The sequence below is a fragment of the Sedimenticola hydrogenitrophicus genome (assembly GCF_025175675.1).
GTDB lineage: Bacteria > Pseudomonadota > Gammaproteobacteria > Chromatiales > Chromatiaceae > Sedimenticola > Sedimenticola hydrogenitrophicus.
Window position 1 is genome coordinate 1 of sequence record NZ_JANIOA010000029.1, and the last position, 57671, is coordinate 57671.

A 57671-nucleotide genomic window follows, 5' to 3' on the forward strand; every position below is an offset into this window, starting at 1 on the left:
AGCATGTAGGATGGGTGGAGGCGCGGCACCCTTGTTTGACGGCTGTGCGCGGTGGTCGGGCGCGCCGTAACCCATCTTCGGATGCGGATGCAGGTGCGCGATGGGTTGCGCGCCGGGGACGGAGCCGGCGGAGAGTTCATGGGGGCGCTCCACCCATCCTACGTCCGGAAGCAGTCCGGCCCCCTTACGGGTAAAGGGTAGGCTTAGCCCCGAATCACCCGGCCGCTGGCGCCGTCGCGGATGGTGGAGGGGGCTCGGCTGCCGCCCAGTGGCGCATGGAGGAGGCAGTCGACGCGGCTACCCAGACGCAGACGCACCTGTAGCGCGGAGCGGGCCGGGTGTTGGCCGCTGCGGTTGGCACTGGTGGAGACGATCGGGGAGTCGCAGGCACGGCAGAGGGCGGCAGCCAGGGGAAGGGCGGTGACCCGTACGGCAAGGGAGCTATGCACCCCGGTGAGCCAGAACGGCAGCCAGTCGGCGGCCGGCAACAACCAGGTGTGGGGTCCCGGCCAGCTGGCCAGGATCGGCTGCATCAACGGATCGGCCAGGGGTTTCACAAAGGGTCGCAGCTGCTCGAAATCGGCGGCAATCAGGATCACCCCCTTCTCCGCAGGACGCTGTTTCAGCGCCAGCAGTGCCTCCATGGCGGATTCGTTCAGGGGGTCGCAACCAAGGCCGTAGACCGCCTCGGTGGGGTAGGCAATGAGGCCGCCGCGCCGAAAACAGCGGGCGGCCTCACGCAGTTTCCAGGGGATGACAGGGTGACGCATCCGTTCCCGGGCTCAGAGGGATGCCTGCAGTTTGGCGTCCTTCTCCATGACCTCGGCGGCGTTTCTTTCCCGGTCCGCGCGGATCCTGGCCGCCAGATCGGGGTCCGACAGGGCCAGGATCTGCGCGGCCAGATAGCCGGCGTTCTTGGCACCGGCCTTGCCCACCGCCACGGTGGCCACGGGGATGCCGCCCGGCATCTGCACGGTGGAGAGCAGGGCATCCATCCCCTGCAGGGGACCGCTGTCCAGCGGGATGCCGATAACCGGTTTCAGGGTCAGACCGGCCACGGTGCCGGCCAGATGCGCCGCCAGCCCGGCGGCGCAGATAAAGGCGGCGCAGCCACGGGCATCGGCATCCTTCACATAGCTGTGGGTCGCATCCGGGGTGCGGTGCGCGGAGGTGATCTTCGCCTCAAACGGGATGCCGAGGGAGTTGAGAACATCCATCGTAGACTGAAGTACCGGCAGGTCCGAGTCGGAACCCATCAGAACTGCGATAAAAGCTTTGCCCATGGTTCACTACCCAAAATCGAATAAAAAATGAGCAGGCCACAATACCGGATTTTGTTTTGCCCGGCTATCTCCATGCGTCATTCATTTCCCAGTAAAGAACAAAATTCCTTATGATTTATCAATGCGCGATCCGGGTCTTCTCTGGTGGTATAGGAAAAACCGAGTCCGGCCGGGCTTCCCGCGCCGGCCGATGAATCCAGGAACTGCAGATGATTATGATAAAACAGCGATGGGTCGGCCCGATCTTCCCGCTTCTGGCTCTGCTGCTCGCCAGCCTGTTGAGCCAGGCCGAAGCCCGGGCGACGGAGGCGGTCGAGCTCGGCATCACGGAATACGCCGATACCAGCCAGGCCCACCGGGTATCGCCCGGCGACCCCCCGGCCGCCGTGCGGGTGAACAACTCCACCGCCGATCACGCGGAGTTCAAGGAGCTGCGGGGACCCTTCAGCAGCGGTCCCGAGGTGACCCGGGCGTGCCTGGACTGTCACAACCAGGCGGGTCACCAGTTCATGCAGGGCATCCACTGGACCTGGGAATACAAACACCCGGTGACCGGGCAGCTCCTGGGCAAGAAGCACCTGGTCAACAACTTCTGCACCAATGCCCGGGGCAACGAGGGGATGTGCGCCCAGTGCCATGCCGGCTACGGCTGGAAGGACGACAGCTTCGATTTCAGCAATCAGGACAACATCGATTGCCTGGTATGTCACGACGCCACCGGCAGCTACTACCGTACCCCCAACTCCAAGGGCAACGCCGCCTGCTCCATCATGTTCGAGGACAAACCCGAGCTCGACCTGGCCAAGGTGGCGCAGAGCGTGGCCCTGCCCAGCCGCTCCAACTGCGGCACCTGCCACTTTTACGGTGGCGGCGGCGACGGGGTCAAGCATGGCGATATGGACTCGTCCCTGAAACAGCCCGACAAGGCGCTGGATGTGCACATGGATGCCCACGGCCTCGACTTCGGTTGCACCGAGTGTCATCAGGGCGAGGGGCATCAGTGGTCCGGCAGCCGCTACCACCTGGAGGCCCGGGACAACGCGGGCACCGGCAAGCCGGGACAACGCCGCCAGGTGGCCACCTGCGAGAGCTGCCACGGCGACACCCCGCATCCGGGCAACCACCTGAAGGCGCTGAAGTTGAACGGACACACCGACCGGGTCGCCTGCCAGACCTGCCACATTCCCACCTTCGCGCGTGGCGGTGTGGCCACCAAGACCGATTGGGCCTGGCGTACCGCCGGCCGGCTGAAGGACGGTGAAGGCTTCAAGCTGAAGGAGTACACCCAGGGCAACGGCGAACACCGGGCCACCTACAAATCGATCAAGGGGGATTTCAAGTACGGGGAAAACCTCAAGCCCAGCTATGCCTGGTTTGACGGGGTGATGAACTACACCACCATCGATACCAAATTCGATCCCCAGGCGGGCGCGGTGAAAATCAACGCCTTCAGCGGCGCCCATGACGATCCGGACTCGCGCATCTGGCCGTTCAAGCAGATGCACACCACCCAACCCTACGACAAGGGCAACAACACCCTGGTCTACATGCACCTGTGGGGCGACGACGCGGATGCCTATTGGGGCAACTACGATTTCGGCCGCGCCATCAAGGTGGGCATGGAGAAGAACGGCAAACCCTACTCCGGGGAGTATGGCTTCGTCGAAACCGTCTCCTATTGGCCCATCACCCACATGGTGGCGCCCAGGGAGGATGCGCTGGCCTGTGCCGAGTGCCACGCCAGGGAGGGTCGGCTGAGTGAACTGCGCGGCTTCTACATGCCGGGGCGCGACGGCTTCGGCTGGCTCGACATGCTCGGTTACCTGGCGGTGATCGGCGCACTGCTGCTGGTCCTGGGCCACGCCGTGGTGCGGATGGTGATGTGCAAAAAGCGGGTGACCGAACACTGCAGGGGCGAGGAGTAGACGACATGGCAAAACGAGAGCAACACGCGGTTACCATCTATACCCGCTACGAACGGTTCTGGCACTGGAGCCAGGCGGCGCTGATCTTCCTGTTGGCGATCACCGGCTTCGGCCTGCACGGCACCCACGACCTGCTGCCCTTCGACAAGGGGGTGATGCTGCACACCTTCGCCGCCCTGGGGCTGATCCTGTTGTGGATCTTCACCACCTTCTGGAACTTCACTACCGGCAACTGGCGGCAGTTTCTGCCCAATACCAAGGGGCTGTTCGCGGTGATCCGCTACTACGCCTGGGGCATTCTGTTCGGCGAGGATCATCCGCACAAAAAGACCCTGCGGCGCAAGCAGAACGCCCTCCAGGGCTTGGCCTATCTCACCTTCATGGTACTGATCGGCCCGGCGCTCTGGTTCACCGGCATCATCTACCTGTTCTACGATCTGTGGAACGAGATACCCGGTGCGGCCGACGGCCTGTTCTGGGTCGCCTTCCTGCACACCGCGGCGGCGTTTTTGATGGTCACCTTCGTCATCATCCACATCTACATGACCACCACCGGCAAGACCCCGCTGCATTACATCAAGACCATGATCAGCGGTGTGGAGCGCGTCGAACTGACCGAGGTGGAGCGCGCCTACCTGGCCGAGGAGCATCCGGAGCGGCTGAAGGAGTAGCGGATCCCCTCACTATGCCCACGGCCGCAGTAACGCCGGCGGCGGCACGGTACGGCATGTTCCCCTCTCTGTCAGGGCTACGGGGAGTATCCCAGGGGGGCGGGCTGCATCCGCCTTTCGGAACGGACTATGCTTAGGCATATTCCGTGACGACAAGGAGCTGCGATGAGTACAACAGATCAGCGACCACTGCTCTGGGTGGGCCATATTTTCCTGGCCACCACGCGGATTGCCCAGTCGGCTGAGTTCATGGGTCAGATCGGCATGCGCCTGGTGGATCAGGGGGATGACTACGCAGTATTCGAGCTGCGGGGCGGCACCCACCTGATTCTCACTCAGGTCAGGCAGTTTACCCCGGGTGAAGCCGATTTCGATCTGATGGTCGATGATCTGAAGGCAACCCACCGCCAGTTTGCCACCCTCGGGCTCGATCCATCGCCCATCGAACCGGGTCACATCCACTCCAGCTTCAACATCAAGGAGCCGGGCGGCAACATGATCCGGGTACTCTCCAGTCATGTGGGCGATAAACCGGTCTAGGAGGGCGACGCATCATGAACGGACAGCCGGCCTGGATGGAGAAGGTGGAGCAGCTCAGTCTGTTCCCGACTCCGGTCTGGACATTCCATCTGACAGCGGATGCGCGCGCCCGGGTGCACGGCGAGATGATGCCCCTGCTTGACCGCCTCCGCCCGGATGCCGAGGCGCGGCCGGCGGGCCAGGGCTGGCAGTCGCCACGGGATCTGCAGCGGCACCCCGAGTGTGCCACCCTGATCGGCCATATCGATGAGAGTATCGGCAACATCCTGCGCTATCTGAAGATCGGCTACCAGGCGTTCGAGATCACCGGCTGCTGGGCCAACGTCAACCCCCCGGGGGTGGCCCACCGCAGCCACAGCCACCCCAACAACTACCTCAGCGGCGTCTACTACCTGCAGGCCCCGGCGGGCGCCGATAGCATCAACTTCCACGATCCCCGGGTGCAGGCCGCCATCATTCGCCCGCCGGTCACGGAGCTGACCGCGGCCAATACCGACCAGGTGGTGGTGCGGGTCGAGCCCGGCACCCTGTTGCTGTTTCCCGCCTGGCTGCAACACTCGGTCGAGGCCAACGGCAGCGACGCTGAACGCATCAGCATCAGCTTCAACATGATGTTTTCCGCCTATGCCGAGCAGCTGGGCAAGCCCCTGTGGTGAACGGCGAAAGCGGATGGGTTCAGGGCATCGTTTAGGGGTAACTACTCACTTACAGACCGAGTGAGTAGTTACATTCAGGGGCCGGTATCGGCCGCCAGCAGGGCGCTGATGGTGGCGGCATCCAGGAGTAACTCGTCCCCCGCCTTCTCTTTGCCGTAGACCCCGTTGGCCAACCGCTGTTTCTTCGCCTGCAGGGCCAGGATCTTCTCCTCGATGGTGCCCTCGGTGATCAGCTTGTAGACGAACACCGGCTTCTCCTGGCCGATGCGGTGGGCGCGATCGGTGGCCTGCATTTCCACGGCCGGGTTCCACCAGGGATCATAGTGGATCACGGTGTCGGCCTCGGTGAGGTTGAGCCCGACGCCACCGGTCTTGAGGCTGATGAGAAACAGGTCTACCTCGCCGTGGCGGAAGCTGTCGATCACCTGGTCGCGCTTGCGGGTCTGCCCGGTCAGCTTGCAGTAGGGGATCCCCGCCCCCTGCAGCGCCTGCTCGATCAGGCTCAGCATGGAGGTGAACTGGGAGAACAGCAGGATGCGGCGCCCCTCTTCGAGCAGCTCCGGCAGCAGCTCCATCAACAAGTCCAGTTTCGCTGAACGGGCGTCCCTGCCGCTCCCGGTCCCCACCGGCAGCAGGCGCGGGTCGCAGCAGACCTGGCGCAACTTGAGCAGCGCGTCGAGGATGGTGATGTGGCTGCGCGCCAGGCCCTTTTTGGCGATGGCGTCGCGCACCTTCTTTTCCATCGACAGGCGGATGCTCTCGTAGAGGGCGGCCTGCCTGCCCGCGATGGGCACGGTGCGCAGCAGTTCGCTCTTCGGCGGCAGCTCGCCGGCGACGACATCCTTGGTACGGCGCAGCATGAAAGGGGCGGTGCGCTGCGCGAGCCGCTGCAGCCGCGCTTGGTCGCCCTGTTTTTCGATCGGGGTGCGATAGCGGCGGGTGAACTGCTCGCGGCTGCCCAGGAAACCCGGCAGCAGGAAGTCGAACTGGGCCCACAGTTCGCCCAGGTGGTTCTCCATCGGCGTACCCGTGAGACAGAGGCGGTGATTGGCCTTGATCGCCCGCACCAGTTGCGCCGCCTGGGCGCGGGGGTTCTTGATCTGCTGCGCCTCGTCGAGGATCAGGTAGTGGCAGGGTTGGGCGAGCAGCACCTCCCGGTCGCGCGGCAGCAACGGATAGGTGGTGAGGATGAGGTCGTACGCGTCCAGGGTGTGGAAATGCTCGTTCCGTCCGGGGCCGTGCAGCACCAGCACCTTGAGTCGCGGAGTGAAGCGCGCCGCCTCGCGTCGCCAGTTGCCCATCAGGCTGGTGGGGGCGATGATCAGGCTGGGGTGCTGCATCCGCCCGGCGCGCTTTTCCACCGCCAGGTGGGCCAGGGTCTGTACCGTCTTGCCCAGCCCCATGTCGTCGGCGAGAATGCCGGCCAGCTCATACTCGCGCAGGAACTGCAGCCAGTTCAGCCCCTGCTGCTGGTAACCGCGCAGTTCGCCCTTGAAGGTGCTGGGCGGCTTGACATGTTTGATCCCGGTAAAGCCGCGCAGTTTGTTCGCCAGGCGTTGCAGGGAGCGCGCGCCCCGGATCTCGATATCGCCCAGCTCCAGCAGGCGCGGCGCATCCAGGCGCGACAGCCGCAGTTCACTGCCGCTCCCCAGGCTGTCAAAGAGCTCGATGATGTTCTGCAGGATCGGCTCGACCTGCTCCCGCGCCACCTCGACATAGTGACCCGCCGCATAGGGAAGATAGAGGGTGGGTGGCAGGGTGCCGGGGCGATAGCCGTCGATCAGCCCGCTGATCAGCGGCAGCAAGGGATACTTCCGGTCGCCAATCTCGATATCGAAGCGCAGGCCGAACCAGTCGCTGTCCGACTCCTCCACCTCGGCGCTGATATCGGCGGCGCGGCTGAGGCTGAGGGTCGAATCCGCTGCCTGTTCCACCTGCCAGCCCTCGGCCTGCAGGCACGGCACCACCTCGCCGAGGAAGCGGAACCAGGCGCCCAGGGCGGCTTGGCGCGCGCCCGCGATGGGTAGCGGCGTGAAGCGACCCGGCCGCGCCGCGTCGCGCTGCAGGCCCTCGGCCATCAGCCGTTCGCCGGCCGCAGTCTCGGCGGTTGGGTCACGGTGGATGCGCAGCAGCCTGCCGTCCTGCTCCCGGGTGATCGTCGCCGCGCCGGGGGCGGGATCGATCAGCAGCTCGCCCCTCTCGCCCTTTCCACCATAGCGGAATTGCAGTTCCAGCGTGGAGTTGAGCGGCTCGCCACCGTCGAGGAACAGGGTGAGCCGCGGCAGCGGCGGTCCGCCGCCGAGATCGGTGATCTCGACCGGCTCGGGGGTGGGCAGTTGCGGGTGGTGTAGCGCCAGCAGGCGGCTGATCCGTCCGGCCTCGCCGCGCGGGACCGGCGGGGCCGAGGCGAGGGCGTGCAGGCGATCGGCGTCGATCCCGTCGGGCAGCACCAGTGCCCCGGCCTCGTGGCGCGCCGGGTCGATATAGAGCGGCGGGGTGACGGGCACCATCAGCGCCGCATCCGCCAAGCCGAGCACCAGGCGCAGCAGGCGGCCTTCGTTTTCCCATCTCAATACGGCGTCGCGGACCGCGCCGTGCCGTAGCGGCCGCTCACGCTGCTCCCCCCAGAAGGCACGTCCGCTGTCGATCATCATGTCCAGCGCGGGGTTGCCGGCAGCTCCGCGCAGCAGCGCGCTGCCCCACTGATAGGCGTTGCTGGCATTCAGCAGGGCGATGATCTCCTCGTCGGCCGGCTGCAGGTAGCGCGGCGTCTGGTAGTGATTGCCGAGGCTTGCCAGGGTGACCCGGCGGCCCTTGCCGAAGTGGCCGTCACGCTTGCGCCGGGCAATGGTGAAGTTGACCTCGATGGCGCCCTTACTGCCTGGTGCCAAGGCATAGAGGAGCTGATCAACCGCGGCTCCACCAGCCCGCGTCCCGGGCTGTTGCGGTGACTGGAACCTTTCGAGCCAGTCGGCAAAGGCCGAGGCGTCGTCGGGCTGGACCCGGCCGGCTCCCTCGCGTTGCCGGCAGGCCAGGCAGGCGGCAACCACATGCTTGCAGTTATACCCCACCGGGCAGTCGCAGAAGCCCTCGATCTCGATGCCCTCTGGCGAGCGGTTGAGCCAGATATCCTGGTCGTAGAGCCGCTGGCCGCTGCCCCGGGTGGTGGTCAGCAGGCGGATGCCGGCGTCGTCCGACCGGATCACCTCGATGATCTCGACCCGTCCCTGGTGAAAATAACCGTTGCCGCGCTCGTAGGCGCCGGGGCCGCACTCCCTGCGCAGAAGCATGGCGGTTATCTCCTGAAACTCGATATTCAATGGCGTACTCGTTGCGGGTTTGTTAGCAGTGGACTTAGGCAAAGGCGGCCATATTACTCCAGGGCGACGGTAGCGAGAACACCCTCCATTGATCCAGGGCGCCCCGAACATACATCCATGGCCCGGACTGGTAACTCGTGTATCGGAGCTCGCAGTACTTGTAGGGTGGGTTAGGCGCGCCCTGCGCCGGGGTTGGTCGTTTGCATTGCATCGTGCGCGCGCCGTAACCCACCGTTTGGCGGTCGGGAAATCGGTGGGTTACGCGGCGCCCGGGTGTTGTAGCGGCCGGGCAGCGTGGTGCCTGTGCGCCGCTAACCCACCCTACGAATACTGATCCATCCCGGCGATGCACCGCGGCAACCATGCTGTTAGGATATAGGTTCAGTCACAATCAGGAGCATTACCATGCAAGAAAGGATTCTTGGCGCTCTCCAGGCGCATTTCGGACACGCCCACTTCCGCCCCGGCCAGGAGGCGGTGATCGGCCATCTGCTGGCGGACCGCTCGGCCGCGGCGGTGTTTCCCACCGGCGGCGGCAAGTCGATCTGCTATCAACTGCCGGCGCTGCTGCTACCCGGTGTCACCCTGGTGGTGTCGCCGCTGATCGCCTTGATGAAGGACCAGATCGATGCCCTGAGCGAGCGCGGCATCGCCGCCCGGCGGCTCGACTCGACCCTGAACGCCGAAGAGTACCGTGAGGTGATGGAACAGTTGCGCGACGGCCGCCTGCGACTGCTCTATGTCGCCCCGGAACGATTCAACAACGAACGCTTCCGCGAGGCCATCGCCCGGGTGCGGGTGTCGCTGTTCGCGGTGGACGAGGCGCACTGCATCTCCGAGTGGGGCCACAACTTCCGCCCCGATTACCTCAAGCTGGCCGGCTTTGCCCGGCAGATCGGCGCCGAACGCGTCCTCGCCCTGACCGCCACCGCCACGCCGCCGGTGCTGGAGGATATCCGTCGGGTATTCGATATCGCCCCCGAGTGCGCGGTGCGGACCGGCTTCTACCGGCCCAACCTGGAGCTACGCAGCAGCGTGGTCAGCACCGCCCAGCGTGACGCCGCGCTGCTCGGCATGCTGCAGGAGCGCCCGCCCGGCCCCGCCATCGTCTACGTCACCCTGCAGAAGACGGCGGAGCTGTTGGCCGAAAAACTCGCCGCCGCCGGCTGGCCGGCCCGCGCCTACCACGCCGGCATGCAGGACGAGGCGCGCGCCGGGGTGCAGGAGTGGTTCATGGGCTCGGACCGGGCGGTGGTGGTGGCCACCATCGCCTTCGGCATGGGCGTGGACAAGGCGAATATCCGCTATGTCTACCACTACAACCCGCCCAAGAGCCTGGAGAACTACGCCCAGGAGATCGGCCGTGCCGGCCGCGATGGCGAACCCTCGATCTGCCACCTGCTGTTCTGCCCGGATGACCTCAACGTGCTGGAGAATTTCATCTATGGGGACACGCCGGGAGCCGGCGCCCTGCACAGCCTGCTCCACGACCTGTTCGGCCGGGAGGCCGAGTTCGACCTCTCCCTGTACGAACTGGCCGCCCGTCATGACATCCGCCCCCTGGTGTTGCGCACCCTGCTCACCTACCTGGAGCTGGACGGCCTGCTGGAGGGCGGCACGCCGTTCTACAGCCAGTACAAGTTCAAGCCGTTGCTCGGCTCAAAGGCGATCCTGGAGCGCTTCGAGGGTGAGCGGCGGGCATTTCTCGGCGCCCTGTTCAAGCAGGCGCAAAAAGGCCGCACCTGGCTCTCCCTGGATGCCGATGCTGCCTCCGCCGCCCTGCAGTGTCCGCGCGAGCGGGTGGTGCGTGCCCTCGACTGGCTGGGCGATCAGGGGATGCTGGAGTTGCAGGCCGCCGGGGTGCGCCACCGCTACACGCGCCGGCGCCTGCCGGATGACATTGATGCCCTTGCCGCGGCGCTGCACCAGCGCATGGCCCGCCGCGAGGCGGGTGAGCTGCAGCGCCTGCGCCAGGTCTGTGAAATGGCCGCGCTGGAAGGGTGCCGCACCGCCCTGCTGGCCGCCCACTTCGGCGAGATGCTAGCGGCCCCCTGCGGTCACTGCAGCGGCTGTCTGGAGCCTGCACAACCGTTACCGGAGAGAGAACCGCGGGCGATCCCGCCAGGCCTCGCCGACCAACTCGCCCCCCTATTGGCGGAAAAGGCCGCCGCCCTCGACTCGGCACGGGCGATCGCCCGCTTCCTGTGCGGGATCTCGTCGCCCGGGCTGAGCCGCGCCAAACTCGGCGGCCACCCGCTGTTTGGGCGGTTGGCGGAGGTGCCGTTCGGGCGGGTGGTCGCCTGGGTAGAGGAGAGTGGTCTGGGAAGTTGATAATGAACTCGAATAAAGTTACTGACGTAGGATGCCGGTGAGCTTGCGAACCGCATCATTTGCCGGGCGCCAGAGCCGGAATGATGCGATTCGTTTCACTCATCGCATCCTACGGGTCTATCCATAGAATGAGGATTTTAAGTAACGACTCACCCTGCGAGTAGTCACGATGGATGATCAGAGCATGTGTGTAAATCCGGAGTTGAACTCCGGATTTTTACGCCCCGGTGCTGTTATAGGTAGCGTGGCTTTTCCCAGTTCATCCCTGTGTCACGGCCGGCACCTACGGTTTACGCATGCGCCAGAAGACCGGAAAACGCGGCTTGCCGTGGCGGGTCCAGCCGTGGTGCTTGAAGGTGATGGTGCTGCCGATCGGCGGCGGATCGCGCCGTTCGGCATCGCTCAGTCCCGAGCCGACGGCAAACCGGGTGCCGTCGGGCAGCACCACTTGCAGCGACCCCACCAGCCCCGCGTACTTGCCCTGGCCGGGGTTGTAAGCCACCACTTCCGCCTCGCTGTCGTCGAAGCGCTTGTACTTGCGCAGGTGCTCGCTGCGGCCCGGCTGGTAGGGGGAGGCGGCGGCACGCAACATCACCCCCTCGCCACCCTGTGCCTCGATGGTGTCCAGCACCTGTTCCAGATGCGCCCGTCCGGTGCAGCGGGTCTGGGTCGCCAGGCCGATGGGGGAGGGCGGCCGTTGCGCCAGCCAGTGTTGCACCGCCTGCATCCGCGCCTCGAACGGCCCCGTCTGTGCCGGCGCATCGAAAATCAGATAACGGATCTCATCCCAGCCCGGTCCGGGTGCATAATCACGCACGCTCGCCAGCGTTTGCGCGAAGCGGCCCCGCCCCGCCCACAGCTCGCCGTCGACCGGAAATGGCGGCAGGGCGGCGCGGAAGGCCGCGGGCAGGTTGATGGCTTCGCCGCCCCGGCTCAGCATACGCGTGCCGTCCCAGTAGCCGCGTACCCCGTCGTACTTCTCGCTCACCCACCAGCCGGTCGGATCGTCGCCCGAATGCCACAACGTCGCCAGCATCAGCCGGGGTGCCTCGGCCAGCGCATGACCGCCGGCCGCGAGCAGCCAGCACAGGCACAACAGTTTTACCGGGGATAAACGCAGCGGGATTCTCATGGCGTAACAAGCTCCTTTTGTTGCGCGATGTAAAAAGTGATGAGTTTTAAGCGGTATCCGAACCCGGGATGGCACGGCAACCGGGGCCCTCACTCCCAACAGTCTGGGCGGGCAGGCTTCCGGAACTATCGTGGACTGTCACAGTTCCCTGGCCGAGGGACCGAGCATACCCCAGCTTGGTTGTGGGATAAAGAATAGGGTGGTTCAGGGGTGTTGCGTCTTCGGGAGGGATGGAAGTCCTCTCTCTATACCCAGTTTACCAATCGCAATCCAGGCACCCGCTCAAACTCTTTCATGTTGTTCGTAACCAGAATCAAACCCAGTGCTCTGGCATGCCCGGCAATCATCATGTCGTAGGGACCTATTGGCTTTCCGATCTTGTACAACTCCGCTCTCAATTGCCCAAAGTGAGTCGCGGCCTGGTCATCGAAGGGAACAACCTCTAGCCTGGCCGCCAGTCCTTCGATATCGGCATGGCTCCTTTCCGGCCGGGAAGATCGCTCTCCCCAGGTAACAGATGATATACACATTCCTGATTACCCACAATACTCAGCCATGGTCGAATACCGTTTATTTAAGCCGCGAATGAACGCGAATACACGCAAATAGTGATAAAGATAACCAACCGCTCAGGATTTAATAAGGACCGACACATGCCCGAAAATGGTCGGTACTCTCCAAACCAGCGGATAAGATGTTTACGAAATGACATTATTCGCGTTCATTTGCGTTTATTCGCGGCTAATATTTTCCTCAACACAGCTGAGTTTGATGGGTAATCAGGAAAACATTTGTCTTTCATGTTGGATGAAGGCTTGGCGCACCCGCTCTGGACGATTCTTTATTGTGTATATGACTAGGTTGGTGTCCAACATATATATTTGAGCACTACGACATCTCCCTATCTTGATCTGCCGGTTGCTCTCTAACAGCCATAAAGTCATCGGTCACGCCGGGACCATCGAACCACTCATCCCACGACCTTCCCGCAGGTGTGATAATACGAGTATTTCCTATCGCAACGATATCCACCTCTCGGATATTTGCAGGTAAAGCCACGGGCTTTGGAAGCCTGACCGCTTGGCTTTGAATACTTTTGAATACTTTTGTGTGTACCGTCGCCATACCTTACCCTCCGATGTATATCCACGGACATATTCAATACTAACCCATGCTAAGGATATGTCAGTCGTATATCCTAGCGCCCGCGTGGGGGGCGACTAGTACTCCGTAAATGTGATAATTACGGATTCAGTTTCGTAGGGTGAATAAGCCGGTAGGCGCATGCCATCCTCGGGTCCGTAAACGGTACATCCATGTACCACTCCTCACCATTGCCGCTGACGCAATGAATTCATCATTTCCTCGGCAATGTCTGATCTAGGCCAGCATTTCCATCAGGACCGGATGCCAGCTTTCCAGTTCGATGCTACCCATTTTTTCACCCAGGCGCTGCCGGTCCACCGAGCGGATCTGGTCGAGCAGGATGCGGGCCCGTCTGCCCTGGAATCGAATCTCGGGGCGACAGCCCAACGGCTGCCCCTTGCTGGTAAGTGGTGCGATAATTATCCGGGGCAACACCTGGTTCATATCGTCGGGCGAGACCACCAGCGCGGGCCTGATTTTTCTTATCTCGCTACCCCGTGTCGGGTCCGGGTGCACCCAGTAGACCTCGCCACGCTTTACCATTGCCAATCCTTGTTCTCATTCCCGGTTTCGGCCAGGTCGGCCCAAACGTCCTCGTCGGCTTGCGGACGATAGCCATCAAACCAGCCCGTGCGTGGGGCACGGACCGCCTCGATGACGATACGCTTGCCATCGAGACGCAGCTCGATCTCGTTATCGATCTCGCAAGCGGCGAGAAACGTGGCCGGGATCAGGACGCCACGGGAGTTGCCGACCTTTCGAAGGGTGCTTTTCATTGTCGGTGACTCTGTTGAAGTATGTGATAACAATGTTAGTACCCCCCCGCCTTGTTTGGCACAACCCCGTGTTTGGTCAGAAACGACGCATCAAGATGACACCATTTCCAGGTCCGTCTCTCCACCAGGTGAAAGGGCCTCATCATGTGGCCAGCCTGGATTTTGCTATCGATCGCAGCACCGTCGGGCACATACAGCGCAATCACGGTGATGAGGCTGTCGAGCGCGCCCGCCGTCAAAGGGCCGTCACGGCCGCTGACTATCAGCGCCTGCCCGGCCTCCTCAATGATTACTCCACAGAGCACCTGTCGGTCTCGCCCGACCTGACCGGCGCAGGTCTCCCGGCGATAGAGATCCGTAACAGGCCGGGTGATGAGGAGTGGGTGTCTGTCTGGGAGGAGCGTGAAGGCCGCCGTCGCCACAATAGCCTGAGCATCAGGGTGGGTCGAGAGTGACGCCCCGTCGCCTTATGTCCCTGACGCTCCCGCCCCCGAGGCGGGCGGCGACATGCTCGCCACTCTCGAAACCATTATATAAAGTAGATAGGCACCATGATCAAGATCGATATCGACGACACCCAGGTACTGGCTGCTTTCAACCGGCTGATCGTGGCGGTTCTGGATATCCTCCATGAGTACCTGGAGCAGTCGCTGGATGGCGGCTAAAGTCATTTTCATAATCTGAAAATCTTGTTCATTTCCCCGCTCCGATATTTCCCGGCAAATCCCACAAAATCCTAAATAGCGCGCTTTTCCCCTCTCATTTATCTAGCGTGTAATCATCATCCAAAGGAACTCCATCGAACCGGATACGATAGCCCACAAAATCACTCACAGGCTTGCTGGCTGCAACAACAGTTCATCCCTGCGGGTGCGGGGAACACGCGTCACTTTCCAGTTCCGCGATGGAATTCAAAAGGCGGCTGGCATTTTTCGGACTGCGAAGAAGGTAGGCAGTCTCTTCCAGTGACTGGTAGTCGTCAAGTGAGATCATGACAACCGACCCGGCCCCCTTGCGGGTAATGATGACCGGGGAATGATCTTCACAAACCCGCTCCATTGTGCTCGCCAGATTGGCGCGGGCGGTGCTGTAGGAAATGGCGTCCACTGAGGGTTCCTTCAATATAATGTACTACTTATTGTATATCTGATGACCCTTGGATCAAACTGCTGCACAGCTCAACCAACCCAGCCGAGCTCATTAACGAGCACGATGTCTACGTATGTCGTCCTGAATCCCGTTGTTGAGTATCTGTGCTGCCGGTGCGGCAGCAAACCCAAGCAGAACGGACAGTCAGTAAAAAAGGTGACAGATCTACATTTCATAAATAAATCTGTTACCTTTTTCACGGATCCTATGGGATAACATCCGGCGGCCTCGCCGCGTTGGAATCTTTGACGGGTTGAGAGCACTAGGTACTCGCCGATATCCTCCAGTGGCGGCCTGACATCGGTTCCTGCATCGATCAGCCGATAGAGCGCGGCCAGTACCCGGGTGTCGTCGATTTCAACCTGTACCATGGTGTGCTATATGTAGTGTGTCGTGAGTGCTGCATGTCGTCGGCTGGCTTGGGGCCAGGAGCGTTCCGGACGATGGGCGACGGGTATCACTCACGATGCATCATCACCCACATAGTCTTGAGTGCCAACCGCTTCCCCGCGTACCTCCCACATCGTCACCAGTTCCTCCCGCCCATACCGTTTGCGGACCTCAACCATCAAAAACAGGTGACAGATCTATATTGCATAAATAAATTTGTCACCTTTTTCGATCCCCACTAGCGCGGGGGAACCGTCGTCCCACCGTATAGGGCTAGGTCCGATCCGGGCAAACCCCGCTTTTACCCACTCAGTCGCTGACGTTGGCTTCTATGAAGAATTTCTTCTGGTAAGGAGTCGCGGCAAATAATCGCGGATTTTCGTCGGCACTTACAACCCCCGCCGGGTCTCCACCAACACATCATCGGAAACACCCCCACGGGCGTGGGGAAGACTCATTCAGTCGCAGGCCGGACCCGTAGAGCAGAGAAACACCCCCACGGGCGTGGGGAAGACAATACCGCCACGGTTCATGCCAGCGATACAGGGGAAACACCCCCACGGGCGTGGGGAAGACCGGGAACGCCATCTACGCCTGCCTCATGCTAAGGAAACACCCCCACGGGCGTGGGGAAGACGACAGCCAGCACGGCCAGAGTCATACCGATTGAGAAACACCCCCACGGGCGTGGGGAAGACCCTACACCTACTGGGATGATGTACGGATAACTGGAAACACCCCCACGGGCGTGGGGAAGACGAGATCAATCCGAACGATCCGGCCGCCTTTTTGGAAACACCCCCACGGGCGTGGGGAAGACGCAACCCGCGTGGGGTAGCCCATGTGTCGTAGAGAAACACCCCCACGGGCGTGGGGAAGACTCATTACTCAGCGCATCCTTGAGCTCGTGGACGGAAACACCCCCACGGGCGTGGGGAAGACGTGATCAGCACCGGAGCACCGCTCTGCGCCTCGGAAACACCCCCACGGGCGTGGGGAAGACCCGGTATCGCTGGCCAAGATAGTGCCGGTATTGGAAACACCCCCACGGGCGTGGGGAAGACATGATCGAGAGATACGGCGCGCCCTGGTCGACAGAAACACCCCCACGGGCGTGGGGAAGACCGCCCAGGCGGTTATAGATATCGCGGATCGCGGGAAACACCCCCACGGGCGTGGGGAAGACTCCCAGCGGCCGCAAGAGATAGACAAAACCCTGGAAACACCCCCACGGGCGTGGGGAAGACCCGAGTAACACCGCATGGCACTGAAAGACCGCAGAAACACCCCCACGGGCGTGGGGAAGACGCTGCGGTCCGCCCAATCCTTGAGACATAACCAGAAACACCCCCACGGGCGTGGGGAAGACTCTAACCCGCCGTTTTCATACGTACCTATGCCGGAAACACCCCCACGGGCGTGGGGAAGACAACAAGGGGAACAAAAAATGTCTTTAAGCACAAGAAACACCCCCACGGGCGTGGGGAAGACTATTTACGGCCCACACGGATCAACTGTCCCCAGGAAACACCCCCACGGGCGTGGGGAAGACTGATCTGAAGCAACGGCGCCAGCACATCGGCAGGAAACACCCCCACGGGCGTGGGGAAGACACCGTCGACCGCTTTGACGGAGACCTGGAACCAGAAACACCCCCACGGGCGTGGGGAAGACGGGATGAAGCTGATCCATGATGGGTCTTTGTCGGAAACACCCCCACGGGCGTGGGGAAGACTTCACCGACCCACCATCCCCACTCATAGAAACAGAAACACCCCCACGGGCGTGGGGAAGACCTCAACCGGCGCACCCGTACCGGCAATGAAATAGAAACACCCCCACGGGCGTGGGGAAGACCGTGTACCAGGATCACCCGCCCCTTGGGCTGGTGAAACACCCCCACGGGCGTGGGGAAGACGCGGCCCAGGGCCTTGGCTTCATCGGCGACGAGGAAACACCCCCACGGGCGTGGGGAAGACCATCTCAGCCGCTCTTGCGGATGGGTGCATCCAGAAACACCCCCACGGGCGTGGGGAAGACTCGGGGACTACTCGAGCCCGGTTGCTCCCCTTGGAAACACCCCCACGGGCGTGGGGAAGACTGTGCAATACTCTCCGGGTAAGTCTGTGTTTAAGAAACACCCCCACGGGCGTGGGGAAGACAGTTTGACATCCAGTGACCGTTTATCGGTTTCGGAAACACCCCCACGGGCGTGGGGAAGACAATCCATTGGGTATATCAACCCCAGTGAAGCTAGAAACACCCCCACGGGCGTGGGGAAGACTCTCTGAATGTGACTGCACTATGAACCACCCCAGAAACACCCCCACGGGCGTGGGGAAGACACTGGATATGAGAGGTTCAGTGGGGTTATTGGGGAAACACCCCCACGGGCGTGGGGAAGACCGCTAGCGCATCTCTAAGGGAGACCGTTGCTGAGAAACACCCCCACGGGCGTGGGGAAGACTCTCTGTATGTGACTGCAGTATGAACCAATCCAGAAACACCCCCACGGGCGTGGGGAAGACCGTCCTGCAGGGATGCAATGATCTGTTTCCGGGGAAACACCCCCACGGGCGTGGGGAAGACAGCGGGTTGCCGTTTTCATCGTGCAGGTAGACAGAAACACCCCCACGGGCGTGGGGAAGACGGGGGGTTGGGCGCACTGGTCGCACTCGCTCAAGAAACACCCCCACGGGCGTGGGGAAGACCTAAAGCCGGCACTCTGAAGAGTGATGCCGCCGAAACACCCCCACGGGCGTGGGGAAGACGTCGATCCCCAACCGCAACACAAGCACCCGTTGGAAACACCCCCACGGGCGTGGGGAAGACCCAGGATCGGCGGGAATACGAACACGCTTTACAGAAACACCCCCACGGGCGTGGGGAAGACAACCCGGCTACCCGGCTACCTATCCACTGGGTAGAAACACCCCCACGGGCGTGGGGAAGACCTGTTTGCGGGGTAATTTCAGCACTGGTCACTGGAAACACCCCCACGGGCGTGGGGAAGACACTGCACAGGCCCGACACAAGCCGCGCAGGATGGAAACACCCCCACGGGCGTGGGGAAGACACGTGGTGTAAGTGCCGACGAAAATCCGCGATTATTTGCCGCGACTGCCTACCAGAAGAAGTTCTGCAGAGAAGCCAACGTCAGTGACTGAGTGGGTAAAAGCGGGGTTTACCAGGAAGCTGAATCGCTTTAATCGGGTGACAGACCTTTGGAATATTGCTAAGACAAGCTGGCCGAGGAGACAGGCGTAACGCCAGCTAAGATTGACCGTCACCACTGACGCTACGCCCCAAACCGTGCTTTCGCACAGCCGTGTCAGTGTCGCACCAGACGCGGTTTTTATCCAGCCCTCATCGGCCTTTCGTGCCGATGAACACCAGTGCTCGTCTTTACCACTGTGCCCGCTGCCATTGCCAAGTCTTTATCTGTCGGCGGTGCGACCGGGGGAATGTCTATTGCGCAGGCGGCTGTGCCGAACATGCCCGCCAGGCCTCACTACGCCGAGCGGGATCTCGTTACCGTTGCACCCGCCATGGTCGTCTGACCAACGCGGCTCGCCAGCAGCGGTTCCGGGACCGCCAAAAACAAAAAGTAACGCATCAGGGTTCCCCACCGCCGGTCGCGCTTGTTTTACTGCTGCTCGCATTAAAACCACCGGAAAGTCCACGGGAATACGCGCACCGTAAAGACCTTGCCGTCATTCGTTGCCGGTTTTGTGGTCGTGAATGCGAACCCTGCTTGAGACAGGACTTTCTGCGACCCAACGAACGCGCTCGATGGTCAAGATCACCGTGCGTGAGCAACGCCCGAGCAGGAGACCGCCATTGACCATCGACAAAGCACTCGAAGCAAAGATTCTTCGCTATCACTTCGTGGAACAGTGGGGCGTGAACACCATTGCCCGACAGCTGGGTATTCACCATTCTGCCGTTGACCGCGTGCTTGCTCAGGCGGGCTTGCCCAAGGCCGAACGCACCCGCCAAGCCTCGATTGTCGACCCCTACCACCCGATGATCATCGAGACGCTCGCCCAGTATCCCCGGCTCACCGCCGCGCGCCTGTATTCCATGGCGCAGGCGCGTGGCTACACCGGGGGGGCGAGCCAGTTTCGGGCGCATGTCGCGCAACTGCGCCCGCGCAGGCCCAGCGAGGCATATCTGCGGCTGAAGACGCTGCCGGGTGAACAAGGACAAATTGACTGGGGACACTTCGGTCACGTACAGATTGGCCGGGCAAAGCGCCCCCTGATGGCCTTCGTGATGGTGTTGAGTTGGAGCCGGCAGATCTTCCTGCGCTTCTATCTCAACCAGCGCATGGACAACTTCCTGCGTGGTCATGTGGCGGCGTTCAACGCCTGTGCCGGCGTGCCCAGGGTACTGCTGTACGATAATTTACGCTCCGCCGTACTCGAACGACAGGGTGATGCGATCCGCTTTCATCCCACCCTGTTGGACCTGTCGGCGCACTATCGCTTCGAACCGCGTCCGGTGGCGCCGGCGCGGGGTAATGAAAAAGGCCGTGTCGAGCGGGCAATCCGCTATATCCGCGACAGCTTCTTTGCCGGGCGTCCCTGGTCGGATGTTGACGACTTGAATGCGCAAGCCGACGCCTGGTGCTCAGGCTTTAGTGCCAATCGCCCCTGTCCGGAAGATCCAAGTATCAGCGTGCGCGAAGCCTTCGAACAGGAGCGCAGGCAACTGATCGGATTGCCGGATAATCCCTATCCGAGCGACGAACGTCTCGAAGTGAGTGTCGGCAAGACCCCGTATGTTCGCTTTGATCTCAATGACTACAGTGTGCCGCACACACAGGTACGACGCGCCTTGACGGTACAGGCTTCACTGAATCAGGTGCGGGTGCTGGCAGGCACTGAGGTGATCGCCGAACATCCACGCGCTTATGGCAAGGGCGAGCAGATCGAAGACCCAGCCCATCTCGAAGCGCTGGTCAGCGCCAAACGCGCCGCGCGTCATCATCGCGGCCAGGATCGACTGGCACAGGCCGCCCCATCCAGTCGTGCGCTGTTACAACAGGCCGCACACCGCGGCACCCCGCTGTCACGTGCCACCGCCGAGCTGGTGCAACTGCTCGATGACTACGGCGCGAGCGAACTTGAGCAGGCCATCGCCGAGGCGCTCAACAACGATGTACCCCATCCCAGCGGTGTGCGGCAAGTCCTCGAACGCCGGCGTGAGCTACGCGATCGACCACCACCGATCACGCTGACGCTGCCCGACAACGATAAGGCGCGCAACATCGTTGTGCGTGCGCCTTCGTTGGCGCTCTATGACCAACTCAACCCCGATACCGATGATGACCCTGAACCGGAGCAAACTGATGACGACATCCTCTGATGCTGATCCGATCTTACGCGGCGACCTAAGGCAACGCGCTGCCGCGCTGAAACTGCATGGCCTGCTGGCCCACTGGGATGAGACACCCGAGGCCGAATGGCCCTGGGTGCGCAGCCTCATTGAATGGGAAGAGATCGAGCGCAAGCGTCGCGGACTTGAACGGCGCCTCAGTGCGGCGCACATCGGGCGCTTCAAGCCGCTGGCCGACTTCGATTGGGGTTGGCCGACACAGTGCGACCAGGCCGCTGTATCCGGGTTCATGACCCTGGGCTTTATCCAGCAGACCGCCAACCTCATCCTGGTTGGACCCAACGGCGTCGGCAAATCCATGATCGCACAGAACATCGCCCACCACGCCGTGATGCAAGGACATAGCGCGTTGTTCGTCAACGCCGCCCAGATGCTGGGCGACCTGGCGGCGCAGGATGGTGACAACGCACTGCGGCGTCGGCTGAAACACTATGCCCACCCGGACGTCCTGGTGATCGACGAGATCGGTTATCTCTCCTACGGCAATCGCCACGCCGATCTGTTGTTCAACATCATCAACCGCCGTTACGAACTCAAACCCACGATCGTGACCACGAATCGACCGTTTGCCGAATGGAGCGAGGTGTTCCCGAACGCCGCCTGCGTCGTGTCAATTGTCGACCGACTGGTGCATCACTCAGAAATCCTCGTCATCGAGGGTGGGTCGTATCGCATGAAAGAGGCCAAGGAGCGCGCCACCAGGAAGAAGAAATCGCCCAAACCCCGACGGGCCGTTCCCGCGAAGGCGACGGACAAATCTCCGGCAGGAGAAAAATGACCATGTCGATGAAAGTGACCCGCTTATACACTTACTGGTCGCCCGCCGAAGCTCAGACCATCATCGAGTTCCTGGATCGATTGCGAGATCAGCTCTGGGATACCTACGGTGACCAGATCATCAGTCTCCTGCAGGAAGCTTCCGTCTCTCAGGACGTTGACGAACTACAGGCCAAGCTTGAGTTCGACGACGACATCGAGTTCTAGCCAGGACGGCTAACGTGCGCGAACGATGGTGTCAGTGAGCCACCATGCCTAGAGGCGGAAACAGGTCGCGGCAAATAGTCGCGGTTTTACTCCGGCAACAACACGTGGTCACCCCCAAAATGAGTACCCTCTCGAGAAACACCCCCACGGGCGTGGGGAAGACCCATTTATTTTATGTTTAATCTTAATCATTGAAGAAACACCCCCACGGGCGTGGGGAAGACGTGAGCGCGCTTGTAGGTTTCCGATGCTGCCCGGAAACACCCCCACGGGCGTGGGGAAGACATTGATCCCGCACCCCGGACAATACACGTAGTAGAAACACCCCCACGGGCGTGGGGAAGACGGGCGCACTGTCACCACAGTAAAAAAGGGTTCAGAAACACCCCCACGGGCGTGGGGAAGACTTGGGGGTGACCACGTATGGTCGCAGTGTCACCGAAACACCCCCACGGGCGTGGGGAAGACTCGCCGGGGTGGTCATAATCGGCGGACTGATCAGAAACACCCCCACGGGCGTGGGGAAGACCGGGTGGCAGGCAGCACCAAGCACCGAAAGATGGAAACACCCCCACGGGCGTGGGGAAGACACGGCCGGCGGCTCGTCGTGGCGGAAGATCACGGAAACACCCCCACGGGCGTGGGGAAGACCGGTAGATGAAAATCAACTTCGAGAGGTACTCAGAAACACCCCCACGGGCGTGGGGAAGACGGGCTGGCGGCAATCGTGCCGGAGTCCTATAAGGAAACACCCCCACGGGCGTGGGGAAGACTGGGGTGGTATATAGTGCAGTCACACACACACAGAAACACCCCCACGGGCGTGGGGAAGACTTCCGACCGCTACCAGAATCGGTAATCACGCAAGAAACACCCCCACGGGCGTGGGGAAGACTTTACGGGTCGGGTCTGTCTGAACGCCGCCTTGGAAACACCCCCACGGGCGTGGGGAAGACGTGAGTACCAACCCCATCAAAGTACTCGACCTGGAAACACCCCCACGGGCGTGGGGAAGACAGGGGTGACCGGTAGGTTTTGGAGGCCGGGTCGGAAACACCCCCACGGGCGTGGGGAAGACACAACTACATCAAAGCAACCCGAAAGCAGATCAGAAACACCCCCACGGGCGTGGGGAAGACCCGTTTCGTATCGTCCAGAAGGACATAATTATAGAAACACCCCCACGGGCGTGGGGAAGACGCGGGGAGCTGGCCGACGACCTCCAGTAGATCGGAAACACCCCCACGGGCGTGGGGAAGACGGTGACCAGCAGCGCTTGTAGGGCGTTTTTCAGGAAACACCCCCACGGGCGTGGGGAAGACTCGACAAAATCACCCGCGACAACATCATAGACAGAAACACCCCCACGGGCGTGGGGAAGACCGCCACTTCACCCCGGTTCCGCCCCTTGCCTTGGAAACACCCCCACGGGCGTGGGGAAGACCTTTACTGGACACATTGGTATTGCTTCAGGATAGAAACACCCCCACGGGCGTGGGGAAGACCGGTGGTAGTCAATGATACAGCCGGCGTATGTAGAAACACCCCCACGGGCGTGGGGAAGACCCGCCTGGCTGCCTAGTACCTGTCTGGAGGTAAGAAACACCCCCACGGGCGTGGGGAAGACTACGGCGTGGCCCTGCTCTCGCAGATAGCGATAGAAACACCCCCACGGGCGTGGGGAAGACTGGAAAGAGGTTGCATATACCGACCTTAGCTAAGAAACACCCCCACGGGCGTGGGGAAGACTCCGCGCCGCTGATGGCCCGCCGCCTGGTGGTGGAAACACCCCCACGGGCGTGGGGAAGACTAAAAGAGCTAGGGCTACAGAAAACCGTATGTAGAAACACCCCCACGGGCGTGGGGAAGACTCTGCCTTATCAGCCCGAGCTTTTGCAGCCTCGGAAACACCCCCACGGGCGTGGGGAAGACGGACCATTGTTTTCCACCGTTCAATAGAACATAGAAACACCCCCACGGGCGTGGGGAAGACACCACCATCAGGACAAGTGGCATAGTATGTTAAGAAACACCCCCACGGGCGTGGGGAAGACCTGGGCTTGATCTCACGGAGGTCCTTTTCGTAAGAAACACCCCCACGGGCGTGGGGAAGACCCAGGAGACCGGGTTAATGCCGTTGCTTGCAGGGAAACACCCCCACGGGCGTGGGGAAGACGAAAAATATAGCTCTTGCCAGCAAACGCCATCGGAAACACCCCCACGGGCGTGGGGAAGACTTGGCGCAGTATCGACCAGCCCCGTTCCTTATGGAAACACCCCCACGGGCGTGGGGAAGACCCAGCAACGCCTGGAAAGGCATGGTAAGCGTAAGAAACACCCCCACGGGCGTGGGGAAGACCAGGAAAAATATAGCTCTTGCCAGCTAACGTCAGAAACACCCCCACGGGCGTGGGGAAGACCTCACAGCGGCAATGTGGGCCGCCATTGCCGCAGAAACACCCCCACGGGCGTGGGGAAGACATTTGAGAAGAGGCGCTGACCCGGTCGAACGTGGAAACACCCCCACGGGCGTGGGGAAGACACCTCCAGGGCCCAGGCCTCATAGTCGGCGCTAGAAACACCCCCACGGGCGTGGGGAAGACCAGGCGGCCATCCAGACGGAGCTGGCCGATCTGGAAACACCCCCACGGGCGTGGGGAAGACCCGGCTGCCGACCGTTCGGCGGTAAAGCGGATGGAAACACCCCCACGGGCGTGGGGAAGACTTGACGATAAAGGCGAGTTGCTGTGGATCTTGAGAAACACCCCCACGGGCGTGGGGAAGACCCATATATCAGGCATGTTCGGATCACCACCACGGAAACACCCCCACGGGCGTGGGGAAGACGGCGCCACCATGCGGGTCACGTTGCGGTTGATGGAAACACCCCCACGGGCGTGGGGAAGACTGAGTCCGGCGTTGCGGGTGGTGCTGTGATGGGGAAACACCCCCACGGGCGTGGGGAAGACGATTGATCGGTTGGTCAATGCGATCACCGGGCGGAAACACCCCCACGGGCGTGGGGAAGACGTGAACACCATCGGCGCCCGCCACGCCTTCGCGGAAACACCCCCACGGGCGTGGGGAAGACACCAACATATTGTTAAAGATCTCAGCCTCAAACACAAGATAGGCTATTTAGAGGGATTTCAGGGTTTCAACTACCAGTTGTAGCCCTGACAAGGTTGTAAGATTCTTTTTCGTCGGCCCGATAGTTCTTATTTCATACCCTGGCGCGGTTGGTAGTGAGCGAAACATGACTATTCCGGATTCAGGAGGACAATGTCTGTACAGATAATCAATGACGGTTGAGGCGACCGAATCCCTAATACCGGATACGAATACATTTGGCTTTGGCTCGACAAACCAGAGCTTCATACGTCCGCGCACGGCGGGGGGAAGATCATTTGCGATAACGACGAGCACGCTTATCCCCCAGCACGTCTGGTATGTCTTCGGCCAGTTTCGCCAGCAGGTCCATCTCGATAACCCGCTGACGAAAGGCAGCAGATACCTTGTGCTTATCGTACCGGCCTGCCAGATCGCGAGTTAGGGAGAAGGCAAGATCAATACATAGGTGTTCCTTGTACAGGTCGGCCAGGTCATAGACTAACGGCAAGGGACTTCCCGAGTGGATAAAGCCAACATGGGGCAGGTAGCCCATGCTGTGCACCGCAGAACAGAGAATACCGTACAACGCGGCATTGGCGGCGGTGAGCACCTGATTGGTGATGTCACTCAGGTCGAACTTTCCGGGGGTGAAGTTACGACCTTTCCAGCCAACCTGATACTCCTCGGCCTTTTGTTGGTAGAGAGCACGGACACGGTGACCCTCCATCCCCATCATCTCCTTGAGGCCTTTGCCATCCAGATCGGCTTCGGGAAAGCGGCGGGCAAACATTCTGCGCGCCACTTCCAGTGACTTTTTCGGGTTGGCCGACAATTCAATCTGGTGCCTGAGGTTGCGGGTATCCGCTGTGGGTAGAAAACCCGCAGCATAGAACAGTAGCGTATCCTCACCCACCCAACAGACTGAGCAGTTAGCCGCCACCGCTGTTTTGATCGCATCGTGTGTGACCGTGGTGCCGGGTCCGAGGAGCAGGGTATTGAGGGTCGCCACCGGCAGGGGTACAACGTTTCGATCGGCATCTATCCATTTGATGCTGCTGTCGTCGATCTCCAGCCTCCCACGCTCCAGGTAGATAAACGGATATTTATCCTTGACCCGCGGTAGGGAATCCCGTGTTACCTTGACGAACAGACGCTGTCCCGCTGCCATGGCAATTACTCCCTTTTTTGAACCGTAACCCGCCGATCCCGATATTTTTTCCGTTCCCCAAATTGCAGAGGCACGTCATTCAGGATCAACACCTCACCATCGTGTTCACCCTGTAGTACCCGGAAGACAAACGAACGGTTCTTCTCAGCAGATAGCACCTCAGCGGCTTGCAGTGCCTCGGCTGCAGTGTCAAATACACCTTGGCCAATGAATTCGGTTGGCGCACAGTTCTTGCGACCCAGGTAGAGATCCCAGACCGGGCTGGACAGCGCTTGTACTACCTCATCGACCATTGCCAGCGGGGCCTGCAGGGCGACGGCATAAGCCATCTCCTGCAGGTAGTAGCGGTAGGTCATTTTTGTGCCACCGCCAACGGCCTTTTTCCCCTCGCTGGTTTTCGGGATCAACAGACCTTCCCACGGGTCACGGTCATCATAGCCGCTGCCAACCATGTGAAAATCCCTTAGCAGTGGCTGCCGGTGCTGCGTGTTGCCATTCCTGTCCTTCGGCACATAGGCAACCAGTTGCATGTCCAGATCGGCCCACGCACTGAGCCATTGCGCTTCCTCGCCACCAGCGCCGCGGGCACAACAGAGTAGGCCCAACACGCCGGACTTGGTAGGAAAATCGAGGCTGTCGCGACGGCCAAATTTCGAGTCATGCCCCCATGACTGCAAGGGCGCTTCCAGCCAGAGGAGCAGATAGGGATCGCTCATAGGGCACCTCACTGAACATGGCTTTGCAGTGCGGTGACGAGGTCATCGATGCTGAAATTTTCATCCTCACCCCAGTCATAGCTGGCCTGCTTGCCAAATAGGGAGCCAGAGAGTTTCTCCTTCTTGTCCAGGTAACTCTTGAGAGTCTCGATGCTGGGTTGCGAATAGCCGCCATCCTTCGCCTTGACTGCCGTTTCAAACGGCACCTGCAGGCGCTGCCCCTTGCGTACCATGACCCGTGCAAACTCCCAGGGGCTAGCGCCGGACTGGGTGGTTTGGCGGGCACTGGGGACGGCGACATAAAGTGCCTGGGTAAATGCCGCAATGGCTTTTTTGAGGTCATCCTCACCCAAAGACTGGGCCAGTTGTCCCAGGTCGAGGCTGATATAGCGGTAATAGGTCGCAGAATTGAACTCCAGGCTGCCCATATGCGCCGAGCCTGGCTCGGTTTGCAGGTCATCCAGGGCGGTGAAAAATTCCACCTCATTACTCACTTTGTGGGTGGAGATGGCATGGGCGAAGGAGGCGGCCGCCTCGACGTTCATATCGGCTGCCTTGGCTACCATGCGGCCAAACAGGGCGATATCCAATGCGTCCACCGCTGGGTTGATCGCTTTCTTTGCAACTTTGGCGAGCTCTTTTTCTTTTAGCGTGGATTCATCAAACTCATGTTCTTTGGCATATTCGGCGAAGGCCTTGGCCTCTGTTCCGCTGATAAACAGCAAGGTATCATCAATCAACAGATCGGCCATCTTCTTTCCGCATGCCGCTGCCTTTTCCTCGTCGGCCCCGGACTCAAGGCAGGCTTGAGTGAAAAGCCCTTGGGCCTGTTTGGTACGCGCCGCTAGCTTGACGCCAAATTTCTGCATCTCCTGACGAACCTGCCGTTTCCAACACTGCGAGCTGACGCGGGCGCGGGTCACCCCACCCACGATGGCGGTCTTCGGCGCCCCCACGTCATCACGGTTTAGACAAGTGACGGGGAAGGATTGCAGGATATGGTATTCGAAGCGGGTGTTGGTATATGCGTTAGTCATATTGAATTTCCTTTTCAGGCAAAGGGATTGTCGATAAGAGGCACGATCTGCAGCAGACCGCAGCCAAAAGTGCGGGCGCGGCCAATGCCCTGAGTGAAACTGTTGCGAAACTGTTCTCGATCGGTAACACGGAGTTGGCCTTGCACGTGTGCTTGGGCGATGGTGACGGGATTATGCTGTTTGTCGTTGAAATTCAGCACTTCAACTTTATCCACCTGCAGGTGTTGTGGCGACACACGAAAGCCCCAGCTCTGTTGCGCCCGTTCCGTGAACCATTCACCAATCGCCTCGCGCCCCTTGATCGGCAACAGCTTGCGGCTGGCGCTATCGCGCCGTGTCGGGTTGACGATGATCTTGAAGCGATAGTGGTCATGATCGAGAAAACCGTTCGCCACCGGCCTGCTCTGTACCTCGCCGTACAGGCCGCCAATACAATCGGCGGGTGCACGGTTTGCCAGCAAAAGGATGCGACGACCGGAAAAATCGCCGCCCTGGTCAGCAAACAGGATGCCGCTACTCTGGCTCGCGCTTTTCTCCCTGGCTTCACGCACATCCTCATACAGGCTGTAGACCACCCGATGCAGGGAGTAGGGGTCAGTGATTCGCAGCGCCTTGACCGCCTTGCGATCGAGGTGCAGCACGCTGGCGATCATGCTCATGTGCCTTCCTCCTGTGCGTTTTCATTCACCGGCTGGCTGTAAAACTCCTGTGCCCACTGCGCTTTGACCTGCTGATCATTAAATGAAAAGCGGTGTAACTGCCCGAGCAGGCGAATGAAGTCGAGCGGCTGTCTGGCCTTGCTGTCGATGAGCGAAAAGAGCGAGCGCAGGATTCGGCTCACTTCGGCCAGGTCAGAGCAGGCCAGCAAGCGTCTGAGTCGTGCCTTAGCCTGGCTGCTTTCCCGGCCCTCCTCATAGCAGGCGGCGATTGCCCTGCCCAGAGACAGTGTACCGTTGCGCTCCGCCTTGGACTTGGCAATCGCCGCTGCGATGGCGACAAACGGTAACCGTTGATATTCACGCTCAAGGTCGATGCCATACGAAGCCAGCAGTTCCCAGCTTTGGTATTCAGTTGCCGGGTTATCCGCCCGCCGCAGGCGTGCGGCAAGCCCTTTATCCTGCTGGCACTGCTGGACGACACCATTGACGAAACGCATCTCCCACTCGTGATATTTATCACTGCTTTGCTTTTGGGTTTCTACCGCTTCCATTCCCTCACGCCTCCTGTTTCAGGTATTTGCTATTACTCGGTCGGCACTTGGCCCAGGCATCAAGCTGTCGTGCGGTTTCTTTTGGGCAGTACTGGTCGTAGGCTTGCTGAATGTTGCCGGCAAAGCGTTTGCGCAGTCGCTGCCGTTGCAGACGGCCCTGCTCGTTAGGGTCACAACTATCCACCAGCGCCTGAAAATTGCGCTCGCAGAGTTGCCAGAAGAGGTGGGTTGCCTGCGCGGCAAGTTTGCCACCACTATTTTTTGCGTCGACACTCAGTTCCTTGTAAAAGCCGATCACTCGACCATAGAGCCCTTTGGCCAGCTCATTGAGGGCATTCATCTCCGCCTTGAGCTGTGCAAACCAGCTGTCACCCAGCATGTCGCTATGCAGCCAGATCGTTGACTCGACAAAGTCATCACTTCCGGAGGCATACTGCTCACCGGCATTGCTGCTGACTCGCAACCCACCTGACCAGATGGCAAAGGTTGCTGTACTATCGCGTGCGCGATCTAAGCCGGCACTGATCTGTCTGCTTTGAAACCCCTGGATTTGCTCATGTCCGATAAAGCCCAGTAGTGAAGTCAGCTCGCGCCAGGGGCGTTTTTCTGGATTAACCCAGAGTGCCTTTGGCTCTTTTCCTGAATTATTCACGGCGACGGTTGGGTCAGTGACACCTTCCTTGTGGCTGGCATGTGTTAGACCTTCAGAGTAATGCAGCCCTTCATCGGCTAAGAGGCAAAAACGGCATAACGGCACTAGCCTCCCCATGAGTGATTGCTTTAACCTCTGCGCCACTGGGCAATCTTCCCCAACCGGCATCAGCTCCCAGGGTGCGCCGCCGATGCCATGCGAGAAAATGTTGGTCTGTTCAATCTGCCGTGATGTCAGTAGATTGAGCCAGAGTGTTTGCTGTATAGCGTCACCAAGGAAATAGTTGTGCAATAGTCCCATGTGCGCGACCGACGGACCGGGCTTGCTGGAGGACGGCTTGCCCTTATCATTCCGCTTTCCCTGATAGCTTGGTGTCAGCGTTATGCTGTTGTCGGTTTTTTTCCCCGCCAGGGCAAACCCCATCAGACTGACCAGCAACACCGCCTTGTCGGCATCATCCAGTGGTCGTTGCACCTGAGTCTGACTTAGCACCGTGGTGTTCCCGGTGGACACCTCCGGCAGGACGGCGCCATAGCTCTGTAGCGCCGCCGCCGCAATGGCCGGCATCTGCAAAAACGGTCGTTCACCATAGAGATAGAAGCGGTCATGCCACTTCTCCAGGTACTCTGCGCAACGGCGAGACAGCCCCTCAGCCCCAAGAGCCTTCCACTCACGGTCATCCTCCGGTGTCACCGCCGCCTGGGCGATGGCCAGCAACAGCTTCATCAGGGCGATCTTCTGCACCGGGTTGCCACCCAGACTCCTATATTCCGGATGGGTGAATATCTGCCGCAAGCCGGCCCGGCCGACATCCGCCACTGGTATCCAGGGTTCATCCACCAGATTGAAACGGTTTTCCATAATCTCTGTCCTTAGTCTTTTATAACCCGGTAACCCAAGTCATCCCGATAATCCAAGCGATGCTCTTGGTGAACACTGGCACCTTGTAAGCCTTGCAGTGTACCTGTTTCATCCACCAGGGCCACCCGCAATATCGCTTCATCCTGCTCCGGATGGCCGAGGTAGAAACAGTGGTGTAAACCAACTTTCATCAGTTCGTCGATACGCAACTTCGTGGGGGCGTCCTGTATGCGCGCCGGCACAATCTGGCGCATCAGCTTCACACTAAGCCTACGCCACTCGCGCTTGCGTAACCTGTGACGATCCCACGGCAATAGTAACTGCTCCCCGTCCAGCAAGGTCAGACGACTGGCGCGCTGTTCAGGCAGGAATGCCAAACTACGCAGCAGCAACACCTCGTGGCTATCCGTTTCGCTGTAGCGGGTCTGTGCCTTGCTCTCGGGCAGGGTTTTGCCTGATTCAGCCAGGGTTACACGCGCCAACTGATGCAAGGCCTTGCGACCAGTACGCCAACGCGTGCCGTTGTCCAGCTCATCCAGCCATTTGGCCATGTAGTCAATTTCATCACGTTGGACGTAGGTCTGCTCAATCAGTGTTCGTATATCACCCGGCAGGTTGATGGACGGCCGCTGCTGCCAGACCCCCAGAGTGCGGCACAGCACATAGGGGCTGTATACAAAGGCGGTGTTGCCAAAGGCCTGTTGTGGCGCTGCCACGGCCTGCTCAAGGGCTGGAGTCAGCAGCCAGGCTTCACACACGGCAGCGGGACATCTGGGGGTATCGGCGTGGCGCCACAGGCGGCCCGTGCGTTGCAGCAACATGTCGGTGGGCGCAAAGCGACTGACCAGAAAGTCAGCATCGATATCCAGCGACTGCTCTAGTACCTGGGTACCTACAAGGATGCGCCCTTGCCGCTGGCGCTGCGGCCAGCCCGGTTTGCCGTAGAGGTTGACCCAGTGGTCTTCAATCCGCTGACGATCGTCGGCGGTGTAGCGCGAGTGCAGCAAACCACAGGTTAGTCCCAACTCACAGGCCCGCGCGGCCAGATCAAGATAGCGTTGCTGGGCTTCTACTACCGTATTTTCGATCCACAACACCTGCTGTCCCTGGAGCGCGCGGTCGATGGCTTCATTGATGGCGCTCATGTCACTCTCGACCATGCTGATGGCGACAGTCTGATGAGCGACTATGGGTACATAGATTTCGGCCACCTCTTGCTGCCGAGGTGCGGAAGTGATCAGAGGGTATTCGTCGCTTTTCAGATCACACCCCAGCATTTGCCGACGACGATCCCGGTTCAAAGTTGCGCTGAGGATAATTACCGTGCAGTGCAGCTCTCGTAACAGCTCAACCAGCGCATCAAGTAGTGTGCCGGTATAGGCGTCGTATGTATGCACCTCGTCCAGAATGACTACCTTACCGGCCAAGCCAAAGGCACGGACGAAACCGTGCTTGACATTCATTGCCGCCATCAACGCCTGGTCAATGGTGCCGACCGCAAAGGGTGCCAACAGACCACGCTTGGCATGGTTGAACCATGCACCACCCGGCCGTCCCTCCTCGCCCATTTCGTTTTCTTCAAGCATCCATGCTTTGCCATGCAGCAGCAAGGAGCGGTGAGCACAATTTGGCGCCAGTATCACTTTAAGAAAATCATTGAAGCGCTCATAAATCTTGTTCGAGGTGAGTTGCGTGGGTAGGGCAAAATAGATCCCACTCGCCTGCCCGCTGTCGAGCATGTGATAGGCGGCGTACAGCGCGGCCTCAGTTTTTCCCAGTCCCATGGGTGCCTCAAGAACGTATACTCCCGGCGATATGACCTGCTGTATAAGTTGATGTTGAGCGGGGCGTGGCTCAAAACTGAACACCTGACTGAACGACAGATTCGAGTGATATTTCGGAGGGATAAAACCGGCGGCGTCCAATGCACGGAAGATCTTCTCTTGCCATGGTGAAGCGGGGTCTTCAAAAAACTCACCTGAGCCGATCCAGTCAGCAACGGAAGTCAGCCCAGCCAACAGTCGCGCTTGGGGGAGAGATTCAACGACAGGCCAGTCAGTACCAAGTAATTTCTTGAGTTCTTCGACCAGAGCCTTGCGTTCGGCCTGCCATGATGCCCCGCCAAATACCTCATCGTCAGCCCTTTTCCCGCCGACCGGTGGCGAGTAGCCATGGTGCTGCCCCAGGATCTCAGGTACAAAATCAGGGGCGCCGAGTGCCTTGGCCGTTACCTGACTCACTCCGGCGTGACCACCCCAGTCATATTCCAGCGTCAAGTTGATGTTTGGCTGTGCCGGAAGTTCGCTAGTGCCCGTAGTGCAATTTCTACGGATTCTTTCAAAAAAATAGGGGCTGACCTTTCCAATGTCATGGCTAGCCGGTGCCATCGGTGCCCCTGGTGGGAAAAGGCGTTTACTCAAATTCTGCGGAAAACGGGCAATGATCTCCCTGGCGACCTCACCAACAATCTGGCAGTGGTTAAGTACACTACGGCCCGGACGCACTTCACCCGTCATGTCCCGAAATGTTTTCGCGGGGCATTGATCAAAAGGAACGGTGCATTGCTCCCCAGAATTTGTATTTTTCTCTCTTCCCAGCACAACATCTCCAATCAACGGTTATCTGTACTGCTATACGCCGCCACTATTCGATCCAAGGCTCCATCTCCATTATTGGTATGTCGTTCCTCTTCTTGTCTTCGACTTTCAGTCCATGAGAGCATCAACTCTAACCGATAACTGGCTCATATATTGACCCTGCTGCCATCCGGGTTACGGTTTTTGGTAGTGCTGCAGCGCCTGGAGCAGTCGCTCCTCCACCTTGGCACTGAGCGCCGCCGGCCCCACCACCTCTACATCCGGGCCATATTTGAGGATGTCCATCAGCAGCTCCGTGGGATTGGCATAAGGGACATGCAGCTCATAGCATTCGCCAAGCCACTTCCCGACCTGTTTGGGATGCCACTGTTCGTCGGCGACCCAACGGGACATGCGCGGCGAAAAGCGCAGCACCGCCCAGTCGCTCGCTTCATCAGTGAAGATGCCGAAGCCCGCATCGAGGTGGTGCTTGAGCGCTGCTTCGTCTATCTGGCGCTGCGGAATGGCCTGGATATGGGTATCCGTGATCCGGTCCAGCGAGAAGGTGCGCAGTGCATCCGCCGACTCACACCAGGCGATGGCATACCAGTTATCGCGGTAGTGGAGCAGACGATAGGGGTGGATCCGTCGCCGGGTCCGTTCTCCCTTCCCCCTGCCGTGGTAGTCGATATCGAGCACATTGCCATCCAGCACGGCGCCGGCGACGGTGCCGAAACAGTGGCTTTCCAGGCCACGGCTGCCCATCGGCTGCAGCACGATGCGGGAGGTGACGGTGTTGCTGGTATGGCCGCTCTTCTCCAGCAGGGCGCGGATGCGTGTCTTCAGCGGGCCGATGTGAGGGCCGAGGAACCCGGGCTGTACGCTCTCCAGCAACTGCTCACTGGCAAGCAGGGCGTAGAGTTCGCTTTTATTGAACCAGAGTCCCGGAAGCTCGAATTCACCTTGCCCGGTATCGTAGTAGTAGGCATTGTCGTGCCGGTCGTAGATCAGCGGCGCCCCAAGTTGATCGCGCAGCAGGTCCAGATCGCGTTTGATGGTAGCCCTGGAGACCTCGAGACGCTCCATCATCCGCTGCAGCGAGAGACGGCGTTCCTTTTTCAGGAGCTGGTGTAACTGGAATATTCGGCTGGTGACGCCCACGGTCGATCCCTGGTTTATTGTTGTTATCTCTGGCGGCCGCCGGTATTAAGCGAGCTACCTCCCTGACCAGCGGAAATAACCTCGTAAAGTGCTGAGGAATTCGATTCATTTTAGCTGGCGACCACAATACACACGAACACCATGCCTGTTCAAGACTTCGACCGCCCTCGTTAACTGATTCCGGCTCCACGATGGGCTTGCGGCAGAGACAGGGGTTCAGAAAAGGCCAGGGGGGATCACAGTGGCATTCCCACGCCACCCTTTTTTACAACTCAAGTTTCGGAGTTCATTTCACAAAGCCCGAATCGCTGAATTCGAGGGAGGATAAGCATCAGCGCATCCACAATGAATCGGATGGCGGTGGATGCGCAAGCTTATCCACCCTACAAGTACTGCGAACTCCGAAACTTGATTTACAATTGCGATTGCGTTGGAACTATCCTTTCTGCCTGCGGCCTTGGTGATCCCGAGGGGGCTTGTTGGTGAAAACCACTATCTCTTGTTGAGACGATCTGAAGATATACTGCGGTCATGTCCTCACGGATGCCGGGTGTATTGAAGATCGGCCGGTGGGGCTTGTGCACAGATAACTAGAAAAGCGTGCGGCGGTTGAGGAGGAGGTGTGATGATGCGACTTATGCAACGGCTCGGTCTGGGCCTGGTACTCTCGCTGGCGGTGCTGGCGGCCCAGGGCGGCACTCCGCGCGATCCCGGCCGGTACTTTTTCGACCAGACGCTGGGGGATTTCAGCGAGGAGCTGGAAACGGCCCGGCAGGACGGCAAAAAGGCCATTCTGATCATGTTCGAGATGGATGAGTGCCCCTTTTGTCATCGCATGAAGCAGACGGTGCTCAATCAGCCGGAGATCCAGGATTACTTCAAACAGCACTTCCTGGTGTTGAGTGTCGATATCGAGGGCGATGTCGAGATCACCGACTTCAAGGGTCAACTAACCACCGAGAAGGATTTTGCCTTCAAGGGCAACCGGGTCCGCGCGACTCCGGTGTTCGCCTTCTTCGATCTCAACGGCGATCCGATCAAGGGTGCCCGCTACACCGGGGCCACCAACGGCCCGGAGGAGTTCCAGTGGTTTGGCGAATATGTGGTCGATGAGGTGTTCCGGGAGATGAGTTTCACCCGCTATAAGCGCGCCAGACAACAAGCCAACTGAACGCTGCCGGAGCGCATAAATGAAGCATAAACAGCTGCTCAAGCGACTGCTGCCTCTGGCGATGTTTCCAATGGCGCTGCTGCTGGCGCCCGCCCTGGCCGCCGAGGAGGCCCGGCTCCCGGAACCCCTGACCCTGGAATACGCCCTGTCGCTGGCCGATGAGGCCCACCCGGCGCTGACCCTGCGGCAGGCGCGGGTGGATGAGCGCCGGGCGATTCGGGAGCTGACCGAGGCGGAGGGTGGCTGGCATGTCGGGCTCACGGGCTCACTGCGCGTGGTGGACCCCTCCCACCGCTCCCTCGACGGCACCAACAACGACAGCAGCCTGCGCCTGAAGATGCGCAAGCGGCTGTACGATTTTGGTTACAGCGAGGCGGCGCAACAGGCCACCGATGCCGCGCTGGAGGGCAGTGAGTGGTCCTATCTGGAGGCGCGCCAGCAACGCCGCCTGTCCATCATGCGCGACTATTTCGATGTGCTGCTGGCGGACCTGCGCTACATCCGTGACAACGAAGCGATGACCATGGGTTACCTGCACTGGGACAAGGCCCGGCAGCGTCAAGAGCAGGGGCAGCTTTCCGATATCGAGGTGCTGGAGCTGGAGAGCCTGTTTCAGCAGCGGCGCACGGAGTGGCAGCGCAGCCGCAATCAACAGCGCGCCAGCCGTCTGAAGCTGGCCATCAGCCTGAATCGTCCCGAACAACTCTCCGGTACCCTGGCCGCGCCGCCGTTAGCGCTTGAGCGGGAGCTGCCCGAGGTGGCCCCGTTGACCGAGGAGGCGCTGAACAACAACCCGCGCCTGCGTGCCCTGCGCCGCCAGGTGGAGGCGGCCCAGGCCGAGGTGCGGGCGGCACGCTCCTACTATGGCCCCACCATCCATGGCGAGGTGGAGGCGGCGGCGTACAACCGGGTCACCAGTACCCGCGACCCGCTGGCGGCGGCGCTGGTGATCGAGGTGCCGCTGTTCAGCAGCACGTACGACGCCGCGCTGGCCAAACAGATCGCCCGGCTGCATCAGCAGCAGGCGCTGCTTGCCAACGGTGAGCTGGAGCTGCGCCAGGCGGTGCTGGATCTCTGGCTGGAGATCCAGGTCCTGCGGGACAAGCAGAAGGAGATGGCGGCGTTGGGCGCCTACCGCGATCTCTATATCGACCGCAGCCGCGCCCTCTATGAGCTGGAGGTGAAGTCGGACCTGGGGGATGCGCAGGCGCAGATTTCCGACTATCAATTGCAGCAGGCGATGGCGGACTACGAGCTGGCCATGGCCTGGGCCAATCTCGATGCCCTGCGCGGGACACTTATAGAACATGAGGCAAGGGCTGTGGAGGAACAACAATAATGAAGCGGATACTGCTAGTGCTGGCGACGCTGCTGATGCACACGGCGGCGGCTGAAGAGCTGAACGCCACCCTGGACTGGAGTCAGCGGGTCGGCCTGGGGCTGACCGTCTCGGGGGTGATCGCCGACGTTGCCGTCAAGCCCGGCCAGCGGGTGGAAAAAGGTCAACTGTTGGTGACCCTGGACGACAGCCATCTGCGGGCGCGGATTGTCCGGGCCGAGGCCGAACTCGAAGAGGCGCGGCAGAACCGGGACGAGGGGGCGCGGGAGCTGGAGCGCGCCACCGAGCTGTATGACCGCACGGTGCTGTCGGATCATGACCTGCAGTTGGCCCAGATCGGCGAGGCACGTGCCAAGGCGACTTGGCACAAGGCCCGGGCCGACCTGGCCGAGGCGCGTATCCTGCTGCGGCAGAGCCGTATCGAGGCGCCCTTTTCCGGGCTGGTGATTCATGTGGCTGCCCAGCCGGGTCAGGCGGTGATCAACGGCCTGCGTGCCGAGACCCTGATCGAGCTGGCGCGGGACGACCGGCTGGTCGCCCGCGCGGCCATCGGTGCCGAATTGGCTGCACGCCTGGAGAGCGGTGCCGGGGCCAGCGTGGAGCTGAGCGGGCAGCGGCTCGAGGCGCGGATAGACCGGGTCGGACTGGAGCCGGTGGAGACGGCCGGCAACGGGGCGCCGCTGTATGAATTGCGCGTGGTGTTCGATCGTCCCGAGGGGCTGTCGGCACGGACCGGCCTGCCGCTGGTGATCCGCACCCTGGAGTAAGGGGCGAGCCGGTCATGTTGATGGGTCAGGTTGTCCCTTCCCCCCCCCGCCGACGATTGTGGATGATGCGACCGGCGCTCCCGTAGGGTGGGTTAGGCGCGCCGGGCGCGGGGGGTGGCCGTTTGCATGGTACCGTGCGCGCGCCGTAACCCACCGCCACCCTTGTCACGGCGCTGCATCACCGGCCGGTTGGCCGCACTGGATACAGAAGCGGTTGCCCGCAACCAGCTCGGCACCGCAGTGGATGCAGAACTTTTGCTGTGCGGTGGGTTGCGCCGCCCCGGACGGTGACAGGCTCTTGCCGAGTTCCTCGATCAGCCGGTCGACGCCGTAATGGAAGTAGGGTTCGCCCGGGATGATGATGGCGTTGCGATAGGCCAGCGGTTGCAGGCTCTCCGGCAACTCGTCGGCATCGGGCATCCGGCTGTTCTTCACCAGCACCGGGATTACCGGGATGCCCTTGTTCAGGGCGGTCTCGATTTCGACCCGCAGCGGATCGCCGGCCAGCTCCAGGCGGCGTTCACCCTTTGCATTTTTCGCCTCCAGCCATTGGTTGCCGATGATCGCCACCAGCACGTTGCAGTGGTCGATGGTGTTGCCGATGTGTTGGCGAAAATCGACCCCGGCGGGGATCGAATCCACGTCGCGAAATACCGTCTCCTTGCCGAACTCGCCGTTCAGCCGGTCACAGATCCGGCCGGTGATCTCACGACTGTCTTCACGCCGATAGGAGACCAAGATACTGCCGGAACGCCTTTTTCGCGCCGCCGCGGCCGGCGGTCGGGCAGGCGTCGCGGCGCTGCGCGCCGGCGGGGGAGGTGGCCGCGCCTCACCCAGTTCGACATAGAGATACTGGCTGGGCTTGACCACGGCGTTGATCGATTTCTCAAACCCCTTCAGGCTGAAGACCTCTTTCAGGTTCTCTGGTGAACGGTCACCACAGCGTAGCGCCAGCTCCTGCTCCGGCTGCAGCAGGATGGACAGCGGTTGGCTTTTGTAGAAGTCCAGTTTGACCGCGATGAGATGGGGTCCGGCAGGCACCTTGAACTGTTTGGTCTGGCCCGACTTGATCTTGCCGATGGACCGGTTGTCCAGGGTGATGGTGAACTGGCGCAGCTGATTGGAACTGGTCCGGGTACGCTGCAGCGTGATAATGGCGGAGGCGTTGCTCATCGACTCACCTGTTGCGTCCGGCTACAGGTCGCCGCTGATGATCAGATAGAAGACCATGATAGCGATACTGGCGTAAAGCCAGAGCTTGCCGGCATCCTTCTTCGCCTCCGACTCGCCCTGCACCAGGTAGAGGATGCCCATGACCAGGCCGATGAACGGGATGAACAGGGTGGCGATCAGGATGCCGTACTTCAGGCCATTCGGGACCGTTCCCTGCGGCTCGGCGCCAAGCTCGACCACCGGGCTCCCCGCGTGCCCGCCACCGGCCGGGCTGGCCAACGGATGGCGGCAGTTGCCACAGAAGCGGGCGTTGTCTGGGTTCTCTGTTCCGCACTCCGGACAAAACATGTTGCGCCTCTCCCTGTTGATTGATGGAGTGATCGCTCCATCCACCCGGCCCCGAAGCTCGACATCCGTGGGGCCAACCTGCCGTGCGCCGGCAGTTAAAATTGTAGACCACCGGACCCGTCGCGGCAGGCGGCGTGGCCAAAGGGCGTCCGACTCTACTCAGGACGTAGGATGCGGTGAGTGAAACGAACCGCATCGAGGGGTGCTGTAGTTTCCGATGCGGCTTGGTGCGGTTCGCGGGCTCACCGGCACCCTACGTCCGGAAAGTGGGCCGAAGGGGTGGCCCAATGCTTCCCTTTGATTGCGAGGCCGGTTCCCCGGTCTCACGGTTCTGTTCGGCACGTTGCGGCAGCACGCCTGGGCCAAAGGCGCTTGACTATACTCAGCTTGTAAATCGGCGGCTAGACGTCGGGTCCGGTTCCCGGCACAGGGAGTTTGCCTCACCATGGATAAACGCAAGGAGACCAATTCAGCACTGGTGGGCCGGGCGCGGGCGGTCCTGCGCGGCCAGGCGATGGAGGCAGGGGAGGTGGACCGGTTGGCCCGGGAGCTGATCGCGGCCGATCTCCACTACTGGGCACGGCGCCTGTTGCTGAAAGTGCTGGCGCGCGGCGATATTGAGCGCGCCCAGCGCATCCGCCTGGTGCAGGCCCTGGCCCTGGCCACCTACAAGGACCACAGCCTGTTGCAGCTGCAGGCGTTTGACCGGGCGCTGGAGTTGCTGGCGGCGGAATTCGATCTCCCCACCACCCGGGACCAGGAGACCCTCGGCCTGGTCGGTGCGCTCTACAAGCGACGCTGGCGTATCGACAGCCGCCGCCAGTGGCTGGAGCAGTCGCTGCACTACTATCGGCGCGGCTTCGAGTGCGGGGTGGCCGGTGACGCGGGCTACACGGCGATCAACGCCGCCTATATCCAGGATGTGCTGGCCTGGCTGGAGACTGGCAGTCACCAAGCCAACACCACCATGGACAGCACCCGGGCGCAGCGTGAGGATGCCCTGGCGATACGGCGCCAGGTGATCGAGGTCCTTACCGAGCATCTGCCGCCTCCCGCCCAGGTGACCACGGCGGATTACTGGTTGCTGGCGACCCTGGCGGAGGCTCACCTGGGGGTGGGTGACAGTGAACGTGCCGACAGCCTGCTGGCGCAGGCCGCCCGGCTGCACGGGGTGCCGGACTGGTGGCGCAAAAGCACGGTGGAGCAGCTGGTCCATCTGGTTCAGGTGCAAGCGCCGCTGGAGGATCCCGACGCCATCCGCGACACGCCCGCGTGGCGGGCGCTCATCCCGCTGCTCGGCGAGTCGTCCGCCCGGGCGGCGCATACCCTGGCCGCGGGCAAGGTGGGGCTGGCCCTCTCCGGCGGCGGCTTCCGCGCCTCGTTTTATCATCTGGGGGTGCTGGCGCGACTGGCCGAGCTGGACATGCTGCGCCACCTCGAAGTGCTCTCCTGTGTCTCCGGCGGCTCCATCGTCGGCGCCCACTACTACCTGGAGCTGCGCCGCCTGCTGCAGTTCACCCGGCACCGCGACGATCCGGCCCGGCGCGGCCTGGGCGATGCCGAGATCAGCCAGCGCGACTACCTCGACCTGGTGGACAAGCTGATCGACGATTTCCTCGACGGGGTGCAGAAGAATCTGCGCATGCGGGTGCTGGCCAATCCCCTGGCCAATCTCAAGATGCTGTTCCTGCCCACCTACTCGCGCACCGAGTATCTGGGCGAGCTGTATGAGCAGCATCTCTACAGCCGGGTCGATGACGACGGCGCGCCGCGGCGTTACCTGGATGAGCTGGCCATCCGGCCGCCGGACGAGGCCGAGGGCTTTCGCCCCGGTGATGTCAACTGGCGGCGCTGCCACAAGATCCCCCAACTGGTGCTCAACGCCACCACCCTCAACACCGGCCATCTGTGGCAGTTCACCGTCAGCTGGATGGGCGAGTCGCCCAATATCGTCAACCGGGAGTTCGACAAGAACCCGCGCCTGCGCCGGCTCTATTACCAGGAGGCGCCGGAACCGCGCTATCGCCACTTCCGGCTCGGCCACGCGGTGGCGGCCTCCTCCTGCGTGCCCGGCCTGTTCGAGCCGCTCGAACTGCCGCGGCTGTATGCGCGGAGCAACATCCGCCTGGTGGACGGCGGGGTGTATGACAATCTGGGGGTGGCCGCGCTCACCGAGCAGGACTGCGCGGTGATGATCGTCAGCGATGCCAGCGGCCAGCTCAGCGCCGACGATGATCCCGCCGGCGGAATCCTGGGGCCGGTATTGCGCAGCATGTCGGTGATGATGGGGCGGATACGCGGCAGCGAATACGAGGATCTGCACGCCCGCAAGGAGAGTGTGCTGCTCAAGGGCATGACCTATGTGCACCTGACCCAGGGGCTGGAGGGGCGCGAGCTCGACTGGAAGGGGAGCGGGGTGCCGGCGGATCCCGCCGCGGCGGCGCCGGTCACCCGTTATGGCATCCGCAAAGAGGTACAGCAACGCCTGGCCATGATGCGCACCGACCTGGATTCGTTCACCGACGTGGAGGCGTTTGCGCTGATGAACAGCGGTTACCACGCCATGTCCGCGGCGGCCGGCGAGTTGCGCGCGTTTCCCCTGGCGCGGGATATCACCCGTCCCTGGCCGTTCCGCGAACTGGACGCGGCCATGCAATCGACCAACGCATCCGGCACCGGGCTCGGTGCCGCCGCGCTGGACCGGCACCTGGCGGTCTCGCACCTGAAGTTTTTCAAGGTGTGGCACCTCAGCGCCGCGCTCAAGACACTGGCGGTTGCGCTGGCCCTGTTGCTGCTGGGCGGTGTCGGTTACTGGTTTATCGACGGACTGCGCAACCATCCGCAACTGAGCCTGATGGAGACGGCACCGATGCGGGCGCTGTGGGGCTGGCTGGTCAACGCCCTCACCCTGCGGAACCTGGCCGGCGGTGGCGTGCTGTTGCTGGTCGGCTACCTGGTCCTGGCGCTGTTCGGGCAGCGTTTCGGTAAACGTATTATGCAATTTTTCCGCCTGCGTTCGATCCTGCAGCGGGCCGCCATCGGGGTGGGTATCGGCCTGATCGGGTGGACACTTCCCATGCTGCATCTGGCGCTGTTCGACCGCCTGTTCCTGCGCCTCGGTCGGCTGCGTTCAGCGCCGCGCAAGGGCGCTGTCATGACATCAGTAGACGGAACTCCCTGAACCAGCGGGCCAGGCGCTCGTGGTAATGATGGGCGGCGTATTGCGGGCCATTGTAAAAGCGCGCCACCTGATGAAAGTCCGCTTCGGCGGGGTCGCGCTTGCGGGTCTGGGCCTGTTTCGGTTTCAGGAAGCGGGCCACATAGGCCACCTGTTCATCCAGCGGTGCCGTGAACAGCGTACCGGCATCGGGCGCGCCCACCGCGCGGTAATTGCTGCCCATGATCTGGCCCAGCCCCAGGCTCATCGAGCGCATGCGCAGCTCCGCCAGGTCGCCATCCGGATGGGCGCGATTGAGCCGGGAGAGGTAGTGCTGTTCGAAGCGCGGCCGGATGATCCCCGCCGTCTCCTGGCGGATGATGGAGAGTATCCATTCGGGTCTCACCTCGACACTCTCGGTGTCCCGCAGGCGACGCGAGGCGGACTCGGCCGCGGCACCGTAGCGCTCCAGGATCGCCCGGCAATCAAGGAAGCGGTTTTGCTGCAGGGCATTGAGATGAAAGAGCGCCAACTCGAAATCCCCCGCCATGATCAGCTGCTGTTCGCAGCGCCGGATCGCCTCCTGCAGCATCGCCCGCAATGTGACCTGGTCGAGGGTGGCGTCGGGGATGCTGTCGATCAGGCGGCGGGCGCTGTTCCACTGGCAGGGATAACACAAGTCAGCGCGGAGGATTTCCCCGCTGAGACGATGCTCGTATTTGAACTGGGCGATGCCCCGGTTGGTGCCGCGGCCGAAGTCGCCGTCGATCAGGAAGGCGCCGCTGGCCGCGGTGGAGTAACCGAGAAAGATCATCAGCCGCTGCAGCGCGCCGATGGCCGACTCGCCGGCCGATTGCCGGGTCAGGCGGACGTCGGCGGCGAGGAACCGCGCCAGCGCGGCGCGCCAGGCGCTGCCGTCATCTTCGGGGTGGGTGAGGATCCGCTGGACGCGGGGGTCATTGATCAGGGTGACAAAATCCATTTCCAAGGTCCGGCCTGCACGGCAGTACAGGGGAAAGTATGGCACAGCCGGGGGTAGGTCGTGTTAGCCGAAGGCGTAACCCCAGCGACTGGAACCGCGGCGAGAGACGTAGCTCCCGTAGGGTGGGTTAGGCGCGCTTGGCGCAGGGGATGTCCGTCTGCATTGCACCCTGCGCGCGCCGTAATCCACCGTTTGGCGGTTGCGTAATCGGTGGGTTACGCGGCGCCTAAGCGTTGTCACGGTCTGGAAGTGGAGTGCCTGTGCGCCGCTAACCCACCCTACGATGGCGGCCGTAGTCAGCTATTCGGCGTCATCGGGCGCATACATGGCGTGAAACCGCTCCGCCGCCATGCAGTAGCCATCGGTTTCGTCGGCCTGGTTGAACACCAGGTAGTCCCCCGCCGCGTAGTGTGACTCGCCCTCCCGGGTGGGTAGCGTCCCGGCGGTCTGCGCCCGACGTGCCCACACCGGCGTGGTCTTGATATAACGGCCGGGGGCAACCTCCCGGTAGGTGCGGGCAAACACATCGGCGGCGACGGTATAGACGTCACCCCGGTTGTCGACCAGCCAGTCGCCCGCCCGAGCCCATTGCTCGGCCCCCCATTTGTGATAACGGAGACCCTCGGTGTCCAGCTCCAGGCGGATGGCGGTGACCGCCTGGTCAGGACGTTTGCGGTAGCGGCGAAGGGTGATCATAGACTCAATTTGGATCATGCCGGGGTCGGAGTCAAGCCGCTCGACCCGGAGCGTTTCCCCAGGTTTATGTAGACTGTCGGTATATGATTTCAATCATACGTGCGGCCTGGTCCCCGCTCCTAGAATGGTGCTTTTCCAGAGATCTCGCGAGGCGTCCCATGTCCAGTTCATACCGCTTGGCAGTTGTCCTGCTCTCCTTTTTGCTGGTTGCCCCGGTCCACGCCGAGCCGGACACCCGGGTGATGGTGGAACTGCCGGCGCCGATGAAGGCGCACATGCTGCAGAATATGCGCGGCCACCTGGTGGTGATCGACCGGCTGTTGCTGCAGCTGGCCGAGGGGCGGCTGGATGAGGCCGCCGAGTTGGCCGAGGCGGAGCTGGGTATGAGCTCCCTGGACAAGCACGGAGCCAGCCATATCGCCCCGTTCTACCCGGAGGGGATGCGCCAGGCGGGCACCCGGATGCACGGGGCCGCCAGCCGTTTTTCCCGCACCGCCCAGGAGGGCGATGCGATGGCGGCGTACCAGGCGCTGCAACAGGTCACCGCGGCCTGTGTCGGCTGCCATGCGGGCTACCGGGTGCAGTAAACGGGGGGGCGTGATGCCATCGCCGCGCTGTCACCCCGTTTTGTTGATGGGTTACGTCGTTCCTCCTCCACCCATCCTGCGTCCGCCATCGTAGGGTGGGTTAACGGCGCACAGGCACGCCACTTTCAGACCGTGACAACGCTTAGGCGCCGTGTAACCCACCGATGCCGCAACCACCATTGAGGGTTCGACCGACCGGGTGAACCCACCGTGACCCCGACAAGCATACTTTCTCCATGTTGTTACCCGCCGATTCCCTGTCTAGTATTGATCTGTAGTCCCCGCCCGATTCTAATCGCCCGTGCAGCATCGTCCGGTGGCCGGTTTGGGCGGGATGGAGGAGTTGGCAAAATTGCGTCAGGTCGATACGCGGTTACAAGGAGAGAATAATGAAAACGCTCAGAGCCCCGCTGCTGCTTTTACTGCTGTTGGTTTCCAGCCTTGCCGTTGCACAGATGCAGCGTACCCCCGCGCCGCAGGAGGCGTCGGTCTACATCATTTCGCCGGCGGATGGCGAGACGGTGCCGACCACGTTCAGCGTGATCTTTGGATTAAGGGGGATGGGGGTGGCGCCCGCCGGTACCGAGAAGGAGAGCACCGGCCACCACCACCTGATGGTGGACGGTGAGATGATGCCCGCTATGGATCAGCCCCTGAGCCAGGAGATCAAGCACTTCGGTGGCGGGCAGACCGAGGCCGAGCTCACCCTCAGTCCCGGCAAGCACACCCTGCAGCTGATTCTCGGTGACAAGGCGCACATTCCCCATGAACCGCCGGTGGTCTCCGACCCGATCACCATCACCGTGAAGTGATCCTCCCACACCGACGGCCAGGCTGCCCGTGGAAAGCGGCAGACTGGCCGTTCCTATCCGGCCCGTAATCCACCTGAGTCAGCAGCGCGCGCACGGATCCTGCCGTATGTAGGGGCAGGCCCCCGTGCCTGCCTGGGTCGGCAGCGCTCGCGCGGATCCTGCGCCGGTTTGAAGCAGACCGGGGCACGAGCTGTATGGCGGTGCACAAAACTTGTGCACGGCGTCTGGCCCCGTTTCCGCAATTCATTGCCAACTCGTTGTATTATCAGGTCTTTTAGGATTTGGCACAGGGCGTGCTGAGTGATCGGCAGCCAACCGCGCCCACGTGTCCCGTTTGTCCAGGGAGGGAGAGCGAAGCAGGAAGCCAGAGCCGAGGGAGGTGCGGGCGTGTTTGATCCATCACACTACTAATGAAAGGTTGATCCAATGAAGCTGAAAAAAATTTCCATCGCCTGCTGTTTCATGGTGGGTTCATACAGCGGTCTGGCCCTGGCCGAGGGTCCGATCAGCGGCAACGTGGCGTTGACTTCCGACTATGTCTGGCGGGGTACCTCGCAGACCGATAATGGACCGGCCATCCAGGGCGGCTTTGCTTATGCCCATGCCAGCGGGTTCTATGTCGGGGTATGGGGTTCCAATGTCGATTTCAAAAGCGATGCCAATGTGGAGCTGGATCTCTACGGCGGTTACAGCACCGAACTCGGCAATGGCCTCGGTGTCGACGTGGGCGTGATTCACTACGACTATCCCGGTGAGTCCAACCTAAACTTCGAGGAGGTCTATCTGGGTCTGAGTTACGACTTCCTCAGTGCCAAGGTCTCCCATGACCCGGACAACGACAACACCTACTGGGAGGCGGGGGCCGATTTCGCCCTGCCGCAGGATTTCAGTCTCGGGTTGCATGTCGGTTATACCGATCCGGATGCCGGCAATGAGGTGACGGACTGGAAAGTGGGCGTCAGCAAATCCGCCTTCGGGGTCGACTTCGAACTGGCCTATACCGATACCGACAGCGATAACAACTCCCTGGCAGATGGCCGGGGTATCTTCACCGTCTCGAAGAGTTTCTGATCCTTTCCAGACCAGGGGCGGCGTCCGCCGCCCCTACCCCGCTTCGTGAAATGAAGCATCTTCAATGTCCCGATAAGAATATGATAAAGATTCTGTACGATCGGCCGCTCTCCTTAACTCAAGTTTTCGGAGTTCATTTCACAAAGCCCAAATCGCTGAATTTGTAGGGTGGATAAGCATCAGCACATCCACCATGAATCGGATGGTGGTGGATGCGCAAGCTTATCCGCCCTACAAGCACTGCGAACTCCGAAACTTGAGTCCTTAACAAATCGGCCAACCATTACGGCTGATATTCCAGCGAGGGAGTACGCATGCAAGTCAATCACCCTGTCACGGATGTGGAAAAGGATTTCAACGGTGATGCCAACATACTGTCCACCACCGATTTGAAAGGGGCCATTTCCTATATCAACCCGGATTTCAGCGCTGTCAGCGGTTTCACGGAAGAGGAGCTGCTGCACCACAACCACAATATTGTGCGTCACCCGGATATGCCGCCGGCCGCATTCCAATCACTCTGGGATACCATAAGGGCCGGCAGGCCCTGGATGGGGTTGGTTAAAAATCGCTGCAAAAATGGTGATTATTACTGGGTGGATGCGCTGGTTACCCCTATCGAACGACATGGCCAGACGGTCGAATATCAATCGGTGCGTTACAAGCCGGGGCGGGAAGGCGTTGCGCGTGCCATACCCCTCTACAAGAAACTGAGTGAAGGGAAAACAGTAGCGCTTAGCTGGCGTGCTCGGCTGGGGCTGCGGAATTTGCTGATCCTGGGTAATTTGCTGGCGCTGCTGCCGGCGACGGCCTTCACTCAGATAGCTGCCGTCCAGCCATTCAGTCTCGGCGGGCTGGTAGTGAGTGCCGTGCTGATTGTGGTGGTCAATAGCGTACTGATGCAGCCGATGGGCGTGCTGATAACACATGCCAAGAGCATTTTCGACAATCCGCTGATGAGTCGGGTCTACAGCAACCGGGATGATGAGTTCGGTCAGATACAGTTGGCGCTGCGCATGCGCCGGTCGCAACTCAATGCGGTGGTCGGCCGGCTGTCGGATACCACCAGGATCTTGCGTGAGACGGCGGATGCGACAGCGGATGCGGCGCAAAATACCAGCGCTGGCGTAGCCGCTCAACAAATTGGGATTGCCCAGGTCGCCACGGCGATGACGGAGATGTCCGCGACTGTCCAGGAGGTCGCCCGTAATGCCGCCATGACGGCGAGACACACGGCGGCGGGTCAGGAGGAGAGCCAGGCCGGCCAGGTGGTTGTGGAGGAGACCATCAGCGCGATGCACGGTCTCAGCGATGAGATCAAGCGAGCATCCGGTGTAATCGAGCAGCTTTCCGGTTACAGCGAAAATATCGGTAGCATCCTGGCGGTGATCAAGGGCATTGCCGAGCAGACCAACCTGCTGGCACTCAACGCCGCCATCGAGGCGGCACGGGCCGGTGAACAGGGGCGTGGCTTTGCCGTGGTGGCCGATGAAGTCAGGACCCTGGCCAGCCGTACCCAGGAGTCGACGCAAGCGATCGAGAAGATGATTGAACACCTGCAGAGTGGGGCGAAGCAGGCGGTGCAGGTCATGGAGTGCAGTCAGGAGAGTGCCGGCAGTTGTGTTGATATTGCCGCACGGGCGGGAGATGCGCTGCGAACCCTGACCGGCACGATAGACAGGATCAGTGAAATGAATCACCAGATCGCGACCGCCTCGGAAGAGCAGAGCGCGGTGGCGGAAGATATCCAAAAGAGTGTCATTAATATCAGCCTGGCGGCTGAAGAGACGTCACTGGGGGCGGGGAAGAGCGCGAAGGTGGCCGAGGAGATCGTGCACTCCATTATCCAATTGGATAGCCTGGTCGAGCAGTTCATGGACAAGCGCGGTTGAGGCATGGCGCACAGGCATGAAACCCCGTTGTGGTTCGCAGGCTCACCCCAACCTTGTATGTTTTGTTCCAAGGTCAGCATAGCCGTGTCAGGCGGTCGGTGAGTTGACCTGGGTTCCGGCTATATTCCGCCGACAGTCACCGATCTGCCGCTTGGCACGGGCCCTGTTGCGGGCAGTTTTCCGCTGCTATACGCCCATATAGCGCTGCTGTGGGCGGATGCTGAGTGCATTTGCCCTCTATTCCACTATCCTTACCCGAAAGACAGCATCGCAGGAGGTTATGGATGAAACCGAGAATCAGCATGATCACCCTGGGTGTCCGGGATCTGCAGGCGTCGGTGCGGTTCTATGAGCAGGGGCTGGGCCTGCCGCGCATGGAATCGCCGCCGGAAGTGGCATTCTTTACCCTGAACGGCAGCTGGCTCGGGCTGTACGGGCGCGAGGCGCTGGCCGAGGATGCCCAGGTTTCGCCGGAGGGCAGTGGATTCGCCGGCTTCGCCCTGGCGCACAACGTGGAGAGCGAGGCCGAGGTGGATCAACTGCTGGCACAGGCGGAGACCGCTGGGGCGACCCTGGTGAAACCGGGCCAGAAGGTTTTCTGGGGCGGCTATTCAGGTTACTTTAAGGACCCCGACGGCCACCTCTGGGAGATCGCCCACAATCCGTTCTTCTGGGTCGGGCCGAGGGACTGATGGGTCTCCTCCAGGGGTCGGAGTCAAACCGCCCGCAGGTGGTGGCTTTTGCGGAGAACTTGGGGCGGTTTGACTCCGACCCCTCATGCACAAGATCCACCAACAGGAAAACCTATGCAGCAGAGTGAATCCGTTTCGAACGGCGTCTTTCCGGAGATGATCTGGTTCGAGGACTTCGCCGTCGGCCAGGTGTTCGAGTATGGCGACTGGGTGATGCGCCGCGACCAGATGATCGCCTTTGCCACCCTGTATGACCCGGAGCCGTTCCACCTGGACGAGGCGGCGGCGGTGGCCCAGGGGTGGGGCGGTCTGATCGCCTCCGGTCCGCAGGTGGCGGCGATCTGGCGACGCCTCAGCAAAGAGGCGTTCCCCAACGCCGAAACGGTGATCTCGCCCGGTTGGGACAATATCCGCTGGCTGAAACCGGTGTTTGCCGGTGACCGGCTTTCGGCCCGCACCGAGATCGCCGAGGCCCGGGAGCTGGGCAGTCGTCCGGGCGAGGGTATGCTCAAGCTGCGGAATGAGATCCGTCGCCAGGGCGGCGAGCTGGTGGCCACCCTCAGCTCCACCTGGTTTGTGCGGCGGCGTCCCGGCTGGGAGGAACGAGCTAACCACTCCGACTGACGGACAGGCGGCCTATACTTTTAGCTGAAAGGCTGTAGCGGTTGGATCGAAATCGGGAGTGACTTGACCATGTTGTCTCATGAAGAACTTGGCGCTGAGTCATTGATTCTTAGTTTACGTCAGGTGAACGCAGCCCCCCTGCGGCTGGGAAGTAGAGGTAGGGTGGATAAGCCAGAGACGCATGCCATCCTCAGGTCCGTGAACGGTACATCCATGTACCACTCCTCATCAGTGCTACGGTGGATGCGCCTACCGGCTTATCCACCCTACAAAAATATCACGTGCTCTTGCTTGATCCAGGTCCGCGTAGCAGGGCGTTGTGCCCGCAAGGCCGTAATCGTCTTATTGTGTCTGTTGCTGGCGCTGGTCGGCTGTGCCTCGGTGCAGGAGCTGCGGGATCGGCGCATTGCCGAGAACCAGGCGTTGTTCGACTCATTCCCGGCGGATATCCAGGAGCAGGTGCGTCAGGGGCAGGTCGAGGTCGGTTTTAACGCCGATATGGTGCGGCTCGCCTGGGGGCCGCCGGACCAGGTCTTCACCCGCACCAGCCGTGACCGGCACGCCACGGTCTGGGGCTATACCCGGGTCAGGCACTATCCCTACACGGACCGTATGAGCATCCCGGTCTATTTCCTCGACAGCCAGGGTCGGCGACACATCTCCTTCCACAGTGTCTGGATCAACTCGGAGACCCGTGAGGAGTACACGGTGGCACGGGTCGAATTCGTAGAGGGGCGGGTTTCGGCCTTCGAACAATTACAGACGGATGACGGGTACGGGTTCTAGGCATCGGTCGGACAAGCCCAACCGCACTGTAGGATGCTGGTGAGCTTGCGAACCGCATCATTCTCGGAAAGACTTGATGCGGTTCGTGTTACTCACCGCATCCTACTACGCTACGTGGCCACCCTACGCGACTAAATGCCGTGCTGCAGTTTCAGCCGCAGCTGCAGTTTCTTGGCCTGTTTGAACGCCTCTTTGAGCATCAGCCGATGCAGCTCGTTCAGGTCATCGGGGTTGATGCGGTTGGTGTCGTCCGGGTCCTCCGCCAGCAGCTGCTGGCGAAAGCGGAAGCGCTGGATCAGGTAGAACGACTCCACCTCCCCGGCCACCTGTTCGGCGGACAGGCGCAGCGGTTCCGCCACCGCCCGCAGCCGGTCCCCGGTGCTGGTGGCCCAGACTCCGTACATCAGGCTCCAGATCCGCGCCGCGTCGACGAACGGCCGCGCTCCGAAGCGTTTCAGGTCGATGCTGTGGGGGTGTTCCACGCCGCCGTCAAAGACAAAACCGCCGGTCCAGCCGAGCGGCGGCCCGCAGGTCAGCGCCTCTTCCGCCAGGGCGCGCAGAAAGCGGGGATGCTCCGGGGGTTGCGGCAGCAGCCAGTTGCGCAGTGCATCCACCAGCTCATAACGACCATACAGCGGGCGGAAATCGAAGAAGATGGTGCTGTTCAGCAGCGCCTTGGGGTCGGGGGTACGCATCCATTCGCTGAAGCGCCCCTTCCACTCGTCCAGGCTCAGGCACCAGGCCGGATTGCCCGCCATGATGCCGCCGCGGCAGAGGCTGAAGCCGCAGGCGTCCAGCCCCTTGTTGACGGCCCGGGCAAAGGGCAGAAACGCCTGGCGCAGCGCGGCGGCGGCACCGGCGTCGTCGGCCTGGAACACCAGGCCGTTGTCCTGGTCGGTGGCGAAGGTCTGCTCCAGCCGCCCCTCGGAGCCCATCACCATCCAGCACCAGGGTACGGCGGGGAGGTCGAATTCGTCCTCGATCAGCTCGATGACGCGCATCACCACCAGGTCGTTGAGGGCCGACATCCAGTGGCAGATGGCCTCGGCGTTCATGCCGCCGCTGAACAGCTCGGCGCCGCGCTGGCGGATGGCGGTGGCGGCCAGGGCCATGTGCGCCACATCCATGGCGGCGGTGACGCCCTCGGCCAGCAGGTCGGCGCCGCCACCGCGCAGACCGAACAGGTCGGCCCGGGAGATGACGTTGCAGAGGTGGCCGTCCGGCTCCAGCAGCACGATATGCCGCACCCCCCGTTTTGCCATCAGCACGGTGGCCCGATGCGCCGGGGCGTCGGCCGGCAGGCTCAGGGGGGCGGCCGTCATCATACCGGCGACCGGCTCATCGAGGCCGCCGCCGTCCAGGGTGATGGCATACACCAGGTCGTTCAGGGTGACGATGCCGAGCGGCAGACTCGCCTGCTCATCCACCACCACCAGGGTGTCGGCCTGCATCTGGTTCAGCCCGGCCAGCGCCTCGCGCACCGTGGCGGAGGGGGGCAGGGTGAGGGGTGGCCGCTGCACCAGCTGGCGCAGCGGGCCCTCGACGAATCCCGGGCCGGCCGCCTGGCTGTAGCCGCCGCTCATCTCCAGGCGTGTTTCGCTGTCGTGCTCCATGTGGGTGGGCCTCCTCATGTCGTCGGTTGCAACAGCGCCTTCACCTGACTGACCAGCTCCCGGGTGGCGAACGGCTTGGTGATATAGGCATCGGCTCCCAGCGCCAGCCCCTTCTCTTTCTCCGCGTCGCGCCCCTTGGCGGTGAGCATGACGATGCGCACCCCGGCCAGTTCCGGGTCCTGGCGTACCGCCTCGCACACCTCGAAACCGTTCAGTTTCGGCATCATGATATCGAGCAGCACCAGGTCCGGCCGGTCGTCGCGGATCCGCCGCAACCCCTCCTCGCCGTCATGGGCCACCGAGACCTCGTAGCCCTCCCGCCGCAACAGGTAGTCAACGGAGATGGCGATGTTCTTTTCATCATCCACGATCAATATATGCTGGCTCATCACTCGATCCTGTCTCGCTTGCCGGCAGCTTGGCGCTGCCTTTTGGCATCCTAAAGGAGAAGATAGCACCCTTTCCGGGAGGGCTTTCCACCCACAGGTGGCCGCCGAAGTGTTCGATGATCTGGCGGCTGATCGGCAGCCCCAGGCCGGTGCCCATGGGGTTGGCCAGGTTGTCGCCGTCGCCGCGCTGGAATTTCTCGAAGATCTGCTCCTGCTGTCCGGCGGAGATGCCGGGACCGTTATCCGCCACGCTCACCTGGTAATCCTCGTCGCCGCCGCTCAGCGTGATGATAATGCGGCCGCTGCCGGCGGGGACGAACTTGACCGCGTTGGAGAGCAGGTTGAGCATCACCTGCAGCAGCCGGTCGCGGTCCGCCCAGACGCGGAAATCGCCCTCGGGGATGCGCGTTTCCACCTCCGTCCCCTTGTCGCGGAACAGCTGGCCGGTGGTTTCGATGGACTGGCGGATCAGTTGCGCCAGATCCACCTCGCCGGTCGTCCACTCGCCGCGTCCCGATTCGATCCTGGCCAGGTCCAGCACCTGATTGACCAGCCGGGTCAGGCGCTCGGTTTCGCCGACGATGATGCCCAGGAAACGTTTGCGGTCGTCCAGCTTGATGCGTGGGTCATCCAGCAGCATCTCCGAGAAGGCGCGGATCGAGGTGAGGGGGGTGCGCAGCTCATGAGTGACCGAGGACATGAAGTCGTCCTTCAACTGGTCCAGCTCCTGCAGCCGGGTGTTGGCCTCGCGCAGTTCGGCGGTGGCCGCCTCCAGCTCCCGCGACTTCTGCTCCAGCTCCTTGCTGTAGGCGCGTATGCGCGAGGCCTCGTCGAGGATGCCCATCACCTCCTCCAGGCCCAGCGGCTCCTCCTGGGCCACCGAGGCCACCATCACCCGCGCCGAGGCGCTGCCGATGGCGCCGGTCAGCAGGGTCTCGGCGAAGTGCACCGTCTCCGCATCGGCCGGCTGGGCCGGGTTATAGCCGGTGCCCCGGTTCCGGGAGAATTCGGCAAACGCCGTGTCAACCTTGTCGCGGCCGAGAAAGCGGCTGGCCAGCCGCTTCAGCTCGGTGACCTCGGCATTGCCGCGCCACAGGCCGATCGCCGGGCGGTCGTATTTCATGGCATCCACGAACAGGCTGGCCTGGGCGGTCTCCTCGGCATTGGGCGGTCGTAGCAGGGAGACCGTCAGGTAGGCGCCGATATTGGCGGTCAGGCTCCAGAACAGGGTGTGACTGATCTCGTTCATCCCCTGCAGACCGAACAGTGCCTGGGGCGCCAGCAGGTTGATGCCGAAGGGTCCGGAATCCAGAAACGTCATCGGCAGCCAGCCGGACTTGGCGAACGAGGGCAGCAGCAGGGTGTAGAGCCAGATCGTGAAACCGGCGCCCAGTCCGGCCAGGGCGCCCGCCTCGGTGCCGCCGCGCCAGTACAGGCCGCCGATCATGGTGGGGGCGAACTGGGCCACCGCGGCAAAACTGATCAGGCCGATGGAGACCAGGGCGTAGGCCTCTCCGGCGACGTGGAAGTAGGTGTAGCCGAGCAGCAGGATGCCGAAGATCGCCCCGCGGCGCACCCGCAGCAGTACCGCCGTGAGGTCGGCCGGTACGCTGCGGGTGCGCCAGTGGCGCAGTAGCACCGGCATCACCAGGTCGTTGCAGACCATGGTGGAGAGGGCGATGGTCTCGACGATCACCATGCCGGTGGCGGCCGACAGCCCGCCCAGGTAGGAGAACATGGCCAGCCACTCCTGGCCGTGGGCGATTGGCAGGGTCAGCACGAAGGTGTCGGCATCGACGCGGCCGTCGGGAAACGCCAGCTGACCGGCCAGGGCGATGGGCAGGACGAAGATGTTGATCAGCAGCAGGTAGAGGGGAAACAGCCAGACCGCGCGGGAGATGTGGCGCTCGCTGCTGTTCTCCACCACCGCCACCTGGAACTGGCGCGGTAGCAGGATTACCGCCATGGCGGCGAGAAAGGAGAAGGTGAACCAGTTCTGGTCGGAGACCGAGGTGGCATTCATCATCGACTGCAGCAGCCCGGCCTCCTGAGCCTGCTGCATGATGTCGGCGAAGCCGCCATAGAGGCCGAAGGTGACGAACAGGCCGACCGCGGTCAGCGCCACCAGTTTCACAATCGACTCGAAGGCGATGGCCGCCACCAGTCCCTCATGGCGTTCGCTGGCGTCCAGGTGGCGGGTACCGAACAGGATGGTGAACAGCGCCAGCAGCAGCGCCACATAGAGCGCGGTGTCCTGCCAGATCGGCAGGGCGGTGGCACTGCCCGGCATGGTGATGTCCGGGTAGTGCATGAGGATGGTGAAGCTGTTGGAGACCGCCTTCAGTTGCAGGGCGATGTAGGGCACCACGCCGACCACCGCGATGACGGTGACCAGCCCGCCCAGCAGGTGGCTCTTGCCGTGGCGCGAGGAGATGAAATCGGCGATCGAGGTGATGCGCTGGGACTTGCTCACGCGGATCATCTTCAGCAGCAGGAACACCCAGAGCGCCGCCCCCAGGGTGGGTCCGAGGTAGATGGGCAGGAAACCGATGCCGCTCTGCACGGCGCGGCCGACGCTGCCGTAATAGGTCCAGGCGGTGCAGTAGACCGCCAGCGAGAGGGCGTAGACCGTGGGGTGGGCGATCACCGAGCGCCCCTGGTCGGCGCGCCGGTCGGCCCAGTAGGCGATAGCGAACAACAGGCCCAGATAGAGGAAGGAAGTGACGACGATGAGCGGGCCGCCGAGCATGCTCAATGTCCCGCCCGTTGTTGTGGGGTACGGACCGGCATCACTTTTGACTACTGCTGATGATCAGGGCCATGGCGGCGATCAGGATGGCCCAGACACTGAACAGGTAGAGGTAGATCATCGGGATGCCAAGCCAGAACAGCGGCCGGTCGAACAGCGACACGATGGGAGAGAACAGCAGCAGCATGCCGGTCAGGAAGACCGCCAGCAGCCGTTGACTGGTGAGAATGGCCCGTCGCATGCCAGCCCTCTTGGTAGTGACTTTTATTCACCCAAGTATAGGACAAAGCCATGCCGGGGGGCAGTGGCATGGGGAACGACTCGTTCCGGGCCGAAATTGCGGCGGAAACACCGCGCGCCGCCCGTACCAGCGTATTCAACCGCGAAGGACGCAAAGTGCGCAAAGAGGTACCATGGCTTACCTTCATTTCCGTCCTCAGGTCCGTAAACGGTGCATCCTTGCACCACTCCTCCGGTCCAACCCGGCTGGTGAAGGATTGGGAGAATACAAGTCGGTGTTTTCCTTCGTGTTCTTTGCGTCCTTAGCGGTTGAAATGAGATTTTTAGGTTCAGCGTGCGCCGATCAACTCGATGGGGTAGCCGTCCGGGTCCTCGACAAAGGCGATGACGGTGTGGCCGGCGTTCATCGGCCCGGCCTCGCGCAGGATCCGGCCGCCCTGCGCCTTGATCTGCTCGGTGGCCTGGTAGACATCATCCACCTCGATGGCGATATGGCCGTAGCCATTGCCCAGGTCGTAGGAGTCCACGCCCCAGTTGTAGGTCAGCTCGATGACGCTCTGTGTCGATTCGTCGCCGTAGCCGAGAAAGGCGAGGGTGAATTCACCCTCCGGGTAATCCTGCTGGCGCAGCAGCCGCATCCCCAGGATCCGGGTATAGAAGTCGATGGCGCGCTGCAGGTCGCCGGTACGCAGCATGGTGTGGAGTATTCTCATCGGTCTGCTCCTTGGGTGGTGGTGAATGATTTTATAAACCTCAATTAACCGCGAAGAGTGCAAAGTACACAAAGAGATACAGCGGTGTATCCCCATCTTCGATCCAACCAGGAAGGTGAAGGTCCAGGAGAATGCAAGTCAAAGTTTTACTTCGCGTTCCTTGCGTCCTTGGCGGTTGAAATGCGGTTTCTGGGAAAGTTACGTCATTGTGCCTCGCGTGGCTGGGGCAACGGGTCCTCCAGCTCCTCATGCAGGCGGATCGGCGTGTGGTTCTCCGGGCGCGCGCCGGTGGCGTCGGCATAATAGGCGCGGATGCGCGCCATGTCGGCCGCTATATCGCCCGTCGGCACGAAGCAGAGGCCGATCCGCGCGGTCTTGCTGGCGTAATCCAGGGAGCCGCACAGCAGCGGTACCCCGGTCGCCAGGGCGATGCGGTAGAAGCCGGACTTCCAGTACTCCCGGCGGCTGCGGGTGCCGTCCGGGGTGATCGCCAACACCATGCGGTCCGCGGCTTGAAGCTGCCGGCCCAGCTGTGCGGCGACGCCGCTCGGGTGCCCGCGATCGACGGGGATCCCGCCCAGCCAGCGCATGAGGCCGCCATAAGGCCGGCGGAACAGGATGTGTTTGCCGACCCAGTGGATTCGCAACCGCAGTACATAGGTGGCGGCGATGCCGATGGGAAAGTCCCAGTTGCTGGTATGGGGGGCGCCGATCAGCAGGAACTTGTTACCCGGGGGGATCTCCCCCTCCACCTTCCAGCCCATCAGGGTCAGGATGAGGCGGCCGATCCAGTAGCTGATCAGGTTGGTGGTCGGACAATCGTGGGTGATTCGAGCACTGCGCATGGGCACCTTTGCGGCTCCCGGGAGCCGGTTTAAATAAATAAATTTGGAATCCATGCCCATAAAACTACGGAGGTGTCGGAGTCAAACCGGGCCCGGTCCGGTGAACCGATGCACGGTAGGGAGCCGGTTTGACTCCGACACCTGTGGGTATCATGCTCATGATACCGGTTCAATATTGGCTGCGCCCCCCCGATTCGCCGGTTACTCCTCGATGCAGCCCAGGTCGAAGCGGATCCCCTGGCTGGTGACTCCGAGGTGGGGCTGGCCGTCCCGTTCAAACGGCTCGCCCAGCTCCACCAGCGCCAGGTAGACGCTGCGGCTGATCAGCGCATCCAGGTTGTCGCGAAAGTGGATATAGGGGCGCGGTTCGCCGCTGGCGGGATCGAACAGCACGCGGATCGGATGGTCCGCATCCGCCACGATCTGTTCGCCCAGGTTGGTGGTGAACAGCAGGCTGGGTTGCGGCTCCGTGAGCCGCTCCAGCTGCACCGCGACAAAGGGGGCGTCGTCCACCCGGATACGCATCTTCTCGGCCGGGGTCAGCAGGTAGTATTCACCGTCCGCCTCGTGCCGCAACACCGAGGCGAACAGTTTCACCAGTGACTCGCGGTGGATCGGGCTGCCCTCGTGATACCAGGTGCCGTCACGGGCAATGCGGATATCGATATCGCCGCACAGTGATGGCTGCCACGGCTGCCGGGCGGTGCTGTGGGCTTCCCGGGTCTTGATCTGTTCAAGGATCTGGTCGAGTCTGGACATCCAATGGTTGCCTGTGGTGGCCGTAATCATACGGATTATCTCAAAGAATAGCCGACACCGGGATGGTGCAT

49 protein-coding genes and 2 CRISPR repeat arrays are annotated in these 57671 nt (G+C 61.7%); of the genes, 20 read left to right on the top strand and 29 right to left on the bottom strand.

Translation table 11 applies throughout. From position 1 onward, the window contains the following. Positions 1–203: 203 nt before the first annotated feature. Positions 204–770, bottom strand: coding sequence for an L-threonylcarbamoyladenylate synthase type 1 TsaC (gene tsaC / locus NPX02_RS14965; RefSeq protein WP_260294569.1), 567 nt, complete (start codon positions 768–770; stop codon positions 204–206). A 12-nt stretch (positions 771–782) separates the two neighbouring features. Beyond that, entirely contained in the window at positions 783–1283 is a 501-nt protein-coding gene (gene purE / locus NPX02_RS14970; RefSeq protein WP_260294570.1) for a 5-(carboxyamino)imidazole ribonucleotide mutase, read from the bottom strand. A gap of 209 nt (positions 1284–1492) precedes the next feature. Between purE and NPX02_RS14975 the strand changes: the two genes are divergently transcribed. From NPX02_RS14975 to NPX02_RS14990, 4 genes are all read left to right on the top strand, one after another. Then, positions 1493–3208 (top strand): tetrathionate reductase family octaheme c-type cytochrome, encoded by a 1716-nt coding sequence (locus tag NPX02_RS14975; RefSeq protein WP_260294571.1) that lies wholly within the window; start codon positions 1493–1495, stop codon positions 3206–3208. 5 nt (positions 3209–3213) lie between these two features. Further along, positions 3214–3879, top strand: a complete 666-nt coding sequence (locus tag NPX02_RS14980; protein WP_260294573.1) for a cytochrome b/b6 domain-containing protein — start codon at positions 3214–3216, stop codon at positions 3877–3879. A gap of 165 nt (positions 3880–4044) precedes the next feature. Beyond that, positions 4045–4419: a VOC family protein gene (locus NPX02_RS14985; RefSeq protein WP_260294574.1), complete on the top strand. Its 375-nt coding sequence runs from the start codon at positions 4045–4047 to the stop codon at positions 4417–4419. 14 nt (positions 4420–4433) lie between these two features. After that, complete coding sequence (locus tag NPX02_RS14990) at positions 4434–5075, top strand: 2OG-Fe(II) oxygenase family protein (RefSeq protein ID WP_260294575.1); 642 nt, start codon at positions 4434–4436, stop codon at positions 5073–5075. 74 nt (positions 5076–5149) lie between these two features. Here the strand turns inward: NPX02_RS14990 and NPX02_RS14995 are convergent, their stop codons facing one another. Next, positions 5150–8395 carry a DEAD/DEAH box helicase gene (locus tag NPX02_RS14995; RefSeq protein ID WP_260294576.1) on the bottom strand — a complete coding sequence of 1082 codons (3246 nt, stop codon included), beginning with the start codon at positions 8393–8395 and terminating at the stop codon, positions 5150–5152. 405 nt (positions 8396–8800) lie between these two features. Between NPX02_RS14995 and NPX02_RS15000 the strand changes: the two genes are divergently transcribed. Beyond that, complete coding sequence (locus NPX02_RS15000; protein WP_260294577.1) at positions 8801–10726, top strand: RecQ family ATP-dependent DNA helicase; 1926 nt, start codon at positions 8801–8803, stop codon at positions 10724–10726. A gap of 283 nt (positions 10727–11009) precedes the next feature. Here the strand turns inward: NPX02_RS15000 and NPX02_RS15005 are convergent, their stop codons facing one another. From NPX02_RS15005 to NPX02_RS15030, 5 genes are all read right to left on the bottom strand, one after another. Further along, positions 11010–11858: a DNA ligase gene (locus NPX02_RS15005; RefSeq protein ID WP_260294578.1), complete on the bottom strand. Its 849-nt coding sequence runs from the start codon at positions 11856–11858 to the stop codon at positions 11010–11012. Positions 11859–12103: 245 nt separating this feature from the next. Next, complete coding sequence (locus NPX02_RS15010; RefSeq protein WP_335342584.1) at positions 12104–12388, bottom strand: PIN domain-containing protein; 285 nt, start codon at positions 12386–12388, stop codon at positions 12104–12106. 358 nt (positions 12389–12746) lie between these two features. Then, entirely contained in the window at positions 12747–12983 is a 237-nt protein-coding gene (locus NPX02_RS15020) for an antitoxin (protein WP_260294579.1), read from the bottom strand. A 255-nt stretch (positions 12984–13238) separates the two neighbouring features. Further along, positions 13239–13547 carry a type II toxin-antitoxin system PemK/MazF family toxin gene (locus NPX02_RS15025; RefSeq protein ID WP_260294580.1) on the bottom strand — a complete coding sequence of 103 codons (309 nt, stop codon included), beginning with the start codon at positions 13545–13547 and terminating at the stop codon, positions 13239–13241. Continuing rightward, positions 13541–13780, bottom strand: coding sequence for an AbrB/MazE/SpoVT family DNA-binding domain-containing protein (locus tag NPX02_RS15030; protein WP_260294581.1), 240 nt, complete (start codon positions 13778–13780; stop codon positions 13541–13543). Before NPX02_RS15030 ends, NPX02_RS15025 begins: the two co-directional genes overlap by 7 nt. 95 nt (positions 13781–13875) lie before the next feature. Here NPX02_RS15030 and NPX02_RS15035 point away from each other — a divergent pair, with 95 nt between their 5' ends. Beyond that, complete coding sequence (locus NPX02_RS15035; RefSeq protein ID WP_260294582.1) at positions 13876–14235, top strand: hypothetical protein; 360 nt, start codon at positions 13876–13878, stop codon at positions 14233–14235. 403 nt (positions 14236–14638) lie between these two features. Here NPX02_RS15035 and NPX02_RS15040 read toward each other — a convergent pair whose 3' ends face one another. After that, entirely contained in the window at positions 14639–14887 is a 249-nt protein-coding gene (locus NPX02_RS15040; RefSeq protein ID WP_260294584.1) for a type II toxin-antitoxin system Phd/YefM family antitoxin, read from the bottom strand. 858 nt (positions 14888–15745) lie between these two features. Continuing rightward, a CRISPR array of direct repeats spans positions 15746–18395; the repeat unit is 28 nt; unit sequence GAAACACCCCCACGGGCGTGGGGAAGAC. Between the two features lie 764 nt (positions 18396–19159). On the opposite strand from NPX02_RS15040, the gene istA reads away from it, so the two are divergent. From istA to NPX02_RS15055, 3 genes are read left to right on the top strand one after another with little or no spacing between them, the layout of a single operon-like run. Next, positions 19160–20689 (top strand): IS21 family transposase, encoded by a 1530-nt coding sequence (istA, locus tag NPX02_RS15045; RefSeq protein ID WP_260294586.1) that lies wholly within the window; start codon positions 19160–19162, stop codon positions 20687–20689. Further along, on the top strand, positions 20673–21497 hold the full coding sequence (gene istB / locus NPX02_RS15050; protein ID WP_260294587.1) for an IS21-like element helper ATPase IstB: 825 nt from the start codon (positions 20673–20675) through the stop codon (positions 21495–21497). The genes istA and istB overlap by 17 nt, the downstream gene beginning before the upstream one ends. Positions 21498–21499: 2 nt before the next feature. Further along, the gene (locus tag NPX02_RS15055) at positions 21500–21703 is read left to right on the top strand and encodes a hypothetical protein (protein WP_260294588.1); all 204 of its coding nucleotides are present in this window, start codon (positions 21500–21502) and stop codon (positions 21701–21703) included. A gap of 135 nt (positions 21704–21838) precedes the next feature. Continuing rightward, a CRISPR array of direct repeats spans positions 21839–24794; the repeat unit is 28 nt; unit sequence GAAACACCCCCACGGGCGTGGGGAAGAC. A gap of 47 nt (positions 24795–24841) precedes the next feature. On the opposite strand, the gene cas2e is transcribed toward NPX02_RS15055, so the two are convergent. The 9 genes from cas2e to NPX02_RS15100 form a co-directional block, all read right to left on the bottom strand. Continuing rightward, on the bottom strand, positions 24842–25081 hold the full coding sequence (gene cas2e, locus NPX02_RS21630; protein WP_260294624.1) for a type I-E CRISPR-associated endoribonuclease Cas2e: 240 nt from the start codon (positions 25079–25081) through the stop codon (positions 24842–24844). 25 nt (positions 25082–25106) lie between these two features. Then, on the bottom strand, positions 25107–25982 hold the full coding sequence (cas1e, locus tag NPX02_RS15065) for a type I-E CRISPR-associated endonuclease Cas1e (RefSeq protein ID WP_260294589.1): 876 nt from the start codon (positions 25980–25982) through the stop codon (positions 25107–25109). Positions 25983–25987: 5 nt separating this feature from the next. Then, complete coding sequence (gene cas5e, locus NPX02_RS15070) at positions 25988–26698, bottom strand: type I-E CRISPR-associated protein Cas5/CasD (RefSeq protein WP_260294590.1); 711 nt, start codon at positions 26696–26698, stop codon at positions 25988–25990. A gap of 8 nt (positions 26699–26706) precedes the next feature. Further along, positions 26707–27735, bottom strand: a complete 1029-nt coding sequence (cas7e, locus tag NPX02_RS15075; protein WP_260294591.1) for a type I-E CRISPR-associated protein Cas7/Cse4/CasC — start codon at positions 27733–27735, stop codon at positions 26707–26709. A gap of 14 nt (positions 27736–27749) precedes the next feature. Next, positions 27750–28394 carry a type I-E CRISPR-associated protein Cas6/Cse3/CasE gene (gene cas6e / locus NPX02_RS15080; protein WP_260294592.1) on the bottom strand — a complete coding sequence of 215 codons (645 nt, stop codon included), beginning with the start codon at positions 28392–28394 and terminating at the stop codon, positions 27750–27752. Continuing rightward, the gene (casB, locus tag NPX02_RS15085) at positions 28391–28945 is read right to left on the bottom strand and encodes a type I-E CRISPR-associated protein Cse2/CasB (RefSeq protein WP_260294593.1); all 555 of its coding nucleotides are present in this window, start codon (positions 28943–28945) and stop codon (positions 28391–28393) included. The genes cas6e and casB overlap by 4 nt, the downstream gene beginning before the upstream one ends. Positions 28946–28949: 4 nt before the next feature. Beyond that, positions 28950–30458 (bottom strand): type I-E CRISPR-associated protein Cse1/CasA, encoded by a 1509-nt coding sequence (gene casA, locus NPX02_RS15090; RefSeq protein WP_260294594.1) that lies wholly within the window; start codon positions 30456–30458, stop codon positions 28950–28952. An 11-nt stretch (positions 30459–30469) separates the two neighbouring features. Continuing rightward, complete coding sequence (gene cas3, locus NPX02_RS15095; RefSeq protein WP_335342585.1) at positions 30470–33058, bottom strand: CRISPR-associated helicase Cas3'; 2589 nt, start codon at positions 33056–33058, stop codon at positions 30470–30472. A 171-nt stretch (positions 33059–33229) separates the two neighbouring features. Then, entirely contained in the window at positions 33230–34195 is a 966-nt protein-coding gene (locus NPX02_RS15100; RefSeq protein ID WP_260294595.1) for a helix-turn-helix transcriptional regulator, read from the bottom strand. Positions 34196–34823: 628 nt separating this feature from the next. Between NPX02_RS15100 and NPX02_RS15105 the strand changes: the two genes are divergently transcribed. Genes NPX02_RS15105 through NPX02_RS15115 form a run of 3 tightly spaced genes read left to right on the top strand, consistent with a single transcriptional unit; the run spans position 34824 to position 37472 of the window. Next, positions 34824–35366 carry a thioredoxin family protein gene (locus tag NPX02_RS15105; RefSeq protein WP_418067343.1) on the top strand — a complete coding sequence of 181 codons (543 nt, stop codon included), beginning with the start codon at positions 34824–34826 and terminating at the stop codon, positions 35364–35366. 19 nt (positions 35367–35385) lie between these two features. Further along, the gene (locus NPX02_RS15110) at positions 35386–36705 is read left to right on the top strand and encodes a TolC family protein (protein WP_260294597.1); all 1320 of its coding nucleotides are present in this window, start codon (positions 35386–35388) and stop codon (positions 36703–36705) included. Next, the gene (locus tag NPX02_RS15115; protein ID WP_260294598.1) at positions 36705–37472 is read left to right on the top strand and encodes an efflux RND transporter periplasmic adaptor subunit; all 768 of its coding nucleotides are present in this window, start codon (positions 36705–36707) and stop codon (positions 37470–37472) included. Before NPX02_RS15110 ends, NPX02_RS15115 begins: the two co-directional genes overlap by 1 nt. Before the next feature lie 165 nt (positions 37473–37637). Here NPX02_RS15115 and NPX02_RS15120 read toward each other — a convergent pair whose 3' ends face one another. Then, positions 37638–38645, bottom strand: a complete 1008-nt coding sequence (locus NPX02_RS15120; RefSeq protein ID WP_260294599.1) for a TIR domain-containing protein — start codon at positions 38643–38645, stop codon at positions 37638–37640. 21 nt (positions 38646–38666) lie between these two features. Further along, positions 38667–38993, bottom strand: coding sequence for a zinc ribbon domain-containing protein (locus tag NPX02_RS15125; RefSeq protein ID WP_260294600.1), 327 nt, complete (start codon positions 38991–38993; stop codon positions 38667–38669). A gap of 445 nt (positions 38994–39438) precedes the next feature. On the opposite strand from NPX02_RS15125, the gene NPX02_RS15130 reads away from it, so the two are divergent. After that, positions 39439–42174, top strand: coding sequence for a tetratricopeptide repeat-containing protein (locus tag NPX02_RS15130; protein WP_260294602.1), 2736 nt, complete (start codon positions 39439–39441; stop codon positions 42172–42174). Here the strand turns inward: NPX02_RS15130 and NPX02_RS15135 are convergent. Continuing rightward, on the bottom strand, positions 42146–43132 hold the full coding sequence (locus NPX02_RS15135) for an N-acetylmuramidase family protein (protein ID WP_260294604.1): 987 nt from the start codon (positions 43130–43132) through the stop codon (positions 42146–42148). The genes NPX02_RS15130 and NPX02_RS15135 overlap by 29 nt on opposite strands. Positions 43133–43432: 300 nt before the next feature. Continuing rightward, a complete protein-coding gene (locus tag NPX02_RS15140) occupies positions 43433–43828 on the bottom strand; it encodes a hypothetical protein (RefSeq protein ID WP_260294605.1) in 396 nt (131 codons plus the stop codon). 158 nt (positions 43829–43986) lie between these two features. Between NPX02_RS15140 and NPX02_RS15145 the strand changes: the two genes are divergently transcribed. The 7 genes from NPX02_RS15145 (at position 43987) to NPX02_RS15175 (ending at position 50292) form a co-directional block, all read left to right on the top strand. Continuing rightward, complete coding sequence (locus NPX02_RS15145) at positions 43987–44415, top strand: cytochrome c (protein WP_260294606.1); 429 nt, start codon at positions 43987–43989, stop codon at positions 44413–44415. Positions 44416–44804: 389 nt separating this feature from the next. Then, a complete protein-coding gene (locus tag NPX02_RS15150; RefSeq protein WP_260294607.1) occupies positions 44805–45227 on the top strand; it encodes a DUF4399 domain-containing protein in 423 nt (140 codons plus the stop codon). A 426-nt stretch (positions 45228–45653) separates the two neighbouring features. Further along, positions 45654–46298 (top strand): TorF family putative porin, encoded by a 645-nt coding sequence (locus NPX02_RS15155; RefSeq protein ID WP_260294608.1) that lies wholly within the window; start codon positions 45654–45656, stop codon positions 46296–46298. Positions 46299–46612: 314 nt separating this feature from the next. Then, a complete protein-coding gene (locus NPX02_RS15160; protein WP_260294610.1) occupies positions 46613–48190 on the top strand; it encodes a methyl-accepting chemotaxis protein in 1578 nt (525 codons plus the stop codon). A gap of 284 nt (positions 48191–48474) precedes the next feature. Then, positions 48475–48882: a VOC family protein gene (locus NPX02_RS15165; RefSeq protein WP_260294611.1), complete on the top strand. Its 408-nt coding sequence runs from the start codon at positions 48475–48477 to the stop codon at positions 48880–48882. Positions 48883–48996: 114 nt separating this feature from the next. Continuing rightward, positions 48997–49506 carry a MaoC/PaaZ C-terminal domain-containing protein gene (locus NPX02_RS15170; protein WP_260294612.1) on the top strand — a complete coding sequence of 170 codons (510 nt, stop codon included), beginning with the start codon at positions 48997–48999 and terminating at the stop codon, positions 49504–49506. 345 nt (positions 49507–49851) lie between these two features. Next, the gene (locus tag NPX02_RS15175) at positions 49852–50292 is read left to right on the top strand and encodes a hypothetical protein (RefSeq protein WP_260294613.1); all 441 of its coding nucleotides are present in this window, start codon (positions 49852–49854) and stop codon (positions 50290–50292) included. Between the two features lie 131 nt (positions 50293–50423). Here NPX02_RS15175 and NPX02_RS15180 read toward each other — a convergent pair whose 3' ends face one another. The 7 genes from NPX02_RS15180 to NPX02_RS15210 form a co-directional block, all read right to left on the bottom strand. Continuing rightward, a complete protein-coding gene (locus tag NPX02_RS15180; protein ID WP_260294614.1) occupies positions 50424–51905 on the bottom strand; it encodes a DUF294 nucleotidyltransferase-like domain-containing protein in 1482 nt (493 codons plus the stop codon). 14 nt (positions 51906–51919) lie between these two features. Beyond that, positions 51920–52294: a response regulator gene (locus NPX02_RS15185; RefSeq protein ID WP_260294615.1), complete on the bottom strand. Its 375-nt coding sequence runs from the start codon at positions 52292–52294 to the stop codon at positions 51920–51922. Beyond that, positions 52266–55043: a sensor histidine kinase gene (locus NPX02_RS15190; protein WP_260294616.1), complete on the bottom strand. Its 2778-nt coding sequence runs from the start codon at positions 55041–55043 to the stop codon at positions 52266–52268. Before NPX02_RS15190 ends, NPX02_RS15185 begins: the two co-directional genes overlap by 29 nt. Before the next feature lie 40 nt (positions 55044–55083). Continuing rightward, positions 55084–55284 (bottom strand): hypothetical protein, encoded by a 201-nt coding sequence (locus NPX02_RS15195; protein WP_260294617.1) that lies wholly within the window; start codon positions 55282–55284, stop codon positions 55084–55086. Positions 55285–55612: 328 nt separating this feature from the next. Next, on the bottom strand, positions 55613–55996 hold the full coding sequence (gene gloA, locus NPX02_RS15200) for a lactoylglutathione lyase (protein ID WP_260294618.1): 384 nt from the start codon (positions 55994–55996) through the stop codon (positions 55613–55615). 203 nt (positions 55997–56199) lie between these two features. After that, positions 56200–56841: a lysophospholipid acyltransferase family protein gene (locus NPX02_RS15205; protein ID WP_260294619.1), complete on the bottom strand. Its 642-nt coding sequence runs from the start codon at positions 56839–56841 to the stop codon at positions 56200–56202. Between the two features lie 201 nt (positions 56842–57042). Beyond that, entirely contained in the window at positions 57043–57600 is a 558-nt protein-coding gene (locus NPX02_RS15210) for a DUF1285 domain-containing protein (RefSeq protein ID WP_260294620.1), read from the bottom strand. Positions 57601–57671: the final 71 nt, after the last annotated feature.

Excerpts from the sequence above, each read along its gene's own strand:
- NPX02_RS15180 (WP_260294614.1), bottom strand. The coding sequence starts at position 51,905 with ATGGAGCACGACAGCGAAACACGCCTGGAGATGAGCGGCGGCTACAGC.
- NPX02_RS15160 (WP_260294610.1), top strand. The coding sequence starts at position 46,613 with ATGCAAGTCAATCACCCTGTCACGGATGTGGAAAAGGATTTCAACGGT.
- NPX02_RS15055 (WP_260294588.1), top strand. The coding sequence starts at position 21,500 with ATGTCGATGAAAGTGACCCGCTTATACACTTACTGGTCGCCCGCCGAA.
- NPX02_RS15155 (WP_260294608.1), top strand. The coding sequence starts at position 45,654 with ATGAAGCTGAAAAAAATTTCCATCGCCTGCTGTTTCATGGTGGGTTCA.
- cas1e (WP_260294589.1), bottom strand. The coding sequence starts at position 25,982 with ATGGCAGCGGGACAGCGTCTGTTCGTCAAGGTAACACGGGATTCCCTA.
- cas5e (WP_260294590.1), bottom strand. The coding sequence starts at position 26,698 with ATGAGCGATCCCTATCTGCTCCTCTGGCTGGAAGCGCCCTTGCAGTCA.
- NPX02_RS15125 (WP_260294600.1), bottom strand. The coding sequence starts at position 38,993 with ATGTTTTGTCCGGAGTGCGGAACAGAGAACCCAGACAACGCCCGCTTC.
- NPX02_RS15135 (WP_260294604.1), bottom strand. The coding sequence starts at position 43,132 with ATGGATTTTGTCACCCTGATCAATGACCCCCGCGTCCAGCGGATCCTC.
- NPX02_RS15000 (WP_260294577.1), top strand. The coding sequence starts at position 8,801 with ATGCAAGAAAGGATTCTTGGCGCTCTCCAGGCGCATTTCGGACACGCC.
- purE (WP_260294570.1), bottom strand. The coding sequence starts at position 1,283 with ATGGGCAAAGCTTTTATCGCAGTTCTGATGGGTTCCGACTCGGACCTG.
- NPX02_RS15165 (WP_260294611.1), top strand. The coding sequence starts at position 48,475 with ATGAAACCGAGAATCAGCATGATCACCCTGGGTGTCCGGGATCTGCAG.
- cas2e (WP_260294624.1), bottom strand. The coding sequence starts at position 25,081 with ATGAAGCTCTGGTTTGTCGAGCCAAAGCCAAATGTATTCGTATCCGGT.
- tsaC (WP_260294569.1), bottom strand. The coding sequence starts at position 770 with ATGCGTCACCCTGTCATCCCCTGGAAACTGCGTGAGGCCGCCCGCTGT.
- NPX02_RS15120 (WP_260294599.1), bottom strand. The coding sequence starts at position 38,645 with ATGAGCAACGCCTCCGCCATTATCACGCTGCAGCGTACCCGGACCAGT.
- NPX02_RS15020 (WP_260294579.1), bottom strand. The coding sequence starts at position 12,983 with ATGGCGACGGTACACACAAAAGTATTCAAAAGTATTCAAAGCCAAGCG.
- NPX02_RS15115 (WP_260294598.1), top strand. The coding sequence starts at position 36,705 with ATGAAGCGGATACTGCTAGTGCTGGCGACGCTGCTGATGCACACGGCG.
- cas6e (WP_260294592.1), bottom strand. The coding sequence starts at position 28,394 with ATGAGCATGATCGCCAGCGTGCTGCACCTCGATCGCAAGGCGGTCAAG.
- NPX02_RS15140 (WP_260294605.1), bottom strand. The coding sequence starts at position 43,828 with ATGATCACCCTTCGCCGCTACCGCAAACGTCCTGACCAGGCGGTCACC.
- cas7e (WP_260294591.1), bottom strand. The coding sequence starts at position 27,735 with ATGACTAACGCATATACCAACACCCGCTTCGAATACCATATCCTGCAA.
- NPX02_RS15110 (WP_260294597.1), top strand. The coding sequence starts at position 35,386 with ATGAAGCATAAACAGCTGCTCAAGCGACTGCTGCCTCTGGCGATGTTT.
- casA (WP_260294594.1), bottom strand. The coding sequence starts at position 30,458 with ATGGAAAACCGTTTCAATCTGGTGGATGAACCCTGGATACCAGTGGCG.
- NPX02_RS15005 (WP_260294578.1), bottom strand. The coding sequence starts at position 11,858 with ATGAGAATCCCGCTGCGTTTATCCCCGGTAAAACTGTTGTGCCTGTGC.
- NPX02_RS15010 (WP_335342584.1), bottom strand. The coding sequence starts at position 12,388 with ATGTGTATATCATCTGTTACCTGGGGAGAGCGATCTTCCCGGCCGGAA.
- NPX02_RS15025 (WP_260294580.1), bottom strand. The coding sequence starts at position 13,547 with ATGGTAAAGCGTGGCGAGGTCTACTGGGTGCACCCGGACCCGACACGG.
- NPX02_RS14990 (WP_260294575.1), top strand. The coding sequence starts at position 4,434 with ATGAACGGACAGCCGGCCTGGATGGAGAAGGTGGAGCAGCTCAGTCTG.
- NPX02_RS15145 (WP_260294606.1), top strand. The coding sequence starts at position 43,987 with ATGTCCAGTTCATACCGCTTGGCAGTTGTCCTGCTCTCCTTTTTGCTG.
- NPX02_RS14975 (WP_260294571.1), top strand. The coding sequence starts at position 1,493 with ATGATTATGATAAAACAGCGATGGGTCGGCCCGATCTTCCCGCTTCTG.
- NPX02_RS15130 (WP_260294602.1), top strand. The coding sequence starts at position 39,439 with ATGGATAAACGCAAGGAGACCAATTCAGCACTGGTGGGCCGGGCGCGG.
- NPX02_RS15105 (WP_418067343.1), top strand. The coding sequence starts at position 34,824 with ATGCGACTTATGCAACGGCTCGGTCTGGGCCTGGTACTCTCGCTGGCG.
- NPX02_RS15035 (WP_260294582.1), top strand. The coding sequence starts at position 13,876 with ATGACACCATTTCCAGGTCCGTCTCTCCACCAGGTGAAAGGGCCTCAT.
- istB (WP_260294587.1), top strand. The coding sequence starts at position 20,673 with ATGACGACATCCTCTGATGCTGATCCGATCTTACGCGGCGACCTAAGG.
- NPX02_RS15170 (WP_260294612.1), top strand. The coding sequence starts at position 48,997 with ATGCAGCAGAGTGAATCCGTTTCGAACGGCGTCTTTCCGGAGATGATC.
- NPX02_RS14980 (WP_260294573.1), top strand. The coding sequence starts at position 3,214 with ATGGCAAAACGAGAGCAACACGCGGTTACCATCTATACCCGCTACGAA.
- NPX02_RS15030 (WP_260294581.1), bottom strand. The coding sequence starts at position 13,780 with ATGAAAAGCACCCTTCGAAAGGTCGGCAACTCCCGTGGCGTCCTGATC.
- NPX02_RS15210 (WP_260294620.1), bottom strand. The coding sequence starts at position 57,600 with ATGTCCAGACTCGACCAGATCCTTGAACAGATCAAGACCCGGGAAGCC.
- NPX02_RS15185 (WP_260294615.1), bottom strand. The coding sequence starts at position 52,294 with ATGAGCCAGCATATATTGATCGTGGATGATGAAAAGAACATCGCCATC.
- casB (WP_260294593.1), bottom strand. The coding sequence starts at position 28,945 with ATGGAAGCGGTAGAAACCCAAAAGCAAAGCAGTGATAAATATCACGAG.
- NPX02_RS15195 (WP_260294617.1), bottom strand. The coding sequence starts at position 55,284 with ATGCGACGGGCCATTCTCACCAGTCAACGGCTGCTGGCGGTCTTCCTG.
- NPX02_RS14985 (WP_260294574.1), top strand. The coding sequence starts at position 4,045 with ATGAGTACAACAGATCAGCGACCACTGCTCTGGGTGGGCCATATTTTC.
- gloA (WP_260294618.1), bottom strand. The coding sequence starts at position 55,996 with ATGAGAATACTCCACACCATGCTGCGTACCGGCGACCTGCAGCGCGCC.
- NPX02_RS15150 (WP_260294607.1), top strand. The coding sequence starts at position 44,805 with ATGAAAACGCTCAGAGCCCCGCTGCTGCTTTTACTGCTGTTGGTTTCC.
- NPX02_RS15190 (WP_260294616.1), bottom strand. The coding sequence starts at position 55,043 with ATGCTCGGCGGCCCGCTCATCGTCGTCACTTCCTTCCTCTATCTGGGC.
- NPX02_RS15205 (WP_260294619.1), bottom strand. The coding sequence starts at position 56,841 with ATGCGCAGTGCTCGAATCACCCACGATTGTCCGACCACCAACCTGATC.